Consider the following 57671-nt stretch of genomic DNA (forward strand, 5'->3'; position numbering starts at 1 on the left):
CCTCCGCCGTCCCCCTCCACGCCTGGCGCCGCCTGGCCGACACCCTGGACCCGCACACCCTGGTCGTCGACGCCCTGCGCACCGCCCGCGGCACCCACCCCCACCTGTGGCCCGAGACCGCGGTACGCACACGGCCCCACCAGCGCCTGCGCCCCTTCGCCGCAGCCCACCCCCTCGACCCCGGCGTGATCCTGGCCAACCTCGACCACCTGCGCGACCATCCCCACAGCACCGACGCCGTGGTCTCCCTGTGCGCCACCCACCCCGACGACGCGCCCCACCTGCCCTCCCACGACTGGGTCCGGGTCTGGCTGCACGACCGGCCCGGCGCCAACGCGAACCTGCACCACACGCTGGACGAGGCGGCCGCGGCCGTGGCCGCCCTGCGCTCCGAGGGCAAACGCGTCCTGCTGCACTGCTGGGCCGGAGCCTCACGCACCCCCGCCGTGGCCGCCCGCTACGCCGTCACCGCCCTGGGCGCCCCCACCCTGCCCACCCTGGCCCACATGATCCGCGTCGTGGGCGGCCACCTGGACAATCCCACCCTGGCCCGCGCCGTCGCCGAACTCGACGGCCAGGACCTGCCCCACCCGGCCACCGCGCTCTTCCCCGACGGGATCCCCCCGCGCCGCCCCGACCTACCCCAACCCTCGCGCGGACCCCGCTGACCCCCCGCGCCCGGCGCCCGTGCCCCGGGCGTGCGCGCGGCCGGGTTCCGCGCGCACGCCCACCCGGAGGGGCCGGTGTTCACCGACCGATCACAGAACACCAAAACCCCAGGTCAACGGGTGATAAGTTCCACAAACCACCACTTTCCGGTACCGTGACCCCCGCGTTACCCCTAGGCTCAGCGCCCAGACCCCGTGCGATGCCATCCGCCGGCGGTCACGGCTCCGCCCGTGCGCGCCCCACCCCCCGCACCGGGGCGCCACACATCCGACGCACCCTCGCCCGACGGGGCCCGCAACACGCGCCTGGAGGCGGCCGCCACTTCCCACCCGCGACGTTCAAAGGACAGCACCGTGGGCCAAAACCAGCCCCAGAACACTCCCGCAGCACCCCAGGACACCCCCACCACCGTGGGCCCCCGGGTCGCCGCAGCGCGCAGCCGCAAAAGACGCACCCTGATCATCGGGGCCTCCTGCGTCCTGGCGGTGGCCGTGGCGGGCACCGCCACCGCCGCGGTCGTGGTCACCGGCGGCGATGACACCACCGTGGCCACCAACGCCGCCGGGATCCCCAACGCCGACCCCGACCCGCTCGTGGCCGACGACTCCACCCCCCCAGCCGACCCCTCGGCCGCCGACCGCGCCGCACAGGCCGCCTCCGGGGCACGGCAGTCCGCCACCGCCACCGGCTCCGACATCGTCGAGGAGCCCGAGGAGACCACCGAACCCGAGGAGGACTCCTCCGACGGCTCCGGCGACGCCCAGCCCACCGGCGAGGGCGGCAGCTGCCAGGCCTCCTTCTACGGCGTCGAACTCGCCGGAAGCGGCACCGCCAACGGGGAGACCTTCGACCCCAGCGCCATGACCGCCGCGCACAAGTCCCTGCCCTTCAACACCATGGTCCGGGTCACCAACACCGCCAACGGCTCCTCGGTCACCGTGCGCATCAACGACCGCGGCCCCTACATCGACGGGCGCTGCCTGGACCTGTCCACCGCGGCCTTCGAGCAGATCTCCAGCACCAGCGCCGGCGTGGCCAACGTCAGCTGGGAGGTCGTGGCCTGACCACCCCTCCCGACCCTGCCCGAGCGCCCCTCCCCACCCGGGGGAGGGGCGCTCGCGCACGTGCACCCCGAGATCCCCGTGCACACGTCACCACCGCGTGGCACAATCCCACCCAACGACACGACCACCACCCTCAGGGAGCACCGCGTTGTTCCGCACCACCACCGGCTGGGTCGTCTCACCCACCGACCTCGTCGACACCCTGGAGTGCGACCACCGCAGCGCCCTGAAGACCGCCCTGGCCGCACGCCTGCCCGGCGCACCCGCCCCCCAGGACGTCGACCCCCTCGTCGCCCGCCACGGCCACGACCACGAACAGGCCGAACTCGACCGCCTCACCGCCCTGTTCGGCCACGTCACCCACATCCAGGCCCCCGAACCCGACGACGCCTCCCTGGCCCGCGCCGCCCACGACACCCACCAGGCCATGGCCGAGGGCGTCCCCGTCATCTACCAGGCCTGCTTCCACCACACCCTCACCACCACCCCCCATCCGGTCGCCTTCCACGGCCGCGCCGACTTCCTCATCCGCTCCGACCTGGACCCCACCACCGGCGGGCCCCGCACCCCCGCCCCCACCACCCCCGCCTACGAACCCTGGGACACCAAACTCGCCCGCCGCCCCGGCCCCGGCGCCGTCCTCCAGCTCGCCGCCTACGCCCACGCCGTCGCCACCGCCACCGGGACCGCCCCCCAACACATGCACCTGCTCACCGGCGACGGCACCACCCACACCCTGGCCACCGCCGACTTCACCCCCATCCTGGCCACCACCACCGCCCGCCTCCTGGACCGCCTCACCACAACCCCCGCCCTGCCCACCCCCACCTGGGGCGAACCCCGCCCCGGCTGCGACGGGTGCGGCTACCAGACCTGGTGCTCCGCCGGCCGCACCGCCGCCCGCCACCTCACCCTCGTCGCCGGAATGCGCACCGACCAGGCCACCAAGCTCACCGACGCCGGCATCACCACCATCGACGCCCTGGCCGGCGCCGACGACGACCAACGCCCCCAGACCCTGCCCCGCCGCACCTTCGACCACCTGCGCGCCCAGGCCGCCCTGCAGGTCACCCAGGACACCACCCGCACCCGCCACAACCCCCAGGGCACCGTCACCGCCGAGGTCTTCGCCCCCGACGGCCTGGCCAGCCTGCCCGCCCCCAGCCCCGGCGACGTCTTCTTCGACATGGAGGGCTACCCCTACCACTCCAGCGACGACGGCCGCGGCCTGGAATACCTCTTCGGCGCCACGACCGAGGACGGGGGCACCGAGACCTTCCACGCCTTCTGGGCCCACGACCGCGCCCAGGAGAAGAAGGCCCTGGAGGACTTCGTCGACTTCGCCACCGCCCGCGTCGACGCCGACGACGCAGCGCACGTCTACCACTACGCCTCCTACGAGGTCGACCGGCTCAAACACCTGTCCAGCGAGTACGCCACCCGCGAGGAGGAGGTCAACCGCCTGCTGCGCGAGGGCCGCCTGGTCGACCTGTACACCGTGGTCCGCAAGAGCCTGCGCGTGTCCCAGCGCTCCTACTCCATCAAGTACCTCGAACCCCTCTACCTGCCCGCCGCACGCACCGGCGGCGTCACCACCGCCACCTCCAGCATCGACGCCTACGCCGCCCACCTGGCCGCCCGCGAGGCCGGACGCACCGACCAGGCCGACCGGATCCTGGCTTCCATCGCCGCCTACAACCGCGACGACTGCCACTCCACCGCCCGCCTACGCGACTGGCTCGAAGAGCACCGCGCCGCCCACGGCATCACCGACCGCCCCCTGGTCCAGACCGAACTGTCCGACACCGACGCCGAACGCGCCCGCAAACGCGCCGAGAAGCAGGCCCGCCAGGCCGCGCTGACCGCACCCCTGCTCGACGAGGTCCCCGCCGCCCCCCACGACCGCGACGACCACCACCACGCCCGCGCCACCCTGGCCGCCCTGGTCGGCTACTACCAGCGCGAGGCCCTCCCGCCCTGGCGCGAGCACTACCGCCGCACCAACGCACCCCTGACCGACCTGGAGACCGACACCGACTGCGTCGTGCCCTGGCGCGTACGGGCAGGGGAGTGGGCCGAACCCACCGGCCGCCAGCGCAAGTCCCGCCGCGAACTCACCCTGCGGCTGGACACCGCCCACCCCCACCCCTTCACCACCGGACAGGACGCCCACCTGCTCTATCCGGGCGCCCCCGGTCAGGCCGCGACCACCACCACGGCCACCGTCACCCACGCCGAACCCGACCGTCTCACCCTCACCGAGACCTGCGACCCCGACGCCACCTACGCGCGGCCGCCCGTGGCCGTCCTGCCCGGCGCCCCCGTCAACCCCCAACCCAAGGACGGCGCCCTCGAACTCATCGCCCGCACCGCCGTGGAGGACCTGCCCGACTGGCCCCGCCACCCCGGCCTGGACGTCCTGCGCCGCCGCCCGCCCCGCCTCACCCACGGCGGCCCCCTGCCCGACCCCGCCGCCACCGGCGGTGACACGATCGCCGCCACGATCGCCGCCGCCGACACCCTCGACCACTCCTACCTGGCCGTCCAGGGCCCGCCCGGTGCCGGGAAGACCTACCTGGCCGCCCAACTCATCACCCACCTGGCCCGCCAGGGCCGCACCATCGGCGTGTGCTCCACCAGCCACAAGGCCGTCGAGAACGTCATGAGCGCGGCCCTGGCCGCCGCCGGTGAGGCCGGGGTCGACCTGCCCGCCGCCAAACGCGCCAAGGGCCGCGGCAAGGACACCGCCGAGACCGACCTGCCCTGGGAACAGCCCACCAGCCCCCAGGCCCTGGCCCGCTGGCGCACCCAGCGCACCGGCGAGGGCCGCCCCGTCCTCATCGGCGGCACCGCCTGGGCCATGACCAACGCCGCCATGGTCGCCGACCCCCTGGACGTCCTCATCATCGACGAGGCCGGACAGTTCGCCCTGGCCGACACCCTGGCCGTCTCCGCCGCCGCCCACAACCTCGTCCTGCTCGGCGACCCCCAGCAACTGCCCCAGGTCGTCCAGGGCACCCACGGCGAGGGCGCCGACGCCTCCGCCCTGCAACACCTCATGGGAACCGACCCCATCATCGACCCCAAACGCGGCTACTTCCTCGACCAGACCCGCCGCATGCACCCCGCCGTGTGCCGGACCGTCTCCGAGCTGTCCTACCAGGGCCGCCTGCACGCCCACCCCGCCACCACCCACCGCGCCCTCACCGGCCCCGAACCCGGTGTGTACACCCACCCGGTCACCCACACCGGCCGCACCACCCACAGCCCGGAGGAGGTCGAGGCCGTGGTCGCCATCGCCACCACCCTGGTCGGCCACCGCCTCACCCCCGGGCCGGGCCGGGACCCCCGCCCCCTGACCGGCGCCGACATCCTCGTCGTGGCCCCCTACAACCTCCAGGTGCGCGCCCTGCGCCGCGCCCTGGCCGACGCCGCCCGCACCACCCCCGCCCTGGACGGCATCCGCGTGGGCACCGTCGACCGGTTCCAGGGCCAGGAGGCCGCCGCCGTCATCTGCTCCATGACCACCTCCAACGCCGCCGACACCACCCGCGGCCCCGCCTTCGTCCTGGACCGCAACCGCCTCAACGTGGCCCTGTCCCGCGCCCAGCTGCTGGCCGCCGTGGTCCACTCACCCGACCTGCTCACCACCACACCGCGCACCATCGACGAACTGCGCCTGCTGGCCGGGTTCACCCGCCTGACCGAGGGCTCGCGCACCTGGCCCTGACCCTCCCCGCGACCCCCCCTGCACGGTTCCGGACACCCCGTACGTGGAGTACGTTTTACACAGCACACCGGTCCCCGGCACCGCACACCCGGGTGTCCGTCGACCCGGTATGCCCCTCATCATCGCCCTGGCCCGCCACACGCTTTCGAAAGGCACCACGGCCCCCGTGTCTGACCGACCTTCCGCTCCCACCGGTGGCCGCAACACCCGCCACCCCACCGGCATCCGCGTCGTCCTGGCCGTCCTGGCCCTGGCCGCCCTGGCACTCGGCCCCGCCGGATACCTCATGGGTGTGCGCGCCTCCGCCCACGACGGCTCGGCCGCCGAATGGTTCACCCTCGCCTTCGGCGCCGCCGTGGGCCTGCCCTTCCTCGCCGCCGCCGTGGCCACCGTCGCCGGCGACCGCCGCGCCGCCCTGTGGTCACTGGCCCTGCTCGCCTGGCCGATCGTGTTCGTCGCCGTCATCCACCTGTCCGGGTGGGGCGGGTAGACCGCGGTGACTGTGGTCCTGCGCTCCGGACCGTGTTCGGGTGCCCCGCCGCGCTCCGAGGTGACCACCGCGCCCGACAGGACCTAGACTTCCCCGACCGCCCCCCAGGGACGACGAGCACCACCGGCCGAGGACCCACCCGTGTCACCCAAGAAGCGCAAACGCCGCAAACCCCACCGCACCGCACCGGAAACCACCACCGGCCAGGACGCCACCCCGACCAAACGCACCGTCAGCCGCACCCCGGTGACCATCGACGACCCACCCGACCGCCGCATCACCGCGCTGTGGGTCGCGCTGACCCTGGTCTGGCTCCTGGGCACCCCGCTGGCGCTGCTCAACCTCGTCCTGGTCGTCATGGACGCCCAGGAGGCCGCCCTGCTCGCCCCCGACCCGACCACCGGCCAAGCACCCGCCGACCTGGTCACCGACGTCGGCAACGGCCTGGTGTGGGTCCTGGTCACGGCACTGGCCGTACCCGCCGCCTCCGCCGTCACCGCGCTGATCCTGCGCCGCAGGATCGCCGCGATCGGCTTCACCACCGCCCTGGTCGTCTCCGCCGTCCCCCTCCTGACCATCATGCCCCCCGCCGACCTGTGGCAGGCCCTGGCCACCCACCTCGGCGGCTGAGCACCACCCGACCCACCACGCCGGCTACCGCGCCCACGCCCTCCCGTGGGCCATCATGGAACACCGTGAGCACACCCGACCCCTCCCACGACCCCGGCGCCCTGCCCGCGCCCGTACGCGACCGCCTCCAACGCACCCACGGCGTCCTGGTCGACACCCGCGCCCTGGAACGCGTACGCACCCGCTTCGACGCCGAACAGGCCCACGCCCTGGGCCGCTACCTGGCCAGCGCCCAGTCACCCAACACCCTGCGCGCCTACCGCGCCGACTGGACCGGCTTCACCGCCTGGTGCCTGGCCGAGGAACGCCAGTCCCTGCCCGCCGACCCCGTCGACGTGGCCGTCTACCTGGCCGCCTGCGCCCAGGCCCGCACCCCCGACGGCACCGCCTGGGCACTGGCCCCCTCCACCCTGGAACGGCGCGCCGCCGCCATCGCCGCCGTCCACGGCGCCCACGGCCTGGACTCGCCCACCCGCGCCGACGTCGTACGCATGACCCTGCGCGGCATCCGCCGCACCCGCCGGGCCCGCCCCCGGCGCAAGGACCCCATCGTCCTGTCCACCCTCGACGCCCTGCTGGCCGTACGCCCCGACGACGGCCATCCCGGCGGTGTCGCCCGCAGGCGCGACGCCGTGCTGCTGCTCACCGGGTTCGCCGGAGCGCTGCGCCGCACCGAGCTGGCCGCCCTGACCCTGGACGACGTGGACGTGCGCACCGACGCCGCCAGCGGCGCCAGCGCCCTGGTCGTCACCCTGGCCGCCACCAAGACCGACCAGGAGGGCCGCCGCGGCCAGACCGTGGCCCTGCCGCGCGGACGCCACCGCACCACCTGCCCGGTGTGCGCCTTCGCCGACTGGTGCGACCTGCTCGACGCCCACCGCCAGGGCGGCGACCGGGCCGTGCGCGCCCACCTGGAGTCGGTCCGCACCCCCGTGGCACCCACCGCCCACCGCTGCCACGCACTGACCCACAACCCCCTGGCCGAGGGCGCCGGACACCCCCTGCTGCCCGCCGTCACCCGCCACGGACGGGTGGGGGAGCGGCCCATGTCCGGGCGCGCCGTGGGCGACCTGGTCAAACGCTACGCCCAGCGGGCCGGGCTCAACCCCGACGACTTCGGCGGACACTCCCTGCGCGCCGGCTTCGCCACCCAGGCCGCGCTCGGCGGGGCCACCGACCGCGAGATCATGCGCCAGGGCCGCTGGACCAACCCGCGCACCGTGCACGACTACATCCGCACGGCCAACCCGCTGGAGGACAACGCCGTGACCCGCCTGGGGCTGTGACCAGCCTCGTCACGAAACGGACACCCTCCGGTGTCACCACATCTCAAATCGTCAACAAACCTTTAAATACCACCCGAAAGCACCCGTTGACGTTCGATCCAGCACTGACCAGACATTAGGTTGGTTGCGTGAGAAAGGGGACGGTCTCATGGTCGATGAGTTTCGCGCCGCATTCCAGGAACTGCTCGACGCGTCCGTGGCCGCCGATCCCCAACACTTCCCTCCGGCCGTCCACAAGGTGTACGTGCTGGCCTCCCAGGTCCCCGCCGCCGAACGCGAACTCGCCCTGGAGGCGCTCACCCCCCTGCTCTCCGCGGGCCACTGCGCCCCCGGCATCGTCGCCGACCTGGCCGTGATCGCCGGAGCCCTCGTCGAGATGGGCACCGACCCCGGCCCCGCCGGCGCCGAGATCCTGCACCGCACGCGCGCCATGGGCCGCGGAGCCATCGTCTTCACCCGCGCCTGGGAACGCACCGGCGGCGGCACACCCCCCGACCCCGAAGCCGTCACCGCGGCCGACGAGACCCGTGTGGCCGCCGACCTGGACACCGACGCCCCCGGCGCCACCATGTGCTGGTGGACCATCCGCCGCCACGGCCTGGCCGCCCGCACCATGCTCGGCCACACCAGCGTGCGCGCCCACGTCCGCGGCGACCACGCCCTGCACGCCGAACTCGTCGCCATCGCCAACCAGCTCAGCGCCCACCTGATCGAGTTCGAGGACATCCACGCCCTCCTGCGCATGGCCGAGGCCACCTCAGCCCTGATCATGGACCGCCACTCCGGGCGCGGTTTCCGCGTCCTGTTCGACGGCATCGGCGACAACTTCCAACTCCACACCCTGCTCGCCGACGCCCTCATCGGACCCGACGGCCAGGGCCTGGCCGGGGAACGCCCCGACCCGCGCTGGGTCGCCCCCTACCGCGGCGGACAGGTCGACCCCCGGGCACAGACCGTCCGCGGCTGGTGGAACCTGGTCGCCCACGACGGCACCTGGGTGTGGAACGAGGGCATGCCCGCCGAGATCCCCACCCTGGAGGGCGAACGCGTCCTGATCCTGGACGAACAGCCCTACCCGCGCTCCTGGAACGCCGGCCGCCGCCACCCCCACGTCCACGGCTGGGTGGAGGTGGAGTCCGAACTCAGCGCCCAGGAGGCACAGGCCTGGTGGCAACGCATCGCCCCGGCCGAACCCGCCCTGCCCAGCCACTCCGAGGACCACCCGCCCATCCCCGAACCCGTGGTGCTCACCACCGACGAGGACGAGTTCGGGTCCGAGCACCTCGGCGGCTTCGTGCCACCCGCCCAGATCACCACCCCCGAACCGACACCGGCCCAACCGGCGCCCGAACCCGTCCCGACCGCCGAGGCCGAACCCGAACCGGTCGAGGACCAGCCCGAGAGCGCCGGCGCCCAGACCACGCTGATCCCGATCATCACCCCCGACATGGCCGAGGACGCCCCCGAGGAGGAGACGGCCGCGCCCGGGCCGGACCCGGCCCCCGGCGCGTCGATGCTGCCCCCGCTCCCGCCGGGAGTCTCACGCAGCTCCTCGTGGGGACCGAGCTGGCGCTGACCGGACCCGCGCCGCCCCCGGACATCCCGCTCACACGACGAAGCGCCGGACCCCCGGCCGCGCCGCGGCGGGGATCCGGCGACCGGCCGGGCTAGGCGCCCCGGCCGTCGGCCGAGTGCCGCCCGCCGGGGGAGGGGGACACACGCGTGTCGGCCCGACCGCGCGCCGCGGCGGCACGCCGGGGCGCGTCGTCCTCGTCCTCGTCGTCGTAGAGGCCGTCGAAGTACTGGTCGGGCGTGACGGGCTCACCGTCCTCGTCCACACGCCGCCACCGGCCGCCCACCAGCACCGGCGCGGTCAGCACGATCACCAGCGGCACGAACGCGCCCAGGGGCAGCAGCACCAGCGCGCCCGCCGCTCCGGGCAGGTCCGGCAGCCGGTCCAACCACGCCGGGCGCACCAGCGCCACCGCGCTGAGCCCGCCCAGCACCAACGCCGCACCGAACGGCAGCAGGGGTGTCAACCGCGGCGGCACGGCGACCATCGCCATCACCAGGCCCACGGCCACCAGGACCGCCAACGCCACCGGGCCCGAGCCCGACAGGACGTCCAGACCGGAGGAGTGCAGTCCGCGCAGGTGGGACCAGACCCACCCGCAGGACAGGACCAGCACCGGCCCCAGGATCAGACCAGACAGGAAGCCGACAAGATGTCGCACGGGGATGCTCCTCTTCGGGGGTGTGGGAGCACCCTAGCGACAAAACCCACCAACAGCACAAAAATGCACCCGTTGTCGTTCCTCCGACACCGTGCGCTCCTGCCCGGCCCCGCGACCAGCCACGATTACGCTGGACAACCATGAGCCACGACCACCACCACCCGCCCGACCCCGAGGTCGTCGCGCTGGCCACGCGCGTGTTCGACCACGCCCGCCGCGGCGACACCGGCGAACTGGCCACCTTCCTGGACGCCGGGGTCCCGGTCAACCTCACCAACGACAAGGGCGACACCCTGATCATGCTGGCCGCCTACCACGGCCACGCCGACACCGTCGCCCTCCTGCTGGACCGCGGCGCCGACCCCGACCGGCTCAACGACCGCGGCCAGTCACCCCTGGCCGGAGCCGTGTTCAGGGGCGAGAGCGACGTGGTGCGCCTCCTGGCCGACCGCGGCGCCGACCCGGACGCCGGCACACCCACCGCCCGCCAGACGGCCCGCCTCTTCGACCGGAACGACCTGCTCCCGCTGTTCGACACCCCCTGACACGCCGGTGGCGCCGCCCCGGCAGGGGAGCGGCGCCACAGACCGACATCACACAGCAGGCGGATCAGGCGGGATCGACCTCACGCCGATCCTCCTCGGCGGCCTCGGACACCGCGGCCCGCTCCGCGACGCGGGAGGATCCGGCCACCCGCGTCAACTCCTCGGCGCTGGTACGGCCCTCCACACCGAGCACCGTCTCACTGACCGGGGTCGCCCCCCAGCGCTTGCGGATCTCGAAGGCCACCACGGCCACCGCCACCGAACCCAAACTGGCCAACAGAGCCTGACGCTGGTCCGGCAGGGCCGCCATCGCCACCCCGATCGCGACCAGCCCGGCCAGAACCACCCACGTCAGGTACGGGAACCCCCACATGCGCAGCGTCAGACGCTCAGGAGCGCGCCGCCGCACCCGGGACCCCACGACCAGCTGCGAGGCGCAGATGGTCACGAACAACACCAGCAGGATCGCGCCGATCGAGGCGACCAGGAACCCGAACACCCGGCCCGGCAGCAGGAACTCGGCCACCACGGCCACGTACCCCACCACGGTGCCCAACAGGATCGCGCGCGCGGGAACACCGCGCCTGGTGGTCCGACCCAGCACCCGGGGGGCGTCACCCTGCCGCGCGAGCGCGAACAGCATCCGCGAGGTGGTGTACATCGCGGCGTTGAGCACGCTCAGCACCGCCACCAGCACCACGATCTCCATGATCAGCGCCGCACCGGGCACCCCGACGGTCTCCATCACCACCACGAAGGGGCTGCGCTCCAGGTCGGTGGTGTTCCAGGGCACCACCATCACCACCACCAGGATGGAGGCCAGGTAGAACAGCCCGATGCGCCAGAGCACGTTGGTGATGGCCGAGGCCACCCCGCGCTCGGGCTCGTCGCTCTCGCCGGCGGCGATGGTGATGATCTCCACGCCACCGAAGGCGAAGAGCACCACCACGGTCGCGGCCAGCACCGCCACCCACCCGTTGGGGGCGAACCCGCCGTGCTCCCACAGGTTGGCCACGTGCGACCCCTGCGCACCGCTCCACAGCCCCAGCGCCCACAGCCCGCCGATGAGCAGGAAGGCCACGATCGTGCCGACCTTGACCAACGAGAAGAACGACTCGGTCTCGGCGAACACCCGCACCGAGATCAGGTTGGCCGCCGTCATCGACAACAGCACCAGCAGGGCCAGGATCCACTGGGGCAGATCCACCCACTGGCCCAGGATCGAGGCCCCGGCCACCGACTCGGCGGCCACCAGCACCGCGTACAGCCACCAGTAGATCCAGCCGATGGTGAACCCGGCGCGCGGACCGAAGGCCAACCGGGCGTAGTCGGAGAAGGATCCGCCCGCGGGGACGGACACCACCATCTCGCCCAGCGCCCTCAGGGTGAGGAAGACCAGCGCCCCGGCCAGAGCGTAGGAGAAGATCGCGGCCGGACCGGCGGTGTGGATGACCGCCCCCGACCCGATGAACAGTCCCGCGCCCACGGAACCGCCGATCGCGATCAGTGCCATGTGTCGGCGGCGCAGCGAGTGGGCCAGCCCCGACTTTGTCGTGTGTGCCGCTTGTGGCGGCGTCGAACTACGTGTCACTTGCCCCACCATAGGACGAAAGGTTCATCACATTTCCCACTGACCCCGGTAAACACCACCGAACCCACACAATGTGACGTGAGCCATACACTGGCGACGACTCGCCACCCCGAGCCCGAGATGGCACCACACCTGCAACACACCACCACCCCCGCACCATCCCCACCCCAACCGAGAAACACCCCACTCACCCACACGGGGGAGGCACACCCCCACCCGCCTGTGCCACCATCACCCGGTGCGCACCCTGGCCCCCCTCATCCGCCCCCTCACCAGCCCCCACACCCACCGACGCTGGGTCTACCTCATCATCGGCGGCGCCCTGCTGACCCCCTACGCCATGGCCGCCGTCGTCATCACCAGCGTCGTCACCGGCGACGACTCCTCCACCGGCACCACCCCCCACGCCGTGGCCGCGGCCATCGCCCTCACCCTGGCCCCCGTCGCGGCCACCGCCCACATCCCCGGCGTGCGCACCGCCCAACTCCACCTCGCCCACACCCTCCTGCGCGGCCCCCTCACCACCGGACCCCCACCACACCCCACCACCGCACGCGCCACCGCCCGCACCAGCCTGTGGCTGTGCCTGCACATGATCCTGGGCTTCCTCATCTGCATGGCCACCATGGTCGGCCTCACCGAAGCCTTCCTCCTGGCCATCGCCCCCCTCATCCCCGACGGCCCCCAACCCGCCACCCGCGACTCCCTCCTGCTCGGCTCCATCCACGACCTGCCCCGCCACCAACGCCTCATCGGCCCCCTCCTGGGCCTGGCCCTGCTGACCGCCCTCACCTACACCGTCGCCCTCACCGGCCACCTCCTGTCCCGCCTGGCACCCCACCTCCTGGGCCCCTCACCCGCCGAACGCCTGGCCGCCGCCCACGCCCACGCCGACAACCTCGCCGAACGCAACCGCCTGGCCCGCGAACTCCACGACACCCTCGGCCACGCCCTGTCCGTGGTCACCGTCCAGGCCGCCACCGCCGCCCGCCTCATCGACACCGACCCCGACTTCGCCCGCCAGGCCCTCACCCACATCGCCGACGCCGCCCGCACCGCCACCGCCGACCTCGACCACGCCCTGGGCGTCCTGCGCGAGGACACCCCCACCCCCCGCGCACCCCCACCCGACCTGACCCGCCTGTCCCACCTGGCCACCGCCACCCGCCACACCGGCACCGACCTGACCTACACCCTCACCGGAGACCCCGCCCGCGTACCCGCCCTGCTCTCCCGCGAGACCTACCGCATCGCCCAAGAGGCCCTCACCAACGCCCTACGCCACGCCCCCCACCAACCCATCGCCCTCACCCTGGACCTCACCCCCACCGACCTGACCCTGACCCTCACCAACCCCCTGCCCACCACCACCCGCGCCCGCCGCCGCACCGGCGGGCGCGGCATCACCGGCATGCGCGAACGCGCCCACCTGCTCGGCGGCACCCTCACCGCCGGACCCACCACCACCCACTGGAACCTCACCCTCCACCTGACCTGGAAAGCACACCCGTGATCCGCACCGCCCTGGTCGACGACGAAGCCCTCATCCGCGCCGGACTGGCCGCACTCATCCAAGCCGAGGACGACATGGAGGTCGTCGGCCAGGCAGAAGACGGCGCCGACGTACCCGACCTGGTCCGACGCACCCGCCCCGACGTCATCCTCATGGACGTGCGCATGCCCGCGCTCGACGGCATCCAGGCCACCCACACCCTCACCCGGACCCTGGACCACCCGCCCCGCGTCATCGTCGTGACCACCTTCGACAACGACGACCACGTCTGGGGCGCCCTACGCGCCGGAGCCAGCGGATTCCTCCTCAAACGCACCCCGCCCGAGGACATCCTGGCCGCCATCCGCATCGTCCACCACGGCCAGACCCTGCTCTTCCCCACAGCCCTGCGCGCCCTGGCCGCCACCCAACCCACCGCACCCACACCCGCCGCCCGCGCCGTGGCCACCCTCACCGAACGCGAGGCTCAGACCCTCACCCTCATGGCCAACGGCCTGACCAACGCCGAGATCGCCGCCCACCTGCACCTGGGCCTACAGACCGTCAAAACACACGTGTCCAACACCCTGGCCAAACTCGGCGTCCGCGACCGCACCCAAGCCGTCATCGCCGCCTACGACTCCGGCCTCATCACACCTGGAAACCACCCCTAGAACCCCAAACCCCACGACACACCCCCACCACCGCAAACCCACCAAGCCCACTACGGAAACACACCACACTGTTACGGTCGGCAGCCATCAACCACCCGCACCCGACCACAGGACCCACCCATGCCGACCGCGCCAGCCATCGACCTCGACCACATCAGCGACCTCTACCGCACCCACCGCGACGACCTGGCGCGCGTCCGCGACCAACAACGCGACCACCACACCAACGCCGACCCCACCATGACCGCCCAGCTCGACGACATCGAAGCCGAGATCACCTACCTCCTCCTACGCCAGACCACCCCCGACCACGTCGTGGAGATCGGCACCTACTACGGCTGGTCCACCACCTGGATCCTGTCCGCCCTGCGCGACAACGGCACCGGCCACCTGTACTCCTTCGACATCGTCGACCACGCACCCCACCACGTCCCCGACCACCTGGCCGCCGACCGGTGGACCTTCACCAAGGGCGACGTGCGCACCCGCACCGGCCACCTGCCCCCGCACATCGACTACCTGTTCATCGACGCCGCCCACAACGGCCGCTTCGCCCGCTGGTACACCCACCACCTCCTGCCCACCCTGGCCCCCCACACCCCTGTCAGCGTCCACGACGTCTTCCACCAACGCCACGCCCTGCCCTTCACCGAAGGCGCCGTCGTCCTCAAATGGCTCACCCACAACACCACCCCCTTCTTCACCGCCTCCGCCGCCCGCGCCCCCCACACCCACCAGGCCATCCAGGACCTGAAGAAGGAACTCGACCTGCACACCCCCGTACGCACCGGCCGCCACAACCCGATGATCTACTTCCGCCACCCCGCCCCACCCCGCCCCACCACCCCCCTGGACACACAGGACACCGAGAAACACCGGACCCGCCCCTAGACAGCCTTTCCGGGTCCTGCGCCACACCCCCTCCAGCCCCTCGCCCGCCACCCAGCACCAGCACCAGGCCCCACACCCCCCTGACACGAGAGGACCGGGGCGGCGCACCCACGCACCACCCCGGTCCCCTCGTGTCAGACCCCCGCTAGGACCCGTCCGCCCCCACCTGACCGGGCCGACCCCCACCCGACAGGCCACGCTCACGCACCCACACCACATCCGCGGCGTCGGCCACGATCCGCGAGAAATTCTCCGGCTGATCCAGACTCACCATGTGCCCCGCCCGCGGCACGTTCACCAACCGGCCGTCCGCGCACACGTCGAAGAACTTCTTCTCATGGATCCGGAAATGATCACGCGACCCGTTGATCAACCACACCGGCCCCGGATACGCACCCAACGCCGCCAACGCGTCCATCTCCGAGATCTCGTCGATCACCGCCGTGGCCGCCTCCACCGCCAGACCACCGTCCAACGCCGCGTCCGCCGCACCATCACGCAACGTCAACCGGTGGAACCGCTCATTGACCGCCGCGCCCCGATCCGGCAACCGGTCCATCAACACCGCCGGAATCCGGTACACCTGCGCCAACGACTGCGCGGGCTTGGCCGTGCAACTGGCCGCCACCAGACCCGCCACCCGGCCCTGGGCCACCCCCGCCGCCGCGATCGACACGAACCCGCCCAGACTCAACCCGACCAACAGGGCACGACCACCCACCCCGTCGATCGCCGACAGCACCGTGTCCACCGCCGACCCCAGCGAGAACACCTCACCCCGCCGCGACCCGTGCCCGGGCAGATCAGGCGCCACCACCGTCCGCCCGCGCTCACGCAACCACTCCACCTGCGGACGCCACATGCTCCCCGACAACCGCAACCCGTGCACCAGCACGATCGGCACACCCATGACCCCTCCTCCTACCGAGCCCCGTAGCGCACCGTCATCGGAGCATCATCAGGCACCACCAACCGTACTCGGCAACCCACGTCACCGAGCCCTGCACCAAACGCCTCTCCCACCACAACGGAACCCCCGTCCCACCGGGAGAGCCCGACCCCGACCACAAGCACTCCAAGGCTCCGGGCACCGAGTCCTACACGTCGAACACGACCGTGACGGGCGCATGGTCCGACCAGCGCTCCGCATGGCTCCCGGCACGCTCCACACGAGCAGACACCGCACGCCCAGCGATCCCGGGCGTCGCGCAGACCAGGTCGATCCGCCACCCCGCGTCGTTGTCGAAGGCCCGACCCCGATACGTCCACCACGAGTACGGACCCTCCCGATCCGGCATCAACGACCGCATGACATCCACATACCCCGCCTCGTCGAACACCCGCGACATCCACGCACGCTCATGCGGCAAGAACCCCGAACTCTTCCGGTTGGACCGCCAGTTCCTCAGATCCGCCTCCCGGTGCGCGATGTTCCAGTCACCGCACACCACCAGGTCACGCCCCTGACCCTCCACCTGGGCACGCCGCTTGACCAGGTAGGGCAGGAACGCCTCCATGAACCGCTCCTTCTCCTCCTGCCGGGGCGTGCCCACATCCCCCGAGGGCAGATACAGGCTCGCCACCGTCACCGGCCCCAGGTCCACCTCCACGTACCGCCCCGAGTCCTCGAACTCCGCCGCGCCGAACCCCACCCGGGTCTGGTCCGGCTCCACCCGCGAGTACACCGCCACCCCGGCACGCCCCCGCGCCGCCGCCGGAGCCAACAGCACATGCCACCCCTGCGGAGCGATCACCTCCGCGGCCAACTGCTCCGCCTCCGCCCGCGTCTCCTGCACACACACCACGTCCGCGCTCGTGGCCGACAACCACTCCAAGAACCCCGGGTCCTTCCTCGCCGCCGCGCGCAGACCGTTGACGTTGACCGTGGACACCTCGAAACCGTTCATCACAGGCACAGAGTAGCCATCCCCACCCTCACCCGTCCCCGCGCTCACCCACCAACCGCCGCACCACCCCATAGGTCCGGTTCGACCCCGCCGCCTCCCGCTGCGCCCGCGCCGTCACCTCGATATAGGCCTGCGACGACGCCACCGACGCATGCCCCAACAGATGCATGATCTCGCTCACCGACGCCCCGTCCTCAGCCAACCGCGTCGCGAACGTGTGCCGCAACGCGTGCACCAGCGTCCCCCGCGCCACCCGGTCGTGCACCCCCGCGTGCCGGTAACACTGCCGCACCAGATACTGCAACCCGCCCCGGCGCAACCCCTCACCCCGGTTGTCCACCAACAACGGATCCGCCCCCCGCACCGCACCGAACCGCCCGCGCCGCGACTCCAGATACGACTCCAACAACGCCTCCAACGGCACCTCGATCGGCAGCACCCGCTCACCGCCCCCCTTGCCCACCACCCGGATCCGCCGCTCACCCGCACGGCCCCCCACCGACTCCACCCGCAGCGCCAACATCTCCGCCGACCGCATCCCCGTCAACAACGCCAACGCCAACACCGCCAGATCCCGCTCCGGCCACGGATCCCGCGCCCGACGCGCCCCCCGCGCCAACGCCTCCAACAACCGCTCCGGAGTGTCCTCACCCATCAACGGCTTGGGACCCGAGGGCCGCAACCGCGGCCGCGGCACCGCCGACATCGGATTACCGGCCACCACCCCCTCCGACACCCAAAAATCCAAGAACCCGTTCCACGTCGACCACGCCCGCACCACACTGGAGGCCGCCCGCTCCGCGGCGAACTCCGCGAACGCCCCCCGCAACACCCCCGCGTCCAACCCCGCCAACCCCACCTCACCCACATCACACCCACGCGTGCGCGCCACACACCCCAGCACCCCGCGCAGGTCACGCCGGTAGGCCGCCACCGTGTGCGGAGACGGCTTGGCCGCCCCCCGCGCCACCAGGTACCGCTCCACCGCCTCCAGAGCCCCCAGCCCCGCCAGTTCACCACTCATGCACACAGCATCCCCGACTCCGCACCACCCCCACACCCGCAACCCACCCGGACTCGAACACCCATCGAACACCCCGCCCGCACCGGGGGAGCGGCCTCCCGCACACGACCCACGGGGGCGGCGGCCCACCGGCCACCGCCCCCGCCACCCGAACCCGCTGGTACGACTCCCTCACGAGCTACCGGCGAGCACCGCGCACACCCCACGCGCGATCTCCACGTCCTCACGCGCCCGCACCACCAACGACCGCACAGCCGCGCCCGCCACCCCCACCTCACCCTCGCCCCGCACACCCGCGTTCACCGCCGGATCCACCTGCACCCCCAAGAAACCCAACCCCCGCGCCGCCTCCCAGCGCACCCGCGCGGCGTTCTCGCCCACACCACCGGTGAACACCACCGTGTCCACCCCGCCCATCGCGGCCGCCATCGCCGCCACCCCCGCACGCAACCGGTGCACGTACACCCCCAACGCCAGCACCGCCGCCGCGTCCCGCCGCTCCACCACCTCACGCATATCCGCGGTCCCCGCCAACCCCACCAACCCCGACTCCTCCTCCAACACCTCACTCACCCGCCGCACCGACAACCCCGCACACTCCTGCAACCACACCACCAACCCCGGATCCACCGTCCCCGACCGGGTCGCCATCACCAGCCCCTCCAACGGCGTGAACCCCATCGTGGTGTCCACACACCGCCCCCGCAGCACCGCCGACAACGACGCCCCCGAACCCAGATGCGCCACCACCACCCGCTCGCCACCGGCCCACTCCACCGCCCGCCGCGACGCGTAGGCGTGCGACAACCCGTGGAACCCGTACCGGCGCACCCCCCACTCGCGCCACCACCGCTCCGGCACCGCGTACCGCGCCGCCTCCTCAGGCAGATCCGCGTGGAAGGCCGTGTCGAAACACGCCACCGCCGCCGTATCCGGCAGCACCCGCCCCACCAGCTCGATCCCCGCCAACGACGCGCCCTGATGCAACGGCGCCAACCCCCGCAACGCCCGCAACCGCTCCACCACACCAGGGTCCAACCGCACAGGACGGACGAACTCCCGCCCCCCGTGCACCACACGGTGCCCCACCGCCTCCGGCTCGGGCAGCCCCCGCACCGCCTCCTCCACCACAACCCGGTCCCACACCCCGCGCTCGGCCGGAACCGACACCTCACCGACCAGCGCCCCACCGTCCACCACGCTCAGCTTCAGGCTGCTCGACCCCGCGTTGACCGCCAACACCCGCATCAGTACGGCCACACCCACTCCCGGATCCGCGCCGGATCCTCCCCGAACTCGCGCGTGTGGGCCCGGTCCCGGGCCCGCGCGTCCACCATCCGCTGCCGCACGTGCGCGGACCTGCGAGCCAACCCCGGAACCCGGTCGATCACGTCCATCACCAGGTGGTACCGGTCCAGGTCGTTGAGCATCACCATGTCGAAGGGGGTGGTCGTGGTGCCCTCCTCCTTGTAACCGCGCACGTGCAGGTTCCCGTGGCCCCGACGCCGGTAGGTCAGCCGGTGCACCAGCCACGGATACCCGTGGAACGCGAAGACCACCGGCCTGTCCGTGGTGAACAACGCCTCGTACTCGGCGTCCGACAACCCGTGCGGATGCGTCTGCTCGGGCAGCAACCGCATCAGATCCACCACGTTCACCACCCGCACCCGCAGGTCCGGAAACGAGCCGCGCAACAGGTCCACCGCCGCCAACGTCTCCAACGTCGGCACGTCACCCGCGCACGCCAACACCACGTCCGGATCCGCGCCCCCGTCCGTACTGGCCCACTCCCAGATCCCGATCCCGCGCCCGCAGTGCGCGACCGCCTCCTCCATCGACAGGTACACCGGCTCGGGCTGCTTGCCCGCCACCACCACGTTCACGTGGTCCCGCGACCGCAGACAGTGGTCCACCACCGACAGCAGCGTGTTGGCGTCCGGCGGCAGGTACACCCGCACCAGCGCGGCGGGCTTGTTCAACACCACGTCCAGGAACCCCGGATCCTGGTGGGTGAACCCGTTGTGGTCCTGCCGCCACACGTGCGAGGTCAACAGGTAGTTCAACGACGCGATCGGAGGCCGCCACGGCAGCTCCCGGGACACCTTCAACCACTTGGCGTGCTGGTTGAACATCGAGTCCACGATGTGCACGAACGCCTCGTAGCAGTTGAACACCCCGTGCCGCCCGGTCAGCAGGTACCCCTCCAACCACCCCTGGCACAGGTGCTCGCTCAGCACCTCCATCACCCGCCCGTGCCGCCCCAGATGCTCGTCGGTGGCGAGCAGCCCCTCCTCCCACACCTTGTCCGAGACCTCGAACAGTGCCGAGAGCCGGTTCGAGGCCGTCTCGTCCGGCCCCACCAACCGGAAGGTGTCCGGGTTGGCCCGCACCACCTCGCGCAGGTACCCGCCCAGCACCCGGGTGGCCTCAGCGGTGACCACACCGTGCCCGCCGACCTCGACCGCGTGGTCACGAAAGTCCGGCAACTCCAGATCGCGCAGCAGCAGCCCGCCGTTGGCGTGCGGATTGGCGCTCATCCGCCGCTCACCCCGGGGCGCCACCGACCGCACCGCCTCCACCGGCCCGCCCGAGTCCCCGAACAGCTCCTCGGGCCGGTAGGACCGCATCCACCGCTCCAACGACCGCAGGTGACCGGCGTCCTCACGCACCCGCGCCAACGGCACCTGGTGGGAACGCCACGTCCCCTCCACCGGGACACCGTCCACCTCCTTGGGACCGGTCCACCCCTTGGGGGAGCGCAGCACCACCAGCGGCCACACCGGCCGACCACGGAGGCCGCCGGCGCGCGCCGTGCTCCAGATCCCGGCGATCATGTCCATCGCCTCGTCCAACACCCGCGCCATGCGCCGGTGCATCGCCTCCGGTTCCTCACCCGCCACCAGCAACGGCCGGTAGCCCAGTCCCTCGAAGAAGGCGGTCAACTCCGTCTCGGGCACCCGCGCCAGCACCGTCGGGTTGGCGATCTTGTACCCGTTCAGGTGCAGGATCGGCAGGACCGCGCCGTCGCGCACCGGGTCCAGGAACGAGGTGGCGTGCCAGCCGGCCGCCAGCGGACCGGTCTCGGCCTCCCCGTCACCCACCACGCAGGCCACCACCAGGTCGGGGTTGTCGAAGGCCGCGCCGTGCGCGTGCGCCATCGAGTACCCCAGCTCACCGCCCTCGTGGATCGACCCCGGGGTCTGGGGCGCCACGTGGCTGGGCACACCTCCGGGGAAGGAGAACTGGCGGAACAGGCGCCGCATCCCCTCCTCGTCCTGGGACACGTGCCGGTACACCTGGCTGTAGGTGCCCTCCAACCACGCGTTGGCCAGCGCCGCCGGTCCGCCGTGCCCGGGACCCAGCACGTACATCATGTTCACGTCGCGTGCGGTGATCACCCGGTTCAGGTGGGCGTAACAGAAGTTGAGGCCGGGGCTGGTGCCCCAGTGGCCCAGCAGCCGGGGTTTGACGTGCTCGGGGCGCAGCTCCCGGCGCAGGAGCGGGTTGTCGAGCAGGTAGATCTGACCGACCGACAGGTAGTTCGCCGCCCGCCAGTAGGCGTCCACGCGCGCGAGCTCGTCGTCCTCGATGGCCATGCCGCGGTCCTCCCGCAGGTGTCGTCCGTTGCGTCGGAGAGGGGGACCGGCCCGGATGCCGGGAGGGAGGCGGTGCCGTTGCGGCCACCGTAGCCGCGGCCCGGGCGCGCGCTCCAGGCGACGTGCCGGGGCGGGGGAGCCGCACAGGATGTTCACCAAAAGCACACAGTAAACAACTGTGCGTGATCAACCCATGGCCGGGAGGGGCCCGCAGGCGGGGGAGCGGTACGCCCCTCCACGCGCGCGGGGAGGGGAAGGGCACCCCGCACGCCCCCGGACACGGGGGAGGGGCCCGCCATCGGCCCGGACCGGATCCGCGCACCACACCTCACGGATCCGCACCAAGGTCGACAAAGCACCACAGAACACGCATGCAGCTACAAAAAATCCCAAAAAGCTGCATAACATCATTTATGCATCAAACATGCCGCGAAGGGGGCACCGCTCCTGGGGGACCGCCCGAGCATGCCCCCATGCCCCAGCCGCGCACCCTCGCCCTCCTCCTCGGCGACGCTGACGCTTCGGCCCGCACCCCGGGACCGACCACCTGTCCATCCTCACGCGCGGCGCCACCGCCGGACACCGGGCGGACGTCGTCCGCACTCCGGGAGTGGAAACCGGCACCCTCGGCCGCCGCCTGACCACCACGCCCGCGCACGGCGCCTGACCGCCCGAGGCATCCGCCTCGACCTGGGCGCCCTCACCACCGCCAGCGGACGCCACTGACACCCCGAACACCCACAACCCCTACCCCACAAGGGATCCAGAACCGCCGATAATGCACATTATGTCAAGTAAACCGTTACCAGCCCCGCCCCCACACGGATTTAACGACCCGCCGGATACCGACATGTATACGTAACCCCCCGACGCGACCCACGAAACACCCCGCCCCCAGCCTCCTAGGTGTCCCCCGACACCGACCCCCAAGGAGGTGGCGTGGCACGCACACGCCTGGGCGCCCTGCCCACCACCCTCACCGCGGCCGCCTGCGCCCTGCTCCTGACCACCACCGCCTGCACCGGCGGCGGCCCCTCCGGCACCGACGAGGACACCGTCACCGTCGGCATGCTCCACTCACTGTCCGGCACCATGGCCATCAGCGAGGTCACCGTCCGCGACGCCGTCCAGCTCGCCATCGACGAGATCAACGCCGACGGCGGCGTCCTGGGCCGCCAGATCGAACCCGTCATCGAGGACGGCGCCTCCGACGAGGCCACCTTCGCCGAACGCGCCCAAAAACTCCTCGCCTCCGACGACGTCGCCACCGTCTTCGGCGGATGGACCTCCGCCTCCCGCAAGGCCATGCTCCCCGTCTTCGAACGCAACAACGGCCTGCTGTGGTACCCGGTCCAGTACGAAGGCCTGGAAGCCTCCCCCAACATCGTCTACACCGGCGCCACCACCAACCAGCAGATCATCCCCGCCCTGGACTACCTGCGCGAACAGGGCCACACCGACCTCTACCTCGTGGGCAGCGACTACGTCTTCCCCCGCACCGCCAACCAGATCATCGGCGCCTACGCCGACGCCCACGGCATGGAGATCACCGCCGAGGAGTACACCCCCCTGGGCCACACCGAGTACTCCACCATCGCCAACGACATCGCCCGCACCGAACCCGACGCCGTCTTCAACACCCTCAACGGCGACTCCAACGTCAGCTTCTTCCAACAGCTGCGCTCGGCCGGGGTCACCCCCCAGGACACCCCCGTCCTGAGCGTCAGCGTCGCCGAGGAGGAGATCGAGGGCATCGGCGCCGACAACATCGCCGGACACCTCACGGCCTGGAACTACTACCAGACCACCCAGACCGACACCAACACCGGTTTCGTCGAGGCCTTCACCGACGCCTACGGCGCCGACCGCGTCACCTCCGACCCCATGCAGTCCGCCTACAACGCCGTCTACCTGTGGAAGGCCGCCGTCGAGGAAGCCGACAGCTTCGCCGTCGACGACGTCCGCGCCGCCCTCGACGGCATCAGCATCGACGCCCCCGAAGGCACCATCACCATCGACGGCGACACCCAGCACGTCATCAAGACCGCCCGCATCGGCCAGATCAACGACGACGGACTCATCGACCAGATCTGGACCTCCCCCGAGCCGATCACCCCCGACCCCTACCTGAACGGCTACGACTGGGCCGCCGACCTCACCGGCTGACCACCCCGCACGGGAAGCGGCCACCACCCCGGGCCGCACCCACGGCACCGCCCCCGCACGCGGCCGGGAGACCCGCCCTCCCGGCCGCCACCCCATCACCCCCGAAAGGAGCCGCGGTGGACGCCCTGCTCACCCAACTGCCCGTCGGCCTGTCCATCGGCGCCGTCCTCCTCCTGGCCGCCCTGGGCCTCAACCTCACCTTCGGCCAGATGGGCGTCATCAACATGGCCCACGGCGAGTTCATCATGGTCGGCGCCTACACCACCTACGTCCTCAACACCTGGTTCTCCCCCACCACCGCCCTCATCCTCGCCCTGCCCGCCGCCTTCGCCGTCACCGGCGCCCTGGGCTGGCTCCTCGAACTCGGCCTCATCCGCCACTTCTACGGACGCCCCCTGGACACCCTCCTGCTCACCTTCGGCATCGGCATGATCCTCCAACAGGCCGCCCGCGACATCTTCGGCGCACCCAACGTCGACGTGCCCACACCCGACTGGCTCACCGGAGGCATCACCCTTCCCGGCGACATCCGCCTCCACCACGCCCGCCTGTTCATCCTCGCCCTGGCCCTCCTGGCCGTGGCCGCCCTCACCCACCACCTCAACCACTCCCGCCAGGGACGCCAGATGCGCGCCGTCCTGCACAACCGCGACCTGGCCTCCGTCACCGGCATCAACACCCGCCGCGTCGACGCCACCACCTTCGTCATCGGCTCCGGACTCGCCGGAATCGCGGGCGTGGCCCTCACCCTCACCGGACCCACCGGCCCCACCCTGGGCACCAACTACATCGTCGACGCGTTCCTCGTCGTGGTCATCGGCGGCCTGGGCCACCTGCGCGGCACCGTCCTGGCCGCCTTCGCCCTGGGCATCCTCAACGCCACCGTCGAAGCCTGGACCGACGCCTCCCTGGCCAAACTCATCGTCTTCACCGCCATCGTCGCCCTCCTCCAGGCCCGCCCCCAAGGACTGCTCACCACCAAGACAAGGGCACTCGCGTGACCACCACCCTCACCCGCCTACGCGGCCCCCTCACCTTCACCGCGCTCATCGCCGCCGCCCTCCTCGTCCTGCCCCACCTGCTCGAACCCTTCCGCCTCAACCTCCTGGCCCAGTACCTGTGCTACGCCATCGTCGCCCTGGGCATCGCCCTGGCCTGGGGACGCGGCGGCATGCTCACCCTGGGCCACGGCGTCTACTTCGGCCTGGGCGGCTACGCCATGGCCATCCACCTCACCCTGGCCCGCACCGCCGCCGACCCCCTCAACCCCGACCAGCTCCCCCAGTTCATGGTCTGGTCCGGGCGCACCGAACTCCCCTGGTTCTGGACCGCCCTGACCCACCCCGCCGCCGCCATCGCCGCCGCCGTCCTCGTCCCCGGCACCCTGGCCGCCCTGCTGGGCTGGTCCGTCTTTCGCCAACGCGTCCGCGACGCCTACTTCGCCATCCTCAACCAGGCCCTGGCCGCCGCCTTCGTCATCCTCCTCATCGGACAGCAGCACCTCACCGGCGGCTCCAACGGCCTGACCGACTTCCCCGTCTTCGCCGGACACAGCCTGTACTCCCCCACCGCCCAAACCACCCTCTACACCCTCACCGTCCTCACCCTGGCCGCCCTCTACCTGCTCTTCCGCCACATCACCCGCAGCCGCTACGGCAGACTCCTCATCGCCATCCGCGACGGCGAGGACCGCGTCCGCTACCTGGGCTACGACCCCACCTGGGCCAAGACCCTGGCCTACGCCCTCTCCGCCATGGCCGCCGGAATCGCCGGAGCCCTCTTCGTCCCCATCCTCGGCATCATCTCCCCCACCCTGGTCGGCGTCATCCCCTCGATCATGATGGTCCTGGCCGTCGCCCTGGGCGGCCGCCACTCCCTCGCCGGAGCCGCCACCGGCGCCGTCCTGGTCAACGCCGCCCAGACCACCTTCGCCGAGACCTTCGCCAACGGCTGGACCTACCTCCAGGGCGCCCTGTTCGTCCTCGTCATCGCCCTGGCCCCCCAGGGTCTGGCCGGACTCACCCGCCAGGCCGCCCGCGCCCTCACCCGACGGCGCACCCCCACCCCCGCACCGGAACCCACCACGGCCGGGAGCCCCACATGAGCCTGCTCACCATCACCGACCTGACCGTCACCTTCGGCGACTTCACCGCCCTGGACAACGTCGACCTCACCATCGGCCAAGGCGAACTCCGCTTCCTCATCGGCCCCAACGGCGCGGGCAAGACCACCCTCATCGACACCATCACCGGCCGCACCCGCCCCACCCACGGCACCATCACCTTCAACGGCCACACCCTCAACAAACGCAGCGAACACCAGATCGTGCGCACCGGCATCGGCCGCACCTTCCAGACCAGCGTCGTCTTCGAGGAACTCACCGTCGCCGACAACGTCGACCTGGCCGCCTCCCACCGCCTCCGGCCCTGGCAACTCCTGCGCGCCCCACGCACCCGCCCCGACCACGTCACCGGCATCCTCGACCGCGTCGGCCTCACCCCCCACGCCCACGCCAAAGCCGCCACCCTCTCCCACGGCCAACGCCAATGGCTGGAGATCGCCATGCTCCTGGCCCAACGGCCCCGCCTGCTCCTGCTCGACGAACCCGTCGCCGGGATGAGCACCGACGAACGCGCCCGCACCGGCGAACTCCTCACCCAGATCGCCGCCGACCACACCATCGTCGTCATCGAACACGACATGGACTTCCTGCGCCGCCACGCCGACCAGGTCACCGTCCTGCACGAAGGACGCGTCCTCACCCACGGCGACGTCAGCACCGTCCAGAACGACCCCCGCGTCCAGCAGGTCTACCTCGGCCGCACCCACCAGAAAGCCCGCGCATGAGCACCCCCCACCTGGACATCCGCCGACTCCACGCCGGATACGGCCGCGCCCGCGTCCTCTTCGACATCAACCTGACCATCCACACCGGCACCATCGCCTGCGTCATGGGCCGCAACGGCGTCGGCAAGACCACCCTGCTCAACACCATCGCCGGACTCATCACCCCCACCCAGGGCACCATCACCCACAACGGCACCCCCATCACCCGCCACCCCCCGCACACCCGCGTCCGCAACGGCATGGCCTACGCACCCCAGGGACACGACACCTTCGCCCCCCTGACCGTCGCCGAGAACCTCCACGTCGCCCACACCGCCACCCGACGCGGCGGCCCCGAACTCATCGACACCGCCCTGGACCGCTTCCCCCGCCTCAAACCCCTCCTCAACCGCCGCGCCGGCAACCTCTCCGGAGGCCAGGCCCAACAACTGGCCATCGCCCGCGCCCTGGTCACCGATCCCACCCTGCTGTTGCTCGACGAACCCACCGAGGGCATCCAGCCCTCCATCGTCGAGGAGATCGAGACCGCCATCACCGACATCGCCGCACAGGGGATCACCGTCCTGCTCGTCGAGCAGTACCTCGACGTCGCCCTCCGCCTCGCCGACACCGTCACCGTCCTGGACGCCGGACGCGTCGTCCACACCGGCGACCGGGCCGACCTCACCGACGACCACGCCCAGGCCCTGATGGCCATCTGACCCCGGCGCCGGGCAGGTCGCCACCGCTACCCGCGGTGCCCGTCCGCACCGGGCGGGGGAACCGTTGACAGGAATGGCTAATCGTATTAGCTTTTAGCTAACGACATTAGCCACACCTGGAGCCACCATGACCCAACACCTCACCCTCGACGACGGCACCATCGCCTACGAAGTGACCGGCACCGGCCCACTGATCGTCCTCGCCCACGGCATGGGCGACAGCCGCGCCGCCTACCACGCCCTCATCCCGCCACTGGTGGCCGCCGGCTACCGGGTCGCCGCCCTGGACCTGCGCGGCTGCGGCCAATCCAGCACCGACTGGCCCGCCTGGAGCCGCACCGCCATCGCCGGCGACCTCCTCGCCCTCATCCGCCACCTGGGCGGACCCGCCATCCTCGTCGGCCACTCGGTCTCCGGCGGCGCCGCCACCATCGCCGCCGCACAGGAACCCTCCCTGATCACCGCAGTCGTCGAACTGGCGCCCTTCACCCGCGCACAGTCCCTCCGCCTCAGCGACCTGCGAGTCACACGCTTCCGCCAGGGCATGCTCCGACTCCTCGGCACAGCCGCCCTCGGCAGCGTCCCCCTCTGGCGCTCCTACCTCGACCTCGCCTACCCCGGAACCAAACCCGCCCACTGGACCCGACGCATCCAACACATCGAGTCCCTCCTACGCGAACCAGGCCGCATGAAGGCCATGCGCGGCATGGGCGCCAGCGCCCCCACCGACGCCGGCGCCCGACTCCCCCACGTCCGCTGCCCCGTCCTCGTCATCATGGGCACCCACGACCCCGACTGGGCCGACCCGCACGCCGAAGGCTCAGCCATCATCGACGCCCTGCCCACCGGCCTCGGCCACCTCGACATGATCCAGGGCGCCGGACACTACCCCCACGACCAGTTCCCCGACCAGGTCGCCTCCCTCATCCTCACCTTCCTGCGCACGGACGCCGCCCGTGCCTAGGGCCGGCCTGGACCCCACCACCGTGGTCACCGCCGCCGCCGCCCTCGCCGACGAGGTCGGCATCACCAACCTGACCATGGGCCTGCTCGCCCAACGCCTGGGCGTACGCACCCCGTCCCTGTACAAACACGTCAACAGCCTGGACGACCTCCAGCGACGCGTCGCCGCCCTGGCCCTGAGCCAGACCGCCGACGCCGTCGGCCACGCCGTCCGAGGACACACCGGCCGCGACGCCCTGGCCGCCGCCGCACACGCCTTCCGCACCTTCGTCCTGGAACACCCAGGCCGCTACTCCGCCACCATCGGCCTCGAACCCACCGGCCCCGACGACCCCCTGGCCACCGCCGGCCAACAACTCCTCGTCGCCTTCACCGCCATCCTGAGCGGCTACCGGATCGACGCAACCGACACCAACCACGCCCTGCGCATGCTCCGCAGCCTCTTCCACGGCTTCGCCACCCTGCAGGCCGCCAACGGCTTCCAGTGGAGCACCGACGTCGACGAGAGCTTCGAGTGGCTCATCACCTTCACCGACCAGGGGCTACGCGCCACCTGAGCACACCGGCCAACCGGCGGCCGGAGCCACCCGGCCCCGGCCGCGCCCCCACCCGGGACCCGCGCCCCGGCGGGACCGAACACCAGGCCCACCACCGCTCGTACCGCGACAACCCGCCGTCGCAGCACACACCGCCCCTCACACCAACGACAACCACCCCGTACGCACCGACCACGTACCCCCCGACTCCAACCGCTCCACCACCGCACGCTCCAACCGCGTCCCACGCGGAGCCGCCGCCACATCCACCTCAGGCATCCCGAACACGAACCGGAACACGTCCGCCTCCCCCGGAACCCCCCGCCCCACCAACGAGAACCGCCGCTGGAACCGCACGATGTTGGACCCCTCCCCCAACGCCCCAGCCCACGCCGGATCCAACAACCACGACGTACACGTGGCCACCCGCGGATCCATCCCCAGATGCGCCCGCGCGAACTCCCGCGCCACTGCCAACGTCCCCTCCACCGCCGCCGGATCCAACCCACCCGTGGGAATGTGCAACCGCAACACCGGATCCCCCACACCCATCCCCGCACCCAACCCGGCGGCCTCCCCCGCCGGATACCACTCCACCGCCCCCTGCTCCCCCAACAACGCGGGCTCCACCTGCAACCCGCCCACCCAGAACAACCGCCCCCGGAACTGCGCCGCCACCCACGCCGACATCTCCAGACTCAACCGGCCGAACATCCGCCGCGACCGCGCCACCTGGACACCCACGTCCGCCAGCGTCCGCGCCGTCACCGCACGGTCGATCCCCCGAGCCGCGTGCCGCTCGAACTGGTCCGCCACCGCCGCCGCGAACGCCCACAGCGCCGCGACCCGCACCCGGGCGTCCGGCGCCCCGACCAGCGCCGGCCAGTCCCGCCACTCCCCCAACGCAAGATCCGCGTCCGCGCACAACCGCCGGTACATGCACTCCACCAGGTGCCACAGCTCCGGCGGCCACCCCGCGTCGGGCCACAGCCCCCGCACCTCGGCACGGTCCTGCGACGCCAACGCGAACAGGTCCAGAACCTCCTCAGCCGCCTCTCCCACCGGCACGTCCAACGGCCTGACCGGATCCGGAAGCCGCTCGGCCTCCGCCAACCACACCCGCTCGGGCTCACCCAGACCGAACCGTTCCACCACAGCCGCGCTATCCATGCGCACCATCATGTCCGAAACCGCACCCCACAGGCGAGTGAGGCCAGCCTCACAGTGGGGCATAGTGTTGACGTACATCCCCGAACACAACAAAACCACCGAAAACGAGGACGACCACCGATGTCCGACCCGGCGCACCGCATACAGGACTGGATCGCCACCTACGACACACCCACCACCTCCGTGGCCCACCTGCTGTGCGACCGCCACCACCCCGACGCGGTGGCCACCACCGAGATCGGCCCCACCCTCACCGCCACCACCCTCACCTACGGCGAACTCGCCGAACGCTCCCGCGCCCTGGCCGCCGGACTCGCCGACCTCGGCCTCACCCGCGGGGACCGGATCGCCACCCTCATCCCCAAGGGCGTCGACCTGACCGTCACCGCCCTGGCCACCTGGCGCCTGGGCGCCGTCCTGGTCCCCCTCCTGCCGTCCTTCGCGCCCTCCGCCATCGCCGAGCGCCTCACCCACTCCCAGGCGCGCCTGGTCGTGTGCGACGACGAGTACCGCACCAAGCTCGACCCCCTCCCCGACTCCACCGCCCCCCTCTGGGGCGTGGCCACCACCGGCACCCGCCCCCTGCGCGAGGGCGACCACACCCTGACCTCCCTCGCCGAACGCGCCACCACCCCGGTGGAGGACGCCGCCGTCGGCGGTGACGGCGACCTCGCCCTGCTGTTCGTCTCCGGCCCCGTGGGCCCTCCCCGGGGAGTGCCCGTGCCCGTGCGGGCCCTGTCGGCCATGCACGCCCACCACCACTACGGGCTGGGGGTGGACGACGAGGACGTGTACTGGAACACCGCCGCCCCCGGCACCGCCTACGGGCTCTACCACGGGGTGGTCTCGCCACTGCTGGCCGGACACAACTCCCTCGCCCTGCGCGCGGGGTTCTTCGACCCCGAGCTCACGCTCGACGTCCTGGGCCTGTTCGGCGTCACCAACCTGGCGGCCGACCCCACCACCTACCGGACCCTGCGCGCGGCGACCAAGACGCTGCCGCCGGAGGTCGTGGTGCAGCGGCTGTCGAGCGCCGGGGAGCCACTGGCCCCCGACGTCATCGAGTGGGTGAACGACGTGTTCGGCGTACCGGTGCGCGACCACTACGGGCAGACCGAGCTCGGCTGGTGCGTGGGCGTGCCCAACGGGGACACGGGTGAGCCCGCGGAGGAGGTCGCGCCGGGCGCGATCGGTCCCGCCCTGCCGGGGTGGGACGTGCGGGTGCTGGAGGCGATCTCCGACGAACCGGCCCCGGTGGGGGCCTACGGCCGGGTGGCGGTCGACCTGGCGGGCAGCCCGTTGGCCTGGTTCGGCGGGTACCTGGACAACGAGGGCGCCTCGCAGGTGCGGTTCACGCCGGACCGGTCCTACTACCTGACGGGCGACACCGGGATCATGGACCGGAAGGGGTGGCTGTTCTTCTCCACCCGTGACGACGGCGCGATCCAGTCGCACGGGTACCGGATCGGCCCCACCGAGGTGGAGGCGGTGCTCAACGAGCACGAGGCCGTGGAGGAGTGCGGCGTGTACTCGATCCCCGACGCGTTGGCGGGCCAGGTGATCGGGGCCCGGGTGGTGCTGGCCGCGGGCCACGAGGGCGGCGGGGACTTGGCGGAGGAGCTCAAGGAGTGGGTGCGCGGCCGGTACGCGACGCACGCCGCGCCGCGGGTGGTGGACTTCGTTCCGGAGCTGCCGCGTACGGCCTCGGGGAAGATGCGGCGGGCGCGGTTGCGCTGAACCCGTTTGGAGGCCCGCACGGGTCCGGTCGAGGGTACGGCCGCGGACGACGAGCCGTGCCGCGCGCCCCTCAGCGCGGTGAGGGCGGCGGGACGAGTTCGTCGATGCGCGCGGCCAGCGCCATGTCGTTCTCGGTGAGGGCTCCGACGGCGTGGGTGCACAGGGACAGCCGGACCCTGTTGTAGCGGATGTCGATGTCGGGGTGGTGTCCGGCCTGTTCGGCGGCCTGGGCGATCTCGTTGACCAGGGCCATGGCCGCGAGGAAGTCCTTGAGTTTGACCGTGCGGTGGATCTCGGGGATGTCGGGGTCCCACTCCCATCCGGTGAGTCGGTCGATACCCTCCCGGATCTGGTCGTCGGTGAGCTTCATGGTGTCCTCTCCCCCGTGGTTGGTGCCAACATCGGTGCCAATCGGTGACCGAAGGGTGTCACATCGTGACGGTGCGGTGCGGCGCAGGGGAACCGTACCCCGCTGGGCGTCGGGTTTCACGCTCCGACCGCCGTGTGGGGCGAACCCGTGGTGGTCGGTGCGGCGGAGCCGCGCGATTGTTGGTGTCTGTAGGGCGGTGGAACCGCTCCGCCACCTTTACATCGTAGATTTTTACTGGATGGCCGGTTCCGGCAACACCCCCGGTGACCAGCGGCCCCCAGGTCTCCCGACCGTAACGGGTGGCCCTCGGCCCTTGCGCGTTCCCCCGCCAACCGGTTCACTCGGGGGAACTCCGACCCTCCCCGACCCGCGGTCCCCTCCGTGCACGCTCCCCTCCCCCCTGGAAGCGCATCCATGCCCCATGAGAAGCGCCACTCGCTCCGCGCACGCATGATCACGCTGGTCCTGGTCCCCAGCACCGCCCTGCTCGCCCTGTGGGCCGCCATGACCACGGTCATGGTCCTGGAGATCGGCGACCTGCGCACGACCGCGGCGCTGACGGAGGAGGTGGGCGAACCCGTGGTGCTCGTCGTGGGCGAGCTCCAGCGCGAACGTCGCGCCACCATGGACACCGCGAGCCCCTCCCGGGAGAGCCTCAACCGTCTGGAAGCCGCGCGGGAGGAGACCGACGAGGCCGTCGCCCTGCTGTCCGGGCGCATGGAGGGGTTCGACGAGCGGTCCCTCCCCCGGCAGGCACGGGACTTCCTCGACGCGCTGGACGGACTGGACGGGCACCGGGAGCTGGTCGACGCCCTGCCCCGCGAACAGCGCGACCCCCTGGAGGCGGGTACCTTCTACGACCGCGCGGTGGAGACGGGGATGCGGTTCTGGGACGGCCAGGTGACCCGCGCCGACCCCGAACAGGTCCCCCACCTGCGTTCGCTGACCTCGCTCATGCGCACGCGGGAACTGCTCAACCAGCAGGACGCCGTCGTGGCGCACGCCGTGGCCTCGCACGACTTCACCGCCGAGGACCACGCCCGGTTCTCCGCGGCCGTCGGGGCCCAGCGCCACACCTGGGACAGGGTCGGGGTCGAACTCGGCGACGAGGACCGCCGCGAGTACCTGTGGGTGAGCTCGTACTCGGGGCTGACCACGGTGCGCCTGCTCCAGGACCACATCGTCAGCATGCGGCTGCGGGGCACCTCCACGGTGCCCGTCAACGCCCCCACGTGGCGGGGCGCGGCCGAGGCGGTCGACTTCCGGATGCGCGAGGTCGAGCAGGCGCAGATGGAGAGCGTGGTGGAGCTGAGCCACGAGTACGCCGCCGGGCTGGCCCGGGTGCTGGTGTCGACGAGCGTGCTGGTCCTGCTGGCGGTCCTGGCCTCGACGGCGGTGGCGGTGGTCGGGACCCAGCGGGTGGGGCGCAGGCTCCAGGAGCTGCGCACCCTGACCCTGGAGCACGCCCGGGTGCGGCTGCCGGAGGTGACGGCGCGGCTGCGGGCGGGCGGGAGCGTGGACGTGGACGTGGAGGTGCCGCGGCTGCGGGTGGAGCAGCGGGACGAGATCGGCGAGGTGGCCGAGGCGTTCGACGACGCCCAGCGGGCGGCGGTGGCCGCGGCTGTGGAGGAGGCGCAGGTCCGCGCGGGGGTGCGGGCGATGTTCCGGAACCTGGCGCGGCGCACCCAGTCGCTGGTGCACCGGCAGCTGGGTCTGCTGGACTCGCTGGAGCGCGGTGAGACCGATCCCGAGGTGCTGGCGTCACTGTTTCGGATCGACCACTTCAGCACCCAGATGCGGCGCAACGCGGAGAACCTCGTGCTGCTGAGCGGTGACGCGCCCACCCGCGGGGGGTGGGGGCCGGTGGGGTTGCACGAGGCGGTGCGGGCGGCGGCCAGTGAGATCGAGGACTACACGCGGGTGCGGGTGCTGGAGGTGCCCGGGGTGTGGTTGCGCGGTGACGCGGGCGCGGACACGGTGCGGTTGCTGGCCGAGCTGCTGGAGAACGCGGCGGCGTTCTCGCCCCCGGGGACGATGGTCACGGTGCGGGGCCGGTGCGAGGGGGCGCGCGGGTACGCGCTGGAGGTCGAGGACCGGGGTCTGGGGATGACCGAGGAGGGGCGGGCTGCGGCCAACGCGCTGCTGGCCGATCCGCCGCGGTTCGACCTGGGGCGGATGCGGGAGGACTCTCAGCTGGGGCTGTTCGTGGCGGCCACCATCGCCGCCCGGCACGGGTTCGGGGTGCGGTTGGAGCCCGGCGGGGACGGTGGGACGCGCGCGGTCGTGGTGATCCCCACCGAAGCGCTGACCGAACCGGAGGCGGGGAGCGCGGCCGAGGACACCGGACCGCACACACGCCCTGTGGCGGGAGTGGCCCCGGGGGTGGTTGTGCGCGGTGAGGTTCCGTGCGGGGACGGGGACACCTACCTGGGGTTGCCCCGGCGGCGCGGACGGAGGAGCCGGTCTGCGGTGTCGGAGGACGTGCGGGACGGCGGCCGGGGGACGGACCGCGGCGAAGGCGGGTCCGAGGTCGTCGTCGAGGAGACCGGTGACCGGCGGTCGCTGTCCGAGATCCGGTCGATGATGAGCGCCTTCCAGTCGGGGACGCTGCGCGGTCGCGCGGAGTCCGGCGGCGGGGACGGCGCGGAGGACGCGCGTGGTGCGCGCCCCGGTGAACAGACGGAAGGGTGATGTGGATGTCAGCGGATGTGGCTGGTGGCGGCCGGGCGGTCGGTGGCGGTGTACCGGTGGGAGGGTCGTTGGACTGGCTGCTGGCCGACCTGGTGGAGCGGGTCGCGGGAGCCCGGCACGCTCTGCTGCTGTCGGCTGACGGCCTGCTGCTGTCGTGCTCTCCGGGGGTGGTGCGCGACGAGGGAGAGCGGTTGGCGGCGATCGCGTCGGGGTTCGCGAGCCTGGCGCGCGGTGCCAGGGCGGAACTGGGGGCCAGTGAGGTGCGTCAGACGGTGGTGGAGATGGACCGTGTGTTCTTCTTCGTGCTCGCCGCGGGCCGGGGGGCCTCGCTGGCGTTGGTCGCCGAGGACTCCTGTGACATGGGTCAGGCGGCGTTCGAGTTGAACAGGCTGGTCCGGCAGGTGGGTCCGCATCTGTCGGCGCTCCCGCGGGGTCGGCGGGGCGGGACGTGAGTGCGGCGCCGCCCGCGGCGGGTGGTGAGGAGTCGAACCTGATCCGGCCGTACGCGCTGACGGGGGGCCGTACCCGTCCGTCGCGGTCGGATCTGACGGTGACGACGCAGGTGGTGGCGGTTCCGGCCGTGGGTGTGCCGGAGGCCGACCCGGAGGTGGAGTTGATCCTGTCGTTGTGCGTGCGGCCGCTGTCGGTGGCGGAGGTGGCCTCGCGGACGGGGTTCGCGTTGGGGGTGGCGCGGATCCTGCTGGCGGATCTGGTCGACCAGGGTCGGGTGGTGGTGCGGACCTCGGACTGGGAACGCGCCCGGCCGAACGCGGCCACGCTGCGATCGGTACTGGAGCGGATCCGGGAGTTGTAGAAGGTGGAGTGGATGGGGCAGATGGCCGCTGAGGTGGCGGGTCCGGTGCCGGACACGTTGAAGATCGTGGTGGCCGGTGGGTTCGGGGCCGGCAAGACGACGCTGGTGTCGGCCCTGAGCGAGGTGGAGTCGCTGCACACCGAGGAGGTGATGACCACCGAGAGCGTGGGGTTGGACGACCTGGCGGGGGTCGAGGGCAAGACCACGACGACGGTGGCGTTGGACTTCGGCCGGATCACCCTGGACGCGTCGACGGTGGTGTACCTGTTCGGGACGCCGGGGCAGCGGCGGTTCTCGTACATGTGGGAGGAGTTGGCGCGGGGGGCGTTGGGGGCGGTGGTGCTGGCGGACACGCGCCGTCTGACGGACTCCTTCGACGTGATCGACTTCTTCGAGGAGCGGCGGGTGCCGTTCGTGGTGGCGGTGAACTGTTTCGACGGGCAGCGCACGCACCGCGCGGAGGACGTGCGGGTGGCGTTGGACCTGGAGGATCCGGTGCCGCTGCTGTTGTGTGACGCACGCAGTCGGCAGTCGGCCAAGGAGGTGGTGGTGGAGTTGGTCGAGTTGGTGCTGCGCTGGGAGTTGTCGGGCGCCTGAGGGGCGTCCGGTCCGTGGTGCGGGAGCTGGCGCCGGTGGGCGCGGGCCCCTTCGTCGTGTGCGGGGGCTCGATGCACCGGTGGCGCCGGGGAGCCGCACGGTTCCCCAGAGGGCACGGACATTTGCTCTGGACAGGGTTCCTGTTTCTGGGATCATCGGGGCCGACCGGGCGAACGACCCCCTATCCCGAAGCGGTACCGTGGCCCACCCCCTGCGCGAGGGCGACCCCGACCAGACCGGCCCCCACAGACTGCACGCCCGCCTGGGTGGAGGCGGCATGGGACAGGTGTTCCCGGGTCGCTCCCCGGGCGGGCACACGGTCGCGGTCACCGGCCCAAGGGCTCACGGCCGCCCACGCCCACGCCCACGCCCACGCCCACGCCCACGCCCACGCCCACGCCCACGACGTGGTACACCGCGACCTCGAACCCGCCAACATCATCCTGGCCGCCGACGGGCCCCGGCTGATCGACTCCGGCATCGCCCGTGCTCTGGACGCCACCTCCCACACCACGGCCTCCACCGTGCTGGGCACCGCCGCGTTCCTGTCCCCCGAACAGGCCACGGCCCGGCCGGTGGGCCCGGCCTCGGACGTGCTCTCCCCCGGGTGCGTACCGGCCTTCGCCGCCACCGGACACAGCCCCTTCGGCCAGGACCCGGTCCACGCGGTGGTCTTCCGCATCGTGCACGAGGAACCCGACCTGTCCGATCTGCCCGCCCCGGCGGCCGGTGTCCGCCCGAGGCGCCCACCGAGGCCGTCACCCGCCACCAGGTCCTCCCGCCGACCCTGGCCGGGACCGAGCGCAGGTGGACCAGCGGCAGGGGACTCCTCGGGCACCCCCTGAGACGGGGCTCCCCCAGCCAGACGGACCGGTCTACCTCCTGGGCTGTGGAGACTCTGGCCCATTGCCCATTCCCGGCGTACCCGGTCCGCCTCCCAGAGGGGGAGCCGCGTTCCTCAACCGTGCCGCGCCGGCGGACGCGGCACGGTTGAGTTCGGCGGCCGGAAAGGGTGTCCGCCTGCTCTCCGTCAGCAACCGGCGGTGGAAGCCGTCCAGGGCGACGGCGGTCCGGGCATGCCGTTCGATGATCGCCGCGACCTCCGGCGCAACACCGCCGGGCCTTCGACCCGCACTCCACTCCCGCAGGAACACGTCCCTTCCCGTGTCACCCCGGAGGCGGTCGACGAGGTGGTGGAGCAGATGGCTCGCGGTGTAGTGGCGGTCGTAGGCCAGATGGTCCGCAAGGAACCGCTCCTCGGCCGCTGAGAGCTCGAAGTCTGAGCTCAGGGCCAGTCCGAAGTCCGCGAAGTAGATCAGCCGGCCGTCGGTCAGGAGGTTGTCGAAATGGGCGTCGAAGTGCACGAGCCCGCGAGAGCTCATGAATGCCGCTGCCCGCGCCGAGGCGTCCTCCACCCACGGATAGGGAGAGCCGGCGCCAGTCGGCGTCGCGTTCTCCCGGTGCTCGCTCAGCCACGCACCGAGTGTCCGCGGCACGTGCTCGAGGAAGAGCACCAGGCTGTGCGAGGAGCGGCCGATCGCCTCCAGCCGTGCGCGCACGGCCGGTGAGCCCTCCCAGTGGGCGACCGCGCCGTCGATGCCGCCGAACTCGTCCGCGAAGCCCTCGGGAGGGGAGTCGGGCAGGACGCGCCAGTGGTACATCAGGGGAAAACCCTCGTGTTCCCCTGCCAGGACCCAGTTGCTCGTCATGGTGTGGACCGCCAGCTCCCGCCAGGCGCCGAACCCGGCCGAGCCCACTCCGTACTGGTAGAACATCGGCAGGCCGAAGAGGTTCGCCGTGGAACGGACGTTGTCCGGCCGGGCTTCGAGGTCGGTCAACGGCACCCTCTTGACGAAGACCCGCGTCCCGTCGAGGTCCAGTTCCGCGGATCTGCCGCCGATGCCGGACCCGACCGCGGAGGCCGACGAGACGACGTCACCGAGCCGCCGGTCGCTCAACGACGACAGACCAGGAGCCACGGCCCCGTGGGCGGCGAGGCGCGCGGGGTAGCTGGAATCGAAGCGGTGCATCGGCGGCTCCTCGGTGCACCGAACCCGGGGCGTCGGTGATCACGTGGACGGGCCGACCCTATCCGGCCCGGTTCTCCCGAGGCCGCGGCCAACGGTGCACTGCGTCGGACCCTCCTCGACCCACGGAACCCGACCCGAACCGTGACCCTGCGCCAGCGTGCGGTGACGCCGCCGACCCCGGGGCAGGGGGCGGCGGCGTCGTCGTGTACCGGCCCGGATCCCCCGCGTGGCGGGCGCTGCGGGGTGACGGAGGGCGCACCCGGGGGTGACCTGTGTGGCACAACCTACGAGAATCCACTGATTTGGTTGTCTACAGGCGTCAGATGTCACAGATCAGTTGCCAGGGTCACTTTTTACGATGGAATCACTTGCACTGGACAGTGACGCCTGTCATGGTGGGTTTGCTCACAGAAGACCCGGAGCATACGAAACACCGGTCAACCCTCAGGAAGAAGGTCGGTCTGTTGTCTGAGACCACCCCGAAGCTTGCGCGCGTCCTCAAGCTGCCCCACCTGGTGCTGTTCGGTCTGGCCTACCTGGTCCCGACCACGATCCTCACCGTCTACGGGGTCGCCACGGCGATGTCGCACGGCCGCCTGCCGACCGCGGTGCTCGTGGCCATGGTGGCCATGCTCTTCACGGCCTACTCCTACGGGCGGCTCTCGCGGGTCTACACCTCGACCGGATCGGCCTACGTCTACGCCCAGAAGTCGCTGGGCCCGCGCACCGGGTTCATGGTCGGCTGGACGATGATGCTGGACTACCTGTTCCTGCCGCTGATCAACTACATCACCATCGGCCTGTACCTGAACGCCCAGTTCCCCGCCGTGCCCGACTGGGTGTGGATCGTCGGCTTCCTCGTCGTGATCACCACGCTGAACGTGCGCGGCATCGCCCTGGTCGCCAAGGCCAACACCGTGATCGTCGGCGCCCAGGTGGCCTTCCTGCTCCTGTTCTTCGCGATGAGCGCCCGCCACCTGGTCGGCATGACCGACATCCACCCGCTGGCACCGTTCGTCGGCAGCGGCCTGGAGATCCTGCCGGTCCTGAGCGCCGCGGCCATCCTCACCGAGTCCTTCCTGGGCTTCGACGCGGTCACCACCCTGTCGGAGGAGGCCGAGAACCCCAAGCGCGACATCCCCCGGGCGATCCTCCTGGTCACCCTGTGCGGCGGGCTCATCTTCCTGGCCGCCTCCTGGTTCGGCCACATGGTCTTCCCCGACTACACCCGGTTCACCGACGTGGACTCCGCCGCGCTGGACATCATGCGGACCGTGGGCGGCGACGTGCTGGCCGCCCTGCTCACCCTGGCGCTGATCATCGGTTCGTTCGGGTCGGCGCTCAGCTCCCAGGCCAGCGTCTCGCGCGTGCTCTACGCCATGGGCCGCGACGGCAGCCTGCCCAGGAACGTCTTCGGCCGCCTGAGCAAGCGCTACAACACCCCCACCGCCAACATCGTGCTCGTGGGCGGGGTGGCCATCGGCGCGATCTTCCTCGACATCGAGACCGTCGCCTCGTTCATCTCCTTCGGCGCCCTGGTCGCCTTCTCCGCCGTGAACCTGTCGGTGATCATCCACTTCGTGGTCCGCGAGCGCATGCGCACCGGCGCCGACCTGCTCAGGTACGGCCTGGTCCCGGGCATCGGCCTGAGCCTGACCGTGTACCTGTGGACCAACCTGAGCGGACTGGCCTTCGTCATCGGCGGCGTGTGGGCCGCGCTCGGCCTGGTCCAGCTCGCCTACGTCACCCGCGGGTTCCGCCAGGCCCCGCCGCAGATGACCTTCGACGAGAAGGCCCTGGAGGAGCAGACCGCCAGCGCCGCCTGAACGGCCTCGCGGACCCGACCGGCCCCGGTGGGCCCTCGGCGACGGTATGCCGCCGAGGGCCCACCGGGGTCACGGCTGACGTCCGGTCAGGGCGATGAGCCGGTCCTGGGACGCGGCGTCCGGCCCCACGGCCACGGGCTCGTCGAACATCGGCCCCGGCCCGAAGCCCCGGTCCCCCAGCCAGTCGCGCAGCTCGCCGACCAGGACGGGGTCCAGGCGCTCGTCACCGCCCAGCGCCCGGGCCAGGTCCCAGGCGTGCACGGCCAGGTCGAAGGTCATCTCCCACAGGTAGCGGCGCGCCGGGGCCGGGCCCGAGGACAGGTGGACGGTGCGGTCCACGGCACCGGGCGCCAGCCAGGCCAGACGCGCCTCCCTGGCGGCCACGGCCCAGGTGGCCACGGGCTCCTCGCCGAGGTTGTCCCCGTCGAAGCGGTCCCCCACGTCCTCGATGCGCGCGCCGTCCAGCAGGGCGGGGACCCACAGTTGCTCGGTGGTCAGGTGGTTGACCAGGTCGTGGACGTCCCAGTCCGCGCAGGGCGTGGGAAGGGCCCAGTCGGCGGTCCCCACCTGCCTGACCCGGTGGTCGAACTCGGTCATGGCGGTCGCGTGCAGGTCGATCGGGTCGGACATGGGCGCGCCTCCGTACTGGTCGGTGTCCGTGCCCGTTGCCCCTCCCCCAGCCCCTGCGGCCCCAAACCGGGGAGCGGGCGATGTCCCGACCATGGGAAACGTGTCGCCCCCGCACGACGCGTCGTGCGGGGGCGGGGGCGGGGACACCTCTGGCGCGGCCCCGCCGGGCGCTCCCGTCTCGGGGAGCACCGGCGGGGTCCGCACGGGGTTCGGCCTCACCCGCCGCCGGGTCGGTCCCGCGACCAGGGAGGGGTCGGCAGGCCGGGCTCGGTCACGACGCCCAGCGCCGTGCACATGTAGCCCATGAGGGCGTAGAGCCCGCAGATGGCCACGACCTCGACGACGCCCGCCGCACCGACGGCCCCGACGAGGGCGCTCTGGACGTCGTCGGGGATCTCGGCGTCGTCGGCGACGTGGTCGACCGCGCGGACGACGGCACGCTGGGCGGGTGTGAGGCCGGAGGGCACGCCGCTCCGGGCCAGCGCGTCGATGTAGGCGGCCGCCAGCCCCGCCTGGGACGCCGGGCGCACGTGGTGCGCCCACTCGTAGTCCAGGCCCCGGCGGGCGGCGAACCGCAGGATCGCGGTCTCGCGCAGGTCGTCCGGGAGGACACCCCGGAACCGCAGCCGTTCACCGAGGTCGCCGACGGCCCGCGCGACGTCCGGGTTGTTGAACATCGTGACGTAGACCTCGGCCAGGCGCGGTCGGCCGTCCGCGTGGCTGCGCACGGCGGCCATCCGCTCCATCTCCGCGCGGACCTCGGGGGTCGCTCGCGGGCCGGGGTCGGGAAGTGTTGCCATCAGTGACTGTCCTCCCACTCGGCGACGGCCCGGCGCCAGGGCGCGATGGGCGTCGGGTACTTCTTGTCGATCCGGGCCGACACGAGGAACGGCCCCTGCTGCCTGAGCCCGTGGGCGACCGCCTCGCCCACCTCGTCGGGGTGGGAGACGGCCACTCCGTCGGCGCCCACCGAGCGCGCGAACTCCGGCCAGGACAGGCCGGGGATGTCGGTCAGCGCCTCGGGTCCGGTACCCATGCGCTCGGCCCGGTACCAGATGTTGCCGTAGGCGTGGTTGTCGAAGACGAGGACGACCAGGGGGATGCCGTAGCGGGCGGCCGTGTGGAGCTCCATCCCGTGCATCAGCATGCAGCCGTCGCCCGTGGCGACGACCATCGGGCGTTCGGGGCGCGCCAGCTTGGCGCCGATGCCCAGGGGGATCGCGCCCCCCATGGGGGCCAGGTTCGTCAGGGACACGTAGTCCCCGTCGCCGTAACTCGGCCAGTACTGCGAGCACCAGGCGCGGTGCGCGCCGGAGTCGACCGAGAGGACCGTGTCGCGCGGGCAGGCGGCGCGCGCCTGCGTGACGAACCGGGCCGGGTGCATCGGTTCGGCGTCACTGGCGGTGTCGTCCGCCTCGTAGGCACGCGGTCCGCGCCCCTGTACGTCGGTGAGGAAGGCCCGTCGGTCCGCACGGCCGCCGTCGAGCCCGTCGGCGACCGTCCCGTCGACGGCGGCGAGCTGTTCCAGGAAGGCCTTCGGGCTGGCGGTGACCGGGCTGGAGGAGGGCCACGTCCGTCCGATGAGGCTCGGGTCCGCCTCGACGTGGACGAGTTCGGCCGTCGGCAGCATCTTGGGGTCCCAGTTCAGCGTGTCCCGCTGGGAGAGCGCCGACCCCACGACGATGAGTACCGCGACGGCCGGATCGAGGATCGCCTCGCTGGCCCAGCGCGAGCCGCCGTAACCGAAGACGCCGAGCGCGAGCGGGTGGTCCTCGGGGACCGTGCCCTTCCCGCCCAGGGTGGTGGCGATCGGGATGTCGAAACGCTCGGCGGCGGCGAGCAGAGCCGGCTCGGCCCCCGCGTGGCGTACTCCCGGACCGGCGAGGAGGACCACGTTGGCGGGGGGCCTACCGCCGCTCTGCGTGGAGAACACGGACAGGGCGGCCTTCGTCGCGGCCTGGTCGATCGCCATCGGCCGGTACGCCGCCTCCGGCAGCGGCGTCCAGTCCGTCCTCTGCGGACTGCGCTGCACGTCCAACGGGATCGACAGGTGGACGGGCGCCCGCTCGCGCAGCGCGGTGAGTGCCGCGACGCGCAGGTACGGCTGGAGGTTGGCCGGCGAGTTCACGCTGAGGCTCTCCGCCGTGACCGGTCTGAGTACGGAGACGTCGTCCAGCGCGGCACCGCTGGCGTCCTGGAACGTCCCGCGTCCCTCGGTTCCGGTCGCGACCTCGCCGCTGATGGCCAGGACCGCGGAGCGGTCGGCCCGGGCCGCGGCGACCGCCGTGACCATGTTGGTGATGCCCGGTCCGCCGATGCCGAACGCGGCCCCGAGGCGGCCCGAGGCGCGGGAGTAGCCGTCGGCCATGTAGGCGGCGCCCCCCTCGTGTGCCGCGACGATGGTCCGTAGGCCCTCCGTCCCGGTCATCGGCTGCATGAAGGGGTCGTTCAGTCCCCCGGGGACCATGAAGAGGTGGTCGATGCCCTCGGCGGCGAGGGAACTGACGACGCAGGAGGCTCCGTCCATGCTGGGAATCTAACCCGCGACGCGGATCGGGCCGTGTATCCCGCGCCGCGCGTCCGGACACGGCCGGGCGGCAGGGGCTCGGTCACCGCCCTCCGGTTGCCGGCGGGGAGGCTTCCGGTCCCCCGGGCGCCGCGGACGGGAGCCGGGTCAGAGGAACAGGTCCCAGGCCATACGCACCAGCAGCGCCAGGACCACGACGAGCAGGACCGCGCGCACGAACCCGGAGCCGCGTTTGAGGGCCATCCGCGAGCCGATCTGGGCCCCGACGACGGTGCACGCTCCCAGGGTCAGGCCGAGGGTCCACAGGAGGTGACCGCCCAGCGCGAACACCACCAGGGCGCCCAGGTTGGTGGCCGCGTTCACGATCTTGGCGGAGGCGGAGGCCGAGACGAAGTCCATGCCGAGCACCGCGGTGAAGGTGATGATGAGGAAGACGCCGGTGCCGGGGCCGATGAGTCCGTCGTAGAAGCTGACCGCGAGACCGGCCAGGGCGACGGCGGCCAGGGCCCGGTTGCGGGTGCGCAGGCGCGGGTTGGGTTCGGTGCCCATGGCGGGACGGAAGTAGACCATGAGGGCCACGCCCGCCAGGACGACCATGATGACGGGTTTGAGGACGTCGGCGGTGAGCGCGGTGGCCAGTAGCGCACCGAACCCGGAGCCGAGGAGCGCCAGGCCCGCGGTGGGCCAGACCACGCGCGGTTCGAGTTTGATGCGGCGGGCGTAGGCGACGGCGGCCGAGGCGGTGCCGAAGACGGCGCCGAGCTTGTTGGTGCCCAGCAGGGTGGCCAGGGGGGTGCCGGGGGAGGCGACGAGGAGGGCGGGCAGGAGGACGAGCCCTCCCCCGCCGACGACGGCGTCGACCCAGCCCGCACCGAGGGCCACCAGCATCAGGAGGCCGAGGATCTCGGGGTCCACGGTCAGTCCGCGCCGTGAACGGAAGAGGGGGTGATGGGGCGTTTGGGGTTCATGACTGCCGAGTCTAGACATGCAGGCGTTTGTGACTTACGACCGGTATGTGTGTTCTCTTCAGCAGCGCCACCTTTACGGCGTAGATTCATGAGGAATCGGCCGGTCCACGATCCGATCGCCTGACTGTCCTTTCGGACAAGGAAATGTCACCTTGATGGTCGATCAGTGCCCTGATGATCGATATCCGCACGTCGTGGGAGCAGCAGACGGCATGCACCGTCCGATGCACGTGCCCGCCGATATCGGACGGACCACGGCGGGTGGCCCCCGCACGATCGCGGGAATGGTCGGTATCCCGGGGGTCAACGGGAGTGGATGGTGGAGCTTGACGTACTGGGGCCCGTCGAACTGCGCGTCGGCGGCCGACCCATGGAACTCACCGGTCGGGCACTGGCCCTGACCGTGGCACTCGGCGTCGACCCCGGCCACCCGGTCGAGCGGGACACCCTCATCGAACGGGTCTGGGACGGCCAGCCGGTGGAGGTGTCCACGATCGACGCCACGCTGACGCGGCTGCGCAACCGGCTGCGCAAGGTCGGCGCGGCACCGGCGGCCCTGATGTCCCGGGCCGGGACCTACCGGTTCCAGATCGTGCCCGAGGCCGTGGACTGGCAGCGGTTCCGCCGCCTGCGGTCGGAGGCCGAACGCGCCCGCCGCGGCGGTGACGGTCCCGGGGCACTCACCCGCGCCCGCGCCGCGCTCGACCTGTGGCGGGGTCCTCCCCTGGCCGGGCTGACCGGCAGGTGGGTGTCGAACATCCGGCAGCTGATGCGGACCGAGCACCAGAGCACGGTCGAACTGTGGGCACAGACCTCCCTGGCCACGGGTGCGCACGACGTCGTGGGCGAGTTGGCCGGGTACGCGCACGCCTACCCGGCCAACCAGAGGATCACGGAACTGCTCATGCTCTGCCTGCACGCCGCGGGGCGCTCGAACGAGGCGGTCGCCGCCTACCACGGCCTGCGCCGCCACCTGGACGAGCACGGGACCTCGCCGCGGCCGGAGACCGAGCGCACCCTCCGCCTGGTCCTGGGCGCCAAGCCCTCCGGTGCCCGCCAACCCGACCTCGAACCGGTCACCCCCCTCCCCCGTCACCAGTGCAACACCCTGCCCCGTGACCTGGCCGACTTCACCGGCCGCGGCCGGGACACGCGAGAGCTCACCGCGTCCGTGCTCACCCGCGCCTCAGGCGCGACGAGTATCGACGTCATCCACGGCCTGACCGGTATCGGCAAGTCGGCGCTGGCGGTGCGCGTGGCCGTCATGCTGCGTGATCACTTCCCCGACGGTCTCCTGCACGTCGACCTCCGGGGCGGGGGTGACCAGCGTCCCCGGAAGGATCCGGTGGAGGCACTGCGCGACCTGCTGTCGATGCTCGGCGTCCACGAGGCACAACAGCCCTCCACCGAGTCGTCCCTGGCCGCGCTGTGGCGGGACCGCACCGCCCGCTCCCGGCTCCTCGTCGTGCTCGACAACGCCGCCGACGTCGCACAGGTGCGCCCCCTGCTCCCCGGAGGGCCGGACTGCGCCGTGCTGATCACCAGCCGATGGAGACTGTCCGGTCTGGACGGCGCGCGGTGGCACCGCCTGTCCTGGCTGCCCGACGAGGAGGCCGCGGAACTGCTGAGCGCGGTGGTGGGGAGCGGGACCTCATCCGACGCGCTCTGCGGCATCGCCAGGTACTGCGGGGGCCACCCTCTGGCCATGCGCCTCGTCGGAGGTCAGCTGCGCGGACGTCCGTCGTGGACGCCCGAGGATCTGTTGGAGAAGCTGGGCGATGTCCGGGAGGGCCTGGGGCACATCCGTCTGGGCGACCGAAGTCTGGAGTCCGTCTTCGACCTCAGCATCCGCAGCCTGGATCCGGATCTGCGCGCCGGGTTCTCACGGTTCGCCCTGCACCCCGGACAGGTGTTCGACATCCACGCGGCCGCAGCCCTCCTCGGCGACTCGTCCGACAACGCGGGGGTCCTTCTCGAACGGTTGTTGGAGGCGTCCCTGGTGGAGGAGCCGAGGCCGCACCATTTCTCCATGCACCGCCTGGTGTCGGCGTTCGCGCAGCGCAACTCCTCTCTGTCGGCAGCCGAGCGGCGAAGCGCCCTGCGTCGCCTGTTCGCCTACTACCTCCACGCCTGTGACGCCGCGGACAGGTACTACGCGCCGGACAGGTACCGGCGGCCGGTCCGCTCCGAGCCCGACTGCGACCTTCCGGCCTTCGCCTCCCTGTGGGACGCCTACCAGTGGTGGGACACCGAGCAGCAGGCCGTGCTCGACCTGCTCTCCTGGGCACGGGCGAACGGGGGCTTCGAGACGTCCGAGGCCGACATCGCGCACGCCTGCGCGGCTCTGCTCGACGCCTCGATGCGGTGGGAGGAGGCCGCCGCCGCCCACCAACGGGCAGTACTCGTCCGCGGGCCCCGCGACCCCTACGGCGCCGCACACTCCCTCTACGACCTGGGCCAGGCGCAGTGGCGCCTGGAACGGCACGATGACGCCTTCGCGTCCGTCTCGGAGGCGCATCGGCTGTGGTCGATGGTGGGTGAGTCCACGGGAGCGGCGATCACCATGAACGAGCTGGGGACGATTCGCTACGTCCAAGGCGATCTGCGTGCGGCGGAGGGATTCCACCGACAGGCACTCCGGAGAGCGGAGGCAGCGGGTGATCGCGCCGGCATGGCGGACGCTCTCAACAGCATCGGCAACTGCGCCCGGGAGATGGGGCTGCTGCACGAGTCCGTACCACCGTTCCTGGAGGCATTGGAGTACTACGGCCAGATCGACAACTGGCGCGGCATCGCCCGGACCACAGGAGACCTGGCGGGGTCCTACTGCTACCTCGGCCACCACGACGAGGCGACCCGTCTCGTGGAGAGGGCGCGGGCGATGTTCCGCAGGGCTGAGGACTGGCGGCAGGCCGCGGGCGCCACAGCCAACCTCGGAGAGATCGCACAGGCCCGGGGCGACCACGCGAACGCTCTGCGGCACGCGCGTTCGGCTCTGGCCAGCTTCCGGGAGACGGGTGAGCGCGAGGGCGCCATCGTCGCCCTGGGCAACATCGGGTACGCGTTGGTGCGCCTGGGACGTGCGCGGGAAGCCCTAGCTCCACTGGAGGAAGCCCTGGCCGGAACGAAGCTGCGACTGGCCGCTCGTCGCTACGAACTGCTCACCGTGCTCGGGCACGCGCACGCGGCCACGAACCACGCGGAGCGGGCCTCGGCGTGCTATGAGAGGGCGGAGGCGGAGGCAGCACGGGTGGGAACACTGCGGGGTCGCGTCCAGGCGCTCCTGGCCTGGGAACGACTCGCACGCTCGCGGGGGGACCAGGAGGAGGCGGATCGGTTGAGAAGCCGCCACGAACCGCTGGTACGGGCTCTGAACCACGAAGCACACGCCGCATACGCGACTGATATGGACTTTCTTCATCAATATTCTCAATAGCCACACACAGAGCACCAGCCACATCTAGGATCGCGTTGCAGGACGGCGGCCGGACCTCCCTGGTCCGGCCGCCGGCGTTGTACGACCGGCCTTACGCCAAGCCACCAGAAAGCCCCCTATGTTCGCCATCGCACTGATCCCCACCGCCTGGCCTGCCGTTGAGGGCTGGTTCCGCCACCTGGCGGAGAAGGCCACCGAACTCGGCTCGACGGCCGCGGCGCTCGTGGCGGTCGTCGGGTAGCCCGCACCGGGGCACCCGAACCCATGAGGGCGCCGACGACCCGGTCGGCCGGGCGACCACCACCATGTGTGCCGCCCGGCCGGCAAAGACGAACCGCCTCAACCGAGGGTGCCGAGGTAGGTACGGACCACTGCGGCGAGTTCACCCAGGTCGTCAGGCGGCTGACGCGTCGGGGCGGCCAGGAGGTCGTCCCCGGGAAGCCGGGGCGGGGGTGGGAGTGATCGCGACATGTAGGGGCGAACGAGTGCGCCGCCGATCTCGTCGGGATCCCCCGCGTCCGAGTACTCCGTGTCGTACTCCGCCGCGAGCGGTTCCGGAGGCCGGGGAGGCTCGGGCGGCGGAGGGATCAAGACCGGTTCGCGCCTCGGCGGGTCGGGGACGAGGACGAAGGCCAGTGCCGCGGCCAGGCTCGCGGCGACGGTGGCCCGGAGCCGTCCCACGAGAGTTCGGTGCCGCCTGCGGTGGCGGCCGGTAGTGTGGTGCATGGTCATCCTCCTGCGGTTCTCAGGTGGGTGGTCACGCCCCGGCTCGGTGGGTCCAAGCACCAGCCGGGGCATCGTCGTGTCTGCCGCTGTGGCGGGTGTCATCGGCCCCGTGGGGCTGCGGTTCCCGCCGCGGCGGCACCCTGCTCCTCGTTCAGGTGTCCGGGTCGCGGTCGGGGTCGATCAGCGCCCACACGGTCAGCGGGCCGCCCGTGCACCCGGTCCACCACCACTTCTCCGCCAGCGCGGAGACCAGGCGGAGGCCGCGCCCGGACGGCTGTGTTCCGTCGACGCGGTCGGTCAGGGCGGGAACCGTGACCGGACGCAGGGCCCTGGGGCCGTCGTCGGTCACCGAGACCAGGACGACCCGACCGGGCAGTACCTCCACGGTGACCCTGACCCGCCCGCACCGACCACCCGAGGCCGTGTGCACCACGGCGTTGGTCACCAGCTCGCTGACGACCAGCTCGACCGGCGCGTTCGCCTGTGCGTCCCACCCGGTGGCCCCCGCGCACCAGGTCCGGACCCGACCGACCTGTGCGGGCGTCCCGTCGAAGTACGCGGTGGACACCCCCAGACGCCGACTCCCGACACGGACCGGCAACCCGCCCACCACCCGCCGGTCCTGACTGCGGCCGCACCGCGGCCTCGGAATCTCAAAGCTGCTCACCGTAACCCTCCAGAGAACGAAACGAACCGAATCCAGCCACCGCAGGCATGGTGGGGCCTCAGCGGGAGAGAAGGGCATCCGCCGGCCCCACCCCGTCGCGACAGTCGGCACACCACACGCCGCAGATAACGCCGCCTCCGACCGTCACCTTCAGTGACCCTTCGACCACGGCGCATCTTCATGATGCATTCTCGGAACATTCCTGGCAAGTGCTTGGAATAATTTTGATCTCGTCTGAGAGCACGGGTTCCGATGGCGGGAAGGCATGCCACCATGGGCATTGGCTCGTCACGACGCCGAATCGAGAGGAACGACGTGGAAGCTCAGCGCAGCCCGGCCGCCGCCCGCCGAAAACTCGGTGCCCGTCTGCGGAGCCTGCGCTCCGAAGCCAGGCTCACCGGCGCACGCGTCGCCTCCGACCTGGGGTGTGCACCGTCCACGATCAGCAAGTTCGAGGGCGGCAGCCTCATCCCCGACGCGGAGCAGCTCGACAGGCTGCTGACCCTCCTGCACGTCGACGACGTCGACGAGCGGCAGTCGCTCCACCAGCTCCTCGAAGCGGCCTCCGAATCCGGGTGGTGGGAGGCCTACGACGACGTCCTGCCGCCACGGTTCGACACCTACATCGGGCTCGAACTCGACGCCACGTCCGTCCAGGCGTACGAGACCACCCTGATCCACGGACTCCTGGAGACACGGGAGTACGCCAGTGCGGTACTGAACGGCGCCTCCTTCGGTACGCCTCCCGAGGACGTCGATCTTCTGGTGGACGTCCGGATGCGCCGTAAGGAGCTCTTCGACCGCGACCCCGCCCTGCGGCTGTCGGTGGTCATGGAGGAGGCCGCCCTCCTCCGACCGATCGGTGGCACCGAGGTCATGCGCGAGCAGCTCCAACACCTCATCGAGCAACAGGAGCAGCCGCACATCAACATCCAGGTGCTCCCGTTCTCCCTGGGCGCCCACGTCGGACTGAACGGGAACATCGCCCTGCTGGAGTTCGACGACCAGCCGCCGGTGGTACACGCCGAAGGCAGCACCGGTAACAACTTCCTCCTCAAACCCCGCGAGGTACGCCGCTGTAAGCTCCTGCTGAAGCGACTGCACGAGATCGCGTTGGGTCCGGAGGACACCACGCGGTACCTGAAGAAGACCCTCAAGGAGCTGAAGTGAGCCACGCAGCGTGGGAAGAGAGCGCCCCGTCCACGGCGTGGGTGAAGTCGAGCTTCAGCACGAACCCGCAGGGCTGTGTCCAGGTGCGGGTCCCGTGCGAGGGTCTGACCGAGGTCGGTGACACCAAGAACCCCGACGGCCCCACCCTCACCGTCCCCGACACCGACTGGGACCACTTCCTCACCCTGGTCGCCACGGGCGGAGCCGACTACGGACGCCTGCGCGCCGGGTTCCTCCCCGACGGCGGCTTCACCCTCACCGACACCGCCACCCCCCACTCCCCCGTCCTCGTCTACACCAGGTCCGAGTGGGACGCCTTCAAACGCGGCGCCGACGCCGGAGAGCTCCGCGGCCCGAACCCGCGCGGCGCGCTCGTCGGCTGACCCCGCCCCGGAGGGCCCCTCCGGGAGGACGCGGACGCAGGCGATCCGTCATGCGGTTCGCAGGTGGTTGTCGGGTCCCGTGCAGGCGGTTCGTCACGTCCCGCGGGTGACGCTCGTGTTCCGACCTCTTCGGAGAGGAGCACCGATGACCGACATCCGGTGGCGCACCGGGCCGTTCGGCCCGGGCGCCCGTTCCCAGGCCACCCTGCGCACCGAACGCACCGTCCTGGTGGTCGCCCACCACCTGACCGCGGCCACCCGTCTGGCCGACGTCCTGCCGCTGGTCGAGTCCGACCCGCGCGTGCAGGTGGTCTTCACCGTCCCCCCGACCTCCCCGCTCGCCGGTGGCGCGGCCCGCCACGTGCGCGGGCTCGACGCCGTGGTCATCGACTGGGAGCAGGCGACCGCGCAGAAATTCGACCTGGCGATCGCGGCGGGCCTGGGCGGGCTCGAACAGCTGCACGCCCCCGTACTGACCCTCGAACACGGGGCCGGTCCCGGCAAGATCCGCCCCCGCCGGGACGGGCACGGGGCCAGCGCCCCGCGCGACCTCTCCCGGACCGCGGCGGGACTGGTCACCCGCGGCCGGGTCGTCCCCGCCATGATCGGCGTCCCGCACGAACGGGTGCGTGAGGTCCTGGCGCGCACCGTGCCCGAGGCGGCACAGGCCGCGCGCGTGGTCGGCGACCCCTCCTTCGACCGGATCCTGGCCAGCCTGTCCCGACGCGACGCCTACCGGCGGGCGTTGGATGTCGGCGAAGGGGAGACCCTGGTGCTGCTGTCCTCCACGTGGCGGCCCCACTCGCTGCTCGGACGCCACCACGACCTCCCGGCCCGGCTCAGCGCCGCACTCGCCCCGCACGGTGCCCGCGTCGTGGCCACGCCGCACCCCGGGATCTGGGAGTGGCACGGACGCCGCCAGGTCCGCGCGTGGATGAGCGGCGCCGAACGCCACGGCGCCCTGCTGCTGCCGCCGGAGAACGGCTGGCAGGCGGCGGTGGTCGCCGCCGACCTGGTCGTCGGCGACCACGGATCCGTCACGTACTACGCCGCGGCGGCGGGGCGCCCGGTCCTGCTCGCGGCCTTCCCGGGCCAGGACGTGGTCCCCGCCTCGCACAGCGAACTGCTGGGCCGGTCGGCCCCGCGGTTGGACACCGACCGGCCGCTCTGGGAGCAGGTGCGGGCGGCGGTGGCCGAACACGTCCCCGAGCGGGCGGGCTGGTACTCGTCGCTGTTGACGTCGGCCCCCGGTGACTCGGCACGGCTCCTGCGCGAGGGCGTCTACCAGCTGATGGAGCTGCCCGAGCCCGACCGCCCGGCCGACTGCCTTCCGGTGCCGCCGCCCGCTCCGCTGGAGCCGTGGCTCGGGCGGGGGGTGGCCTCGTGAGGGCGCCGCACGTGCGCGCACGGCTGTCCCGCGTCCCGGGAGGCGTCGTGGTGGGTGTCGACGACCAGTGGTGGGCGGCGGCCCGGGATCACGACCGCCACCTGGCCGACGTGGTCACCGGCACCGGAGACGCGGAGCTGGCACGGCGGTGGCTGGCGGAGTCGCCCGGGTGCCGTGTGGCGGCGGCCGACGACGGTCGGCGCTGGTGGATCGCGGTGCGCGGGCACGGGGAGGTGACCGTGGACGGTGCGGACGACGCGGAACGGGTCCGCGCGGCGCTGGCGCTCCTGCACACGGTGTCGGCGCTGGGCCCGCCGTGGACCGGCGGGCGCTGGCCGGAGTCGGTGGTCGCCGAGGCGCTCACGGCTCCGTCGCGTCCAGTTCCCGGAGGCGTCGAGCTGTCGCTTCGGCTTGCGGGGCGCCCAGTTCGGTATAGGTGCCGTGCGCGATCCGCAGGTGGTCACGCTCGGCCCCGGGCCGCCGCCTGATCCGCGCCGACCTGGCCAGGAGGTCGTGGACGCGCGCCTGTTCGAGGCGGGCGCCGCAGCGTTCGACGGCGTCGAGCGCTGCGGCGAGCGCGTCCTCGGCCTCCTGCGTGCGTTCCAGGTCCAGGAGGGACCGGGCCAGGGCTGTGAGGGTGCGGCCGACCATGTAGTCGTCGCCGGTGGCGGCGAAGTGGTCGTGGGCGCGGCCGAAGTGGTCGGCGGCCTCGGTGTGGCGGCCCAGGGCCCGGTGGGCCTCGCCCAGGTGGCGGTGCATCATGGCCACTCCGCGCGCACGCCCCTGGCCCGCGAAGACCTCCTGGGCGCGCAGGAGGTGGTCGACGGCCAGGTCGGGACGTCCCTGGGCGAGGGCCGCGGTGCCCAGGCCTTCCAGGGCCGAGGCGCGGCCGAGGGGGTGGTCCGCCTCCTCCCACAGGCGCAGTGCCTCGGCGTGGTGTTGCGCCGCGGTGTCGGGGCGGCCGAGTTTGAGGTGGGCCTGGGCGAGGGTCATGAGGACGCGGGCGGTGGCGGCCGGGTCGCCGAGGACCCGCGCGGAGGCCAGGGCGGTCTCGTGGGTGCGGATCCAGGCGCCGAAGTGCTGGCGGAGGGTGAACAGGGAGCGCAGCGCCTCGCACAGTTGCCAGACGGCCTCGTGGCGGCCGGTGGCGTGGCAGCGGGCGAGGAGGGCGTCGAGGGTGGGGAGTTCGGCCTCCAGCCAGGCGAGCGCGGTGGCGTGGTCGGGGAAGGGGCCCGGAGCGTTCTCCGCCTCGGCGTAGCGGGGGCTCAGGTGCCAGCGCCGGGGGTTGAGGGTGAGGTCGGCGGCGGTGGTCACGCGCAGGTAGTGCTCGACGAGGCGGTCCAGGGCCGCCTCGCGGTGGTGCGCGGGTTCGTCGGCGTGCGCCCTGTCGCGGGCGTGGACGCGGATGAGGTCGTGGAAGCGGTGGCGGCCGTCGGCGCCCTCCTGGAGGAGGTTGGCCTCCAGGAGGGCCTCCACCCGGTCCTCGGTGGCGTAGTCCGCTCCCCCGTCCAGGGCGACAGCGGCGTCGAGCGTGATCGTCGGTCCCGGGTGAAGTCCGAGCAGGCGGTACAGGCGGGCGACGTCGTCGGGCAGGGCCGTGTAGGAGGCGTCGAAGACGGCGGTGACCGAGCTGTCGCGGTCCCGGCTCAGGGCGGGGAGGCGGCGCCGCTCGTCGGAGAGTTCCTCGACCACCCGCTGGGCGGGCCGGCCGGGGCGCAGGCGCAGGCGCCCGGCGACGGCGCGCAGGGCGAGCGGGAGCCGTCCGCACAGCTCGACGAGGCTGCGGGAGGTGGCCGCGGTGAGGTCGTCGCGGTGGCCGGTGAGCAGGGCGTCGAGGAGTTCGAGGGCGGCGCCCGGGTCGAGGGGGTGGACGTGCACGAAGCGGGCACCCTCGGGCAGGAGGCCGAGCAGGTGGAGGCGGGTGGTGACGACGACGCGGTGCCCTCCCCCGCCGGGCAGGAGGGTCCGTACCTGCGCGGGCGAGACCGCGTTGTCCAGGAGGACGGCGAGCCGCCTGCCGTGGGTGCGGCTGCGGAACTCGGCGGCGCGCGGTTCCAGGCCCCGGGGAATCCGGTCGGCGGGGACGCCGAGGGCACGGAGGAAGCCGTCGAGGACGTCGGCGGGATCGGCGGGAGCCGCGGCGTCGGTGAAGCCGGCGAGGTCGGCGTAGAGTTCGCCGTCCGGTTGGCGGTGCGCGTCGCGGGCGAGGAAGCGCACGGCCAGCGCGGTCTTTCCCACTCCCCCGGTGCCGACGAGGACGGCCAGGTCGGTACCGCCCTCGGGTGGCGTGTCGGAGAGTTCGCGCAGTTCGCGGACGCGGTCGGTGAACTCGGCCGGTGCGGGTGGAAGCTGGTGGGGTGTTCCGCTGGCGGGCGGCGGCGCGTGGAAGTGGACGTGCCCGAGTGTCCTGGCCTGGACGACGGTGGACGGTGCGGTCACCTCGGCGTGGTTGTGCGTGGAATGCACTGAACCGGGGTGTTGGGCAGGTTTGTCCATGGAACCTCACGCAGTGGGGGTTTGGCGAAGGTCATGCCGTCGGGGGTCGCCACGGGAGCGTTCGATGCCTGACGTTCCCGCGAAGGCGATGAACTACACGTGTGGTCGTCGACCGGACGCGAAGAGCGAGATCCGAGGGTGTGCGCGAATCGAGCCGCGCCGCCACCTTTACGTCGTAGATTCACGAGTCGGGGGGGCACGCCCCGCGCGGCCGGGTGGCGCCGCCAGCGAACGCCACACCGAGCCAAGACTAATTTTTCGCACCAGAACGGCTTCACACAACTGAATCCGTGGTGCGATCCATATTTTACGAAAGAATCCCTTGCCAACCAGCATGGCGTTTGTCAAGGTGAAGGGACACCACAGGAGTGTGGGACGTCACATCCCACCCCCCGACCATGGGCGTTCGGGGGCTCCCGCGGCCGCAGGCTCCGGTCGAGCATGTCGCTCCTGTCCCGTTTCTGCCGAGGAAGCCGCCATGCCCACAGTCGCCACCACGGCCGTCACATCCGGGTGCTCCGTCTCTCCCACGACCGGTCTCCCGCTCTCCGGTGGCGCCACCGATCTGCCCGCGCGCGTGTCGTCCCGGCTTCCGCACACACCGTGCGCCGCGGGTCTGGCGCGCAGGACCGTGGAGGACTTCCTGCGCGACCAGGGCGAGGAGGACCTCGGCGCCGCCGCCCACCTGGTCGTCTCCGAACTGGTGACCAACGCCGTCCGGCACGGTCGTTCGCCCGTCGACCTGACGCTGACCTGGGTGGACGGCCACACGCACCGCCCCAGACTGTGTGTGGAGGTCCTGGACCGCGGGACGTCGGGGTCCCTGAGGCCCGGTGCCGGGTTCGGCGACGACCAGGCCGAGGGAGGCCGGGGTCTGATGCTGGTCGAGGCGTGCAGCGACCGCTGGGGCGTCTCCCGGCACACGGACGCGGGCCTGCTCGTGTGGGCCGAGATCGCGCGGCCCGACGCCGAGGGCTGAGAGGCCGCGTCGTGGACGTTCGCCCCGGTCCGCGACGCTCGGGCACAGAAGAGGGTTCCACCTTGTGGAGTGGGAGCGGTGGCGCCCGGGGTCAGGGGGCGCCACCGCGGTTCGCGGGCCGGCTCAGGAGCGGGTCCGGCCGGTCCTCGGTCCAAAGGCGGAGCGGTCGGCGGTCACGCCCGCTCCCCCAGGTACGGCAGGTGCCGCGCGATCCGCTCGCGGTCCGGTTCCAGCCACGGCGGCAGCCGCAGTGCGCGGCCCAGTTCCAACAGCGGCTCGTCGACGTCGAAACCGGGGCCGTCGGTGGCGATCTCCAGCAGCGCGCCGCCGGGCTCGTTGAAGTAGACGGAGGTGAAGTAGCGGCGGTCCCGGATCTCGGTGACCTCGACGCCGTCCTCCTCCAGCGCCCGCCGCCAGGTGTCCTGGACAGGACGGTCGGGGGCGCGGTAGGCGACGTGGTGGACGGTTCCGGCGGCGACCAGGCCGCGCTCGGCTCCGGGGTCGGCCACGACGTCGACGATGGTCCCCACCCCGGGGGTGGCGGGGCCGGTGCGGAACCGCAGGCGGTCCGCGGTCTCCCCGACCAGACGGAAGCCCAGCTGCTCGCCGAGCATCCGGGCGGTGCCCTCGGCGTCGTGCTCGGTGAGGGTGACCGAGCGGATGCCCCGGACCGCGTGTTCGGCTGGCACCCCTCCCCCGTCCCAGGGATCGGTGTCGTGGGTGTCGGCGCCGGCCGCGAGTTCGATCACCAGCCCGTCGGGGTCGCGCAGCGTCAGGACGTCCTCCTCGGCGCGCTCCGCGGGGCGGGTGGCGGCCACGTTCAGGGCGGCCAGGTGGTCGGCCCACCAGCCCAGCGATCCCTCGGGCACCGACAGGGTCGTGGTGGTGGCCTGCCCGGCGCCGGGGCGTCCGGGCGGGGCGTCGGGCCAGGGGAAGAAGGTGAGGACGGTGCCGGGGTTTCCCGCGCGGTCGCCGTAGTACAGGTGGTAGGTGTCGGGGCGGTCGAAGTTCACCGTGCGCTTGACCAGGCGCAGTCCCAGCGCGGTGCGGTAGAAGTCGGCGTTGGCCCGGGGGTCGGTGGCGATCGCGGTCACATGGTGCAGGCCCGTGGGGCGTACGTCCATGTCGTCACCTTCCGTCGGTTCCGGGCGGCCCGTCCCAATCTAGTTTAATTTTAAACTACTTCTCGCGACGCGTCCTCCCCGACCCCGCCGGTTCAGCCACCGGGGTGGTCGGCGGCGGGTTCGGGGAGGCGTCGCAGGCGCAGACCCGCCAGGGCCGCCGCGGCGCACAGGACGAGGGCGTAGGCCACCGCGCCGCCCCAGCCCACGGCGTCGTAGACCAGTCCGCCGCACCAGCTGAACAGGCTCGCCCCCAGGTAGTAGGCGAGCGTGTAGACGGCCATGGCCTGTGCCCGACCGGCCGCCGCGTGTCGGCCCACCCACGCCGAGGCGGTGGCGTGCGCGGCGAAGAACGCGAAGGTCAGCACCAGCAGGGCCGCCGCCAGTCCGACCAGCGAGGTGGTCACCAGCGCGGTCAGCCCGGCCGCCATCAGGGCGGTCGCCGACACCAGCACGGCGTAGCCGCCCAGGCGGGCGGTGGTCGCACCGGCCACCGCCGAACCGAGCATCCCGGCCGTGTAGGCGAGGAAGAGCAGCGAGGCCGTGGACTGGGACAGCCCGAAGGGCTCCTGCACGAGACGGAACCCGAGCAGGTTGTACACGGTCATGAAGGCGCCCATGAGCAGCAGCGCCTGGGCGTACAGCGCGGGAAGCCCGCGCGTGGTCAGCGCGGCGCGCAGCCGCCCCCGGGGGCGTGCCCCCGGGCGGAGGGCGCGTGGGCGGCCGGCCGTGTCTCCCGCACGTCCGCGCGGCAGCACCAGGACGAACACGCTCAGCGCGACCACGCCCAGCAGGGTGTTGGCGGCGATCCCCCACTGCCAGCCGCCCAGGTCCGCCGCGAACCCGGCCAGCAGGCGCCCGCCCATACCGCCCAGGGGGTTGCCCGCGATGTAGAGCCCGGTGGCGCGCG

General features: G+C 72.2%; 50 protein-coding genes (2 of these 50 cut by a window edge). 31 read left to right on the top strand and 19 right to left on the bottom strand.

The features are described from left to right. From ACTVAJ_RS04765 to ACTVAJ_RS04795, 7 genes are all read left to right on the top strand, one after another. Positions 1-668, top strand: the 3' portion of a protein-coding gene (locus ACTVAJ_RS04765; protein ID WP_470386810.1) for a dual specificity protein phosphatase family protein. The gene continues 487 nt to the left of window position 1, outside the view; only the last 668 of its 1155 coding nucleotides appear in the window; its start codon lies beyond the left edge, outside the window; the stop codon is at positions 666-668. 354 nt (positions 669-1022) lie between these two features. Continuing rightward, positions 1023-1733, top strand: coding sequence for a septal ring lytic transglycosylase RlpA family protein (locus ACTVAJ_RS04770; protein ID WP_470386811.1), 711 nt, complete (start codon positions 1023-1025; stop codon positions 1731-1733). A 148-nt stretch (positions 1734-1881) separates the two neighbouring features. Next, positions 1882-5463: a TM0106 family RecB-like putative nuclease gene (locus ACTVAJ_RS04775; protein ID WP_470386812.1), complete on the top strand. Its 3582-nt coding sequence runs from the start codon at positions 1882-1884 to the stop codon at positions 5461-5463. 166 nt (positions 5464-5629) lie between these two features. After that, on the top strand, positions 5630-5953 hold the full coding sequence (locus ACTVAJ_RS04780; RefSeq protein WP_470386813.1) for a hypothetical protein: 324 nt from the start codon (positions 5630-5632) through the stop codon (positions 5951-5953). 141 nt (positions 5954-6094) lie between these two features. After that, on the top strand, positions 6095-6583 hold the full coding sequence (locus tag ACTVAJ_RS04785; RefSeq protein ID WP_470386814.1) for a hypothetical protein: 489 nt from the start codon (positions 6095-6097) through the stop codon (positions 6581-6583). Between the two features lie 65 nt (positions 6584-6648). Continuing rightward, positions 6649-7869, top strand: coding sequence for a site-specific integrase (locus ACTVAJ_RS04790; RefSeq protein ID WP_470386815.1), 1221 nt, complete (start codon positions 6649-6651; stop codon positions 7867-7869). A 148-nt stretch (positions 7870-8017) separates the two neighbouring features. Then, positions 8018-9445: a hypothetical protein gene (locus ACTVAJ_RS04795; protein ID WP_470386816.1), complete on the top strand. Its 1428-nt coding sequence runs from the start codon at positions 8018-8020 to the stop codon at positions 9443-9445. A 91-nt stretch (positions 9446-9536) separates the two neighbouring features. Here the strand turns inward: ACTVAJ_RS04795 and ACTVAJ_RS04800 are convergent, their stop codons facing one another. After that, a complete protein-coding gene (locus ACTVAJ_RS04800; RefSeq protein ID WP_470386817.1) occupies positions 9537-10103 on the bottom strand; it encodes a hypothetical protein in 567 nt (188 codons plus the stop codon). A gap of 140 nt (positions 10104-10243) precedes the next feature. Between ACTVAJ_RS04800 and ACTVAJ_RS04805 the strand changes: the two genes are divergently transcribed. After that, positions 10244-10648: an ankyrin repeat domain-containing protein gene (locus ACTVAJ_RS04805; protein ID WP_470386818.1), complete on the top strand. Its 405-nt coding sequence runs from the start codon at positions 10244-10246 to the stop codon at positions 10646-10648. 64 nt (positions 10649-10712) lie between these two features. Here the strand turns inward: ACTVAJ_RS04805 and ACTVAJ_RS04810 are convergent, their stop codons facing one another. Next, entirely contained in the window at positions 10713-12161 is a 1449-nt protein-coding gene (locus ACTVAJ_RS04810) for an amino acid permease (protein WP_470386819.1), read from the bottom strand. Positions 12162-12477: 316 nt separating this feature from the next. Between ACTVAJ_RS04810 and ACTVAJ_RS04815 the strand changes: the two genes are divergently transcribed. The 3 genes from ACTVAJ_RS04815 to ACTVAJ_RS04825 all read left to right on the top strand — a co-directional run bounded on the left by ACTVAJ_RS04815 (position 12478) and on the right by ACTVAJ_RS04825 (position 15296). After that, on the top strand, positions 12478-13752 hold the full coding sequence (locus tag ACTVAJ_RS04815) for a histidine kinase (RefSeq protein ID WP_470386820.1): 1275 nt from the start codon (positions 12478-12480) through the stop codon (positions 13750-13752). After that, entirely contained in the window at positions 13749-14405 is a 657-nt protein-coding gene (locus tag ACTVAJ_RS04820) for a response regulator (RefSeq protein WP_470386821.1), read from the top strand. The genes ACTVAJ_RS04815 and ACTVAJ_RS04820 overlap by 4 nt, the downstream gene beginning before the upstream one ends. Before the next feature lie 120 nt (positions 14406-14525). Then, positions 14526-15296: a class I SAM-dependent methyltransferase gene (locus ACTVAJ_RS04825; protein ID WP_470386822.1), complete on the top strand. Its 771-nt coding sequence runs from the start codon at positions 14526-14528 to the stop codon at positions 15294-15296. Positions 15297-15441: 145 nt separating this feature from the next. Here ACTVAJ_RS04825 and ACTVAJ_RS04830 read toward each other — a convergent pair whose 3' ends face one another. The 5 genes from ACTVAJ_RS04830 to ACTVAJ_RS04850 all read right to left on the bottom strand — a co-directional run bounded on the left by ACTVAJ_RS04830 (position 15442) and on the right by ACTVAJ_RS04850 (position 21823). Further along, the gene (locus tag ACTVAJ_RS04830) at positions 15442-16206 is read right to left on the bottom strand and encodes an alpha/beta fold hydrolase (RefSeq protein WP_470386823.1); all 765 of its coding nucleotides are present in this window, start codon (positions 16204-16206) and stop codon (positions 15442-15444) included. Positions 16207-16393: 187 nt separating this feature from the next. Beyond that, positions 16394-17203, bottom strand: a complete 810-nt coding sequence (locus ACTVAJ_RS04835) for an exodeoxyribonuclease III (protein WP_470386824.1) — start codon at positions 17201-17203, stop codon at positions 16394-16396. 28 nt (positions 17204-17231) lie between these two features. Then, positions 17232-18227 carry a tyrosine-type recombinase/integrase gene (locus tag ACTVAJ_RS04840; RefSeq protein WP_470386825.1) on the bottom strand — a complete coding sequence of 332 codons (996 nt, stop codon included), beginning with the start codon at positions 18225-18227 and terminating at the stop codon, positions 17232-17234. A gap of 171 nt (positions 18228-18398) precedes the next feature. After that, complete coding sequence (locus tag ACTVAJ_RS04845) at positions 18399-19475, bottom strand: acetate/propionate family kinase (RefSeq protein ID WP_470386963.1); 1077 nt, start codon at positions 19473-19475, stop codon at positions 18399-18401. Beyond that, a complete protein-coding gene (locus tag ACTVAJ_RS04850) occupies positions 19475-21823 on the bottom strand; it encodes a phosphoketolase family protein (protein WP_470386826.1) in 2349 nt (782 codons plus the stop codon). Before ACTVAJ_RS04850 ends, ACTVAJ_RS04845 begins: the two co-directional genes overlap by 1 nt. A 939-nt stretch (positions 21824-22762) precedes the next feature. Here ACTVAJ_RS04850 and urtA point away from each other — a divergent pair. The 7 genes from urtA (at position 22763) to ACTVAJ_RS04885 (ending at position 29057) form a co-directional block, all read left to right on the top strand. Further along, positions 22763-23989, top strand: a complete 1227-nt coding sequence (gene urtA, locus ACTVAJ_RS04855; protein WP_470386827.1) for an urea ABC transporter substrate-binding protein — start codon at positions 22763-22765, stop codon at positions 23987-23989. A 116-nt stretch (positions 23990-24105) separates the two neighbouring features. Beyond that, a complete protein-coding gene (urtB, locus tag ACTVAJ_RS04860; RefSeq protein ID WP_470386828.1) occupies positions 24106-24990 on the top strand; it encodes an urea ABC transporter permease subunit UrtB in 885 nt (294 codons plus the stop codon). Continuing rightward, complete coding sequence (gene urtC, locus ACTVAJ_RS04865; protein ID WP_470386829.1) at positions 24987-26093, top strand: urea ABC transporter permease subunit UrtC; 1107 nt, start codon at positions 24987-24989, stop codon at positions 26091-26093. Before urtB ends, urtC begins: the two co-directional genes overlap by 4 nt. After that, on the top strand, positions 26090-26836 hold the full coding sequence (urtD, locus tag ACTVAJ_RS04870) for an urea ABC transporter ATP-binding protein UrtD (RefSeq protein ID WP_470386830.1): 747 nt from the start codon (positions 26090-26092) through the stop codon (positions 26834-26836). Before urtC ends, urtD begins: the two co-directional genes overlap by 4 nt. Further along, the gene (gene urtE, locus ACTVAJ_RS04875; protein WP_470386831.1) at positions 26833-27537 is read left to right on the top strand and encodes an urea ABC transporter ATP-binding subunit UrtE; all 705 of its coding nucleotides are present in this window, start codon (positions 26833-26835) and stop codon (positions 27535-27537) included. The genes urtD and urtE overlap by 4 nt, the downstream gene beginning before the upstream one ends. Positions 27538-27664: 127 nt before the next feature. Next, positions 27665-28501: an alpha/beta fold hydrolase gene (locus tag ACTVAJ_RS04880; RefSeq protein ID WP_470386832.1), complete on the top strand. Its 837-nt coding sequence runs from the start codon at positions 27665-27667 to the stop codon at positions 28499-28501. After that, positions 28494-29057 (top strand): TetR/AcrR family transcriptional regulator, encoded by a 564-nt coding sequence (locus ACTVAJ_RS04885; RefSeq protein WP_470386833.1) that lies wholly within the window; start codon positions 28494-28496, stop codon positions 29055-29057. Before ACTVAJ_RS04880 ends, ACTVAJ_RS04885 begins: the two co-directional genes overlap by 8 nt. Positions 29058-29195: 138 nt before the next feature. Here the strand turns inward: ACTVAJ_RS04885 and ACTVAJ_RS04890 are convergent, their stop codons facing one another. After that, positions 29196-30206, bottom strand: coding sequence for an acyltransferase domain-containing protein (locus ACTVAJ_RS04890; RefSeq protein ID WP_470386834.1), 1011 nt, complete (start codon positions 30204-30206; stop codon positions 29196-29198). Between the two features lie 120 nt (positions 30207-30326). Between ACTVAJ_RS04890 and ACTVAJ_RS04895 the strand changes: the two genes are divergently transcribed. Then, the gene (locus ACTVAJ_RS04895) at positions 30327-31943 is read left to right on the top strand and encodes an AMP-binding protein (RefSeq protein WP_470386835.1); all 1617 of its coding nucleotides are present in this window, start codon (positions 30327-30329) and stop codon (positions 31941-31943) included. A gap of 70 nt (positions 31944-32013) precedes the next feature. Here ACTVAJ_RS04895 and ACTVAJ_RS04900 read toward each other — a convergent pair whose 3' ends face one another. Then, entirely contained in the window at positions 32014-32313 is a 300-nt protein-coding gene (locus tag ACTVAJ_RS04900) for a 4a-hydroxytetrahydrobiopterin dehydratase (protein WP_470386836.1), read from the bottom strand. Between the two features lie 414 nt (positions 32314-32727). On the opposite strand from ACTVAJ_RS04900, the gene ACTVAJ_RS04905 reads away from it, so the two are divergent. The 5 genes from ACTVAJ_RS04905 (at position 32728) to ACTVAJ_RS04925 (ending at position 37260) form a co-directional block, all read left to right on the top strand. Beyond that, positions 32728-35004: a sensor histidine kinase gene (locus ACTVAJ_RS04905; RefSeq protein WP_470386837.1), complete on the top strand. Its 2277-nt coding sequence runs from the start codon at positions 32728-32730 to the stop codon at positions 35002-35004. Next, positions 35004-35456 carry a roadblock/LC7 domain-containing protein gene (locus tag ACTVAJ_RS04910; RefSeq protein ID WP_470386838.1) on the top strand — a complete coding sequence of 151 codons (453 nt, stop codon included), beginning with the start codon at positions 35004-35006 and terminating at the stop codon, positions 35454-35456. Before ACTVAJ_RS04905 ends, ACTVAJ_RS04910 begins: the two co-directional genes overlap by 1 nt. Next, on the top strand, positions 35453-35818 hold the full coding sequence (locus ACTVAJ_RS04915) for a DUF742 domain-containing protein (protein ID WP_470386839.1): 366 nt from the start codon (positions 35453-35455) through the stop codon (positions 35816-35818). Before ACTVAJ_RS04910 ends, ACTVAJ_RS04915 begins: the two co-directional genes overlap by 4 nt. 12 nt (positions 35819-35830) lie before the next feature. Next, positions 35831-36415, top strand: a complete 585-nt coding sequence (locus tag ACTVAJ_RS04920) for a GTP-binding protein (protein WP_470386840.1) — start codon at positions 35831-35833, stop codon at positions 36413-36415. 71 nt (positions 36416-36486) lie between these two features. Next, positions 36487-37260 (top strand): protein kinase domain-containing protein, encoded by a 774-nt coding sequence (locus ACTVAJ_RS04925; protein WP_470386964.1) that lies wholly within the window; start codon positions 36487-36489, stop codon positions 37258-37260. Positions 37261-37290: 30 nt separating this feature from the next. Here the strand turns inward: ACTVAJ_RS04925 and ACTVAJ_RS04930 are convergent, their stop codons facing one another. Then, the gene (locus ACTVAJ_RS04930; protein WP_470386841.1) at positions 37291-38445 is read right to left on the bottom strand and encodes a protein kinase family protein; all 1155 of its coding nucleotides are present in this window, start codon (positions 38443-38445) and stop codon (positions 37291-37293) included. A 464-nt stretch (positions 38446-38909) separates the two neighbouring features. Here ACTVAJ_RS04930 and ACTVAJ_RS04935 point away from each other — a divergent pair, with 464 nt between their 5' ends. Next, positions 38910-40271, top strand: coding sequence for an APC family permease (locus tag ACTVAJ_RS04935; protein WP_470386842.1), 1362 nt, complete (start codon positions 38910-38912; stop codon positions 40269-40271). Between the two features lie 69 nt (positions 40272-40340). On the opposite strand, the gene ACTVAJ_RS04940 is transcribed toward ACTVAJ_RS04935, so the two are convergent. The 4 genes from ACTVAJ_RS04940 to ACTVAJ_RS04955 form a co-directional block, all read right to left on the bottom strand. After that, a complete protein-coding gene (locus tag ACTVAJ_RS04940; protein ID WP_470386843.1) occupies positions 40341-40901 on the bottom strand; it encodes a TIGR03086 family metal-binding protein in 561 nt (186 codons plus the stop codon). Between the two features lie 215 nt (positions 40902-41116). Continuing rightward, on the bottom strand, positions 41117-41701 hold the full coding sequence (locus ACTVAJ_RS04945) for a carboxymuconolactone decarboxylase family protein (protein WP_470386844.1): 585 nt from the start codon (positions 41699-41701) through the stop codon (positions 41117-41119). Continuing rightward, positions 41701-43428, bottom strand: a complete 1728-nt coding sequence (locus ACTVAJ_RS04950) for a thiamine pyrophosphate-binding protein (protein ID WP_470386845.1) — start codon at positions 43426-43428, stop codon at positions 41701-41703. Before ACTVAJ_RS04950 ends, ACTVAJ_RS04945 begins: the two co-directional genes overlap by 1 nt. 147 nt (positions 43429-43575) lie before the next feature. Beyond that, positions 43576-44343, bottom strand: a complete 768-nt coding sequence (locus ACTVAJ_RS04955) for a sulfite exporter TauE/SafE family protein (RefSeq protein ID WP_470386846.1) — start codon at positions 44341-44343, stop codon at positions 43576-43578. A 369-nt stretch (positions 44344-44712) separates the two neighbouring features. Between ACTVAJ_RS04955 and ACTVAJ_RS04960 the strand changes: the two genes are divergently transcribed. After that, a complete protein-coding gene (locus ACTVAJ_RS04960) occupies positions 44713-47832 on the top strand; it encodes an AfsR/SARP family transcriptional regulator (RefSeq protein ID WP_470386847.1) in 3120 nt (1039 codons plus the stop codon). A 118-nt stretch (positions 47833-47950) separates the two neighbouring features. After that, positions 47951-48073 (top strand): hypothetical protein, encoded by a 123-nt coding sequence (locus ACTVAJ_RS04965; RefSeq protein WP_470386848.1) that lies wholly within the window; start codon positions 47951-47953, stop codon positions 48071-48073. Positions 48074-48171: 98 nt separating this feature from the next. Here ACTVAJ_RS04965 and ACTVAJ_RS04970 read toward each other — a convergent pair whose 3' ends face one another. Further along, the gene (locus tag ACTVAJ_RS04970; RefSeq protein WP_470386849.1) at positions 48172-48558 is read right to left on the bottom strand and encodes a hypothetical protein; all 387 of its coding nucleotides are present in this window, start codon (positions 48556-48558) and stop codon (positions 48172-48174) included. A gap of 151 nt (positions 48559-48709) precedes the next feature. Then, on the bottom strand, positions 48710-49126 hold the full coding sequence (locus tag ACTVAJ_RS04975; RefSeq protein WP_470386850.1) for an ATP-binding protein: 417 nt from the start codon (positions 49124-49126) through the stop codon (positions 48710-48712). Positions 49127-49540: 414 nt separating this feature from the next. On the opposite strand from ACTVAJ_RS04975, the gene ACTVAJ_RS04980 reads away from it, so the two are divergent. The 3 genes from ACTVAJ_RS04980 to ACTVAJ_RS04990 all read left to right on the top strand — a co-directional run bounded on the left by ACTVAJ_RS04980 (position 49541) and on the right by ACTVAJ_RS04990 (position 52165). Then, positions 49541-50395 (top strand): helix-turn-helix domain-containing protein, encoded by an 855-nt coding sequence (locus ACTVAJ_RS04980; protein ID WP_470386851.1) that lies wholly within the window; start codon positions 49541-49543, stop codon positions 50393-50395. Beyond that, positions 50392-50778, top strand: coding sequence for a DUF397 domain-containing protein (locus ACTVAJ_RS04985; RefSeq protein ID WP_470386852.1), 387 nt, complete (start codon positions 50392-50394; stop codon positions 50776-50778). The genes ACTVAJ_RS04980 and ACTVAJ_RS04985 overlap by 4 nt, the downstream gene beginning before the upstream one ends. Positions 50779-50923: 145 nt before the next feature. Further along, complete coding sequence (locus ACTVAJ_RS04990; RefSeq protein WP_470386853.1) at positions 50924-52165, top strand: hypothetical protein; 1242 nt, start codon at positions 50924-50926, stop codon at positions 52163-52165. A 360-nt stretch (positions 52166-52525) separates the two neighbouring features. Here ACTVAJ_RS04990 and ACTVAJ_RS04995 read toward each other — a convergent pair whose 3' ends face one another. Beyond that, complete coding sequence (locus ACTVAJ_RS04995; RefSeq protein WP_470386854.1) at positions 52526-54631, bottom strand: ATP-binding protein; 2106 nt, start codon at positions 54629-54631, stop codon at positions 52526-52528. A gap of 508 nt (positions 54632-55139) precedes the next feature. On the opposite strand from ACTVAJ_RS04995, the gene ACTVAJ_RS05000 reads away from it, so the two are divergent. Beyond that, the gene (locus ACTVAJ_RS05000; RefSeq protein WP_470386855.1) at positions 55140-55640 is read left to right on the top strand and encodes an ATP-binding protein; all 501 of its coding nucleotides are present in this window, start codon (positions 55140-55142) and stop codon (positions 55638-55640) included. A 173-nt stretch (positions 55641-55813) separates the two neighbouring features. On the opposite strand, the gene ACTVAJ_RS05005 is transcribed toward ACTVAJ_RS05000, so the two are convergent. Together ACTVAJ_RS05005 and ACTVAJ_RS05010 are read right to left on the bottom strand one after the other, a co-directional pair. Next, positions 55814-56764, bottom strand: coding sequence for a ring-cleaving dioxygenase (locus tag ACTVAJ_RS05005; protein ID WP_470386856.1), 951 nt, complete (start codon positions 56762-56764; stop codon positions 55814-55816). A gap of 92 nt (positions 56765-56856) precedes the next feature. Beyond that, positions 56857-57671, bottom strand: partial view of an MFS transporter gene (locus ACTVAJ_RS05010; protein ID WP_470386857.1) — the 3' portion only. The gene runs 439 nt beyond the window's last position; only the last 815 of its 1254 coding nucleotides appear in the window; the start codon falls outside the window, past its right edge — the gene reads right to left on this strand; it ends in the stop codon at positions 56857-56859.

Source organism: Nocardiopsis sp. KDC1DS13DA1 (assembly GCF_055632325.1).

Coding starts and splice junctions, on each gene's coding strand:
- ACTVAJ_RS04795 (WP_470386816.1), top strand. CDS start 8,018: ATGGTCGATGAGTTTCGCGCCGCATTCCAGGAACTGCTCGACGCGTCC.
- ACTVAJ_RS04805 (WP_470386818.1), top strand. CDS start 10,244: ATGAGCCACGACCACCACCACCCGCCCGACCCCGAGGTCGTCGCGCTG.
- ACTVAJ_RS04810 (WP_470386819.1), bottom strand. CDS start 12,161: ATGGCACTGATCGCGATCGGCGGTTCCGTGGGCGCGGGACTGTTCATC.
- ACTVAJ_RS04825 (WP_470386822.1), top strand. CDS start 14,526: ATGCCGACCGCGCCAGCCATCGACCTCGACCACATCAGCGACCTCTAC.
- ACTVAJ_RS04830 (WP_470386823.1), bottom strand. CDS start 16,206: ATGGGTGTGCCGATCGTGCTGGTGCACGGGTTGCGGTTGTCGGGGAGC.
- ACTVAJ_RS04835 (WP_470386824.1), bottom strand. CDS start 17,203: ATGAACGGTTTCGAGGTGTCCACGGTCAACGTCAACGGTCTGCGCGCG.
- ACTVAJ_RS04840 (WP_470386825.1), bottom strand. CDS start 18,227: ATGAGTGGTGAACTGGCGGGGCTGGGGGCTCTGGAGGCGGTGGAGCGG.
- ACTVAJ_RS04845 (WP_470386963.1), bottom strand. CDS start 19,475: ATGCGGGTGTTGGCGGTCAACGCGGGGTCGAGCAGCCTGAAGCTGAGC.
- ACTVAJ_RS04850 (WP_470386826.1), bottom strand. CDS start 21,823: ATGGCCATCGAGGACGACGAGCTCGCGCGCGTGGACGCCTACTGGCGG.
- urtD (WP_470386830.1), top strand. CDS start 26,090: ATGAGCCTGCTCACCATCACCGACCTGACCGTCACCTTCGGCGACTTC.
- urtE (WP_470386831.1), top strand. CDS start 26,833: ATGAGCACCCCCCACCTGGACATCCGCCGACTCCACGCCGGATACGGC.
- ACTVAJ_RS04880 (WP_470386832.1), top strand. CDS start 27,665: ATGACCCAACACCTCACCCTCGACGACGGCACCATCGCCTACGAAGTG.
- ACTVAJ_RS04890 (WP_470386834.1), bottom strand. CDS start 30,206: ATGGATAGCGCGGCTGTGGTGGAACGGTTCGGTCTGGGTGAGCCCGAG.
- ACTVAJ_RS04895 (WP_470386835.1), top strand. CDS start 30,327: ATGTCCGACCCGGCGCACCGCATACAGGACTGGATCGCCACCTACGAC.
- ACTVAJ_RS04900 (WP_470386836.1), bottom strand. CDS start 32,313: ATGAAGCTCACCGACGACCAGATCCGGGAGGGTATCGACCGACTCACC.
- ACTVAJ_RS04905 (WP_470386837.1), top strand. CDS start 32,728: ATGCCCCATGAGAAGCGCCACTCGCTCCGCGCACGCATGATCACGCTG.
- ACTVAJ_RS04910 (WP_470386838.1), top strand. CDS start 35,004: ATGTGGATGTCAGCGGATGTGGCTGGTGGCGGCCGGGCGGTCGGTGGC.
- ACTVAJ_RS04920 (WP_470386840.1), top strand. CDS start 35,831: ATGGGGCAGATGGCCGCTGAGGTGGCGGGTCCGGTGCCGGACACGTTG.
- ACTVAJ_RS04925 (WP_470386964.1), top strand. CDS start 36,487: ATGCACCGGTGGCGCCGGGGAGCCGCACGGTTCCCCAGAGGGCACGGA.
- ACTVAJ_RS04930 (WP_470386841.1), bottom strand. CDS start 38,445: ATGCACCGCTTCGATTCCAGCTACCCCGCGCGCCTCGCCGCCCACGGG.
- ACTVAJ_RS04940 (WP_470386843.1), bottom strand. CDS start 40,901: ATGTCCGACCCGATCGACCTGCACGCGACCGCCATGACCGAGTTCGAC.
- ACTVAJ_RS04945 (WP_470386844.1), bottom strand. CDS start 41,701: ATGGCAACACTTCCCGACCCCGGCCCGCGAGCGACCCCCGAGGTCCGC.
- ACTVAJ_RS04950 (WP_470386845.1), bottom strand. CDS start 43,428: ATGGACGGAGCCTCCTGCGTCGTCAGTTCCCTCGCCGCCGAGGGCATC.
- ACTVAJ_RS04960 (WP_470386847.1), top strand. CDS start 44,713: ATGGTGGAGCTTGACGTACTGGGGCCCGTCGAACTGCGCGTCGGCGGC.
- ACTVAJ_RS04965 (WP_470386848.1), top strand. CDS start 47,951: ATGTTCGCCATCGCACTGATCCCCACCGCCTGGCCTGCCGTTGAGGGC.
- ACTVAJ_RS04970 (WP_470386849.1), bottom strand. CDS start 48,558: ATGCACCACACTACCGGCCGCCACCGCAGGCGGCACCGAACTCTCGTG.
- ACTVAJ_RS04990 (WP_470386853.1), top strand. CDS start 50,924: ATGACCGACATCCGGTGGCGCACCGGGCCGTTCGGCCCGGGCGCCCGT.
- ACTVAJ_RS05000 (WP_470386855.1), top strand. CDS start 55,140: ATGCCCACAGTCGCCACCACGGCCGTCACATCCGGGTGCTCCGTCTCT.
- ACTVAJ_RS05005 (WP_470386856.1), bottom strand. CDS start 56,764: ATGGACGTACGCCCCACGGGCCTGCACCATGTGACCGCGATCGCCACC.